Below are 50,452 nucleotides of genomic sequence, written 5' to 3'. Positions count from 1 at the left end.
CTGAGTGTCTCAATACACCTGAACTAGTGCTCTCGCTCAGCGGCGCCCCGTGGTTTTCCTCACACAACTACGGGGCGTCGTAGTTGTTCGGGCACAATGGCCTCATGGCGAACATCTTTGACGTATCCACTCCCGCGAAACGCTTCCGTCTGGTGGCGTGGTGGGAAGCTGTGACCTGGGCGGCTTTGCTGGTTGCCATGTTCTTCAAGTGGGTCCTCGGACACGAAGAAGCGATTCGCATCCCCGGAATGGTCCACGGAACCGCCGGCTTCCTGGTGTTCATCGTTGTTGCCCTCCTGACCGCGTGGTCGCTCAAGTGGGACATCAAGACCACGATCCTTGCGCTGATCTCGAGCGTTCCGCCGTTCGGCACCGTCATATTCGAGCGCTGGGCAGTGCGAAACGGCAAGCTCGGTGAGCTGTCCACAGAGTTCGAGGCTGCCAAGGGCAACGCGGCGCTCGTCTGAGTGCTGCATCCCTCTACGTAGCTTCGCGCAACTCGTGACAAACTGGGAGTCGTGACTCGACCAGGTTCCAGGCCCCCCGCGCGTTCGTCCGCAGTTGCTGCCGCCATGAGCGGCGCAGTCGACTTGTCCGCCTTCAAAGAGCGGGCCACGGCCCCACCACCGCCGCGTAATACCAGCGGCGACGGGGCCGTTTCTGCTGTCTCCGGGGCAGTGATCGAGGTGACCGAGGAGAACTTCGAAAGCGAAGTCCTGCTGAAGTCGAGCCAGGTGCCGGTGATCGTCAACATCGGTGGCCGCGCATACGAGCCCTCGGTCGTGTTCACCGAAGTTCTCGAATCATTTGCAGCGCAAGCCGGCGGCAAGTGGATTCTTGCCAACGTCGACGTCGACGTGAGCCCTCGTATCGCGCAGGCATTCGGTGTCCAGTCGGTGCCGACGGTTGTTGCCGTCGCGGCTGGTCAGCCGTTGGCCGATTTCCAGGGCGCTCAGCCGGAGGCGCAGCTCAGCCAGTGGTTCGACGCAGTGCTCCAAGCTGTCGAGGGCAAGTTGAGTGGGCCGGTGTCCGACGCGGACGAACCGGTGGAGGAGGTCGAGGATCCACGCTTCGTGGCCGCTGAAACCGCGCTGGACGAGGGCGATCTCGACGCGGCCATCGCTGCGTACCAGGTGATTCTCGACGCCGAACCCAACAATGCGGAGGCCAAAAGCGCTGTCCGCCAGGTGAAGTTCATGGCTCGGGTTCAGGGTGTCGATCCCGAGTCGATTGCGGCCGCGGATGCTGATCCTTCCAATCTCGAACTGCAGTTCGCTGCGGCCGACCTGGAAATGTTCGCCCAGCAACCCGAGGCGTCGTTCGCCCGCTTGATCTCGGTGGTCTCGCGAACTGCCGGCGACGACAAGGCTGCCGCTCGGACGCGCCTGCTCGAATTGTTCGAACTGTTCGACCCAGCAGAACCGATCGTCATCGCGGCCCGTCGTAAGTTGGCTTCCGCTCTCTACTGACGTGTGGACCGGCAGTCGCTACTCCGTGTAGCGGCTGTCGCACACTTCCCGGCCACCGAGAACGCCGGTCCGGAACGCGTCGACACGTGCAAACCCGCTCGGAACCGTCTCACCGTTGACGTCACTGGCAGCCAGACCGTCGGTCAGCAGCCCCGATACGGCTTCGTCGAGGTCGCCGGGGGAGAGTGTGACCTGCGCTCCGGACGCCGCGGCGTTGGTGGGACTGAGCGCTGCGGTGATGACGCCGGACAGGCAGGCGGCGCGCAAGGCAGTCTGCGGAGTGTCGAGTGATTGGCCGTTCTCCTTCTGCATCGCGAGGGTGTACCTCGACGCGAGCAGGACATAGGCGTTGTAGTCACCGGTGATGTTGGTCTGGATCAACTCGCGTCGCCCGACGCGACCCGGCGTGCCGCGCTCGGCAAGGTCGTCGACGCTGATTCCGATGGTGTTCGTCGACGGGCAGTACGAGACGGGTTCGGTCGCAACGGCATCGCTGCACCCGGTGTCTGCGCCGGTGAACACGACCTTCGGCGGCTCGGGTAGATCGAAGATCGCTTGGAAGGTCTTCACGAACTCGTCGAGAGTTGCCTCGGTGACGGGCAGCTCTCCGGAATCGTTGCCTTCGGCGAACTGCTGCGGGAGGTCTGCGCGTCGTGACTCGATTTCGTCGGCGTCCATCTTCGCGCAGGCGCCGGCGCCGTCGGTGAATCCGATCTGAGTGGCAGTGACGCGCTCGAAAGCCGAACCATGATGGCTCTCAGGATCATTAGGGTCTTCGTCGCGGATGGCGACAGCCGACGCCAACACCTTGTTGAGTCCGTCGGAGGTGTTCATCGTGAAGTGTGCGGCCTTGTCCTCGGCGACGTGCCGCAAGAAGGCCCCACCGAAACAGTCGGCTTGCTGTTCGCGCACCAGGGCGGCATCTCGTTTACCGCCGACGATCCCGGCTTTGCGTTGAACGGCGTGGCCGTACTCGTGCGCGAAGATGAAGGCAACGGCCACTTCACCGAACTTCTCGCGCACCTCGGGCAGCAGCAGTTCGCGATCCCAACCGATGGTGTGATCGATGCTGCAATACCCGGCGTTGATGAGTTCTTCGGTGGTCTCCTCACAGAAGTCCGGACCGTTCGATTCGGTGGGGTCCCACGAGATCAGCTCGTCGACCGGCTCGAAGGGCTTGTCGAACAGAGCCGGGTACTCGGCGGCCCAGTAGGTTTCGATGTCGGTGATGGCGTTGCCCGCCAGGGCGTCGATATCCCCGCCGTCGGTGCCGGTGATGGCTCGGTCGGCATTGGGGGCTCCCGGGCGTAACCCACTTGGTCCTGCCGTTGCGTCGAGTCCGGCGACGCGGAAGGGATCGTGATAAATCGAGACGGCGTGGCCACTCGTTCCATGGGCACAACCGGCGAGCAGTGCGGCCACTGCCAACAGTGACGACGTGACAATGACTACTCGCCGGCCGACCATCAACGCTCCAGACTTATCCAAATCGCTCCAGCAGCAGGCAGCGCCACCTGTGCGGAGGCTGGCCGACCGTGCCACGAACGCGACGTTGCCGTGACCGCTCCGAGGTTCCCGACTCCGGAGCCGCCGTACACCTCGGCATCGGTGTTGAGAATTTCCACCCATCGGCCGGGCTCTGGTAGCCCCACGCGGTAGCTCGAGTGTTCGCTGCCCGAGAAGTTGAACAGGCAGGCGACAATCGAACCGTCAGTACCGTAACGCAGAAAACTGAGGACGTTGTTCTCGGTGTCGTTGGCGTCGATCCAGGAGTATCCGCCGGGGGAGGTGTCGAGGGTCCACATGGCCGGATGGCGTCGGTACGCGGAGTTGAGATCGCCGACCAGTCGCTGGACGCCGCGATGGAGAGTGCCCGTGTACTGATCGTCGAGCTGCCACCAGTCGAGGCCGCGTTCTTCGGACCATTCCGCGCTCTGGCCGAACTCCTGTCCCATGAACAGCAGTTGCTTGCCAGGATGCGCCCACATGTACGCGAGCAGTGAGCGCAGGCCGGCCGCCTTGGCGAAGTCGTTGCCGGGCATCCTCGTCCACAGAGTTCCCTTGCCGTGCACTACCTCGTCGTGGCTGATCGGTAGCAGGTAGTTCTCGCTCCACGCGTACATCAGCGAGAAAGTGATCTCGTGATGGTGGTAGGTCCGGTGCACCGGGTCGTGACCGAGAAACCCGAGGGTGTCGTGCATCCACCCCATGTTCCACTTCATGTTGAACCCGAGGCCACCGACATTGGTTGCCCGAGTGACTCCGGGCCACGCCGTCGACTCCTCGGCGACGGTGACGACTCCTCGATGATTCTTGTGAACGGTGGCGTTCATCTCCTGCAGGAACGCAACGGCTTCGAGATTCTCGCGGCCACCGTGAATGTTGGGAGTCCATCCACCTTCCGGACGTGAGTAGTCCAGGTACAGCATCGATGCGACGGCGTCGACGCGTAGTCCGTCGATATGGAACTCCTCGAGCCAGAACAAAGCGTTGGCGACGAGGAAGTTCCGGACCTCGCGACGTCCGAAGTCGAATACGTATGTGCCCCAGTCCAACTGCTCGCCGCGACGCGGATCGGCGTGCTCGTAGAGGGGAGTTCCGTCGAAACGGGCAAGGGCCCACTCGTCCTTGGGGAAATGCGCGGGCACCCAGTCGACGATGACGCCTATTCCTGCGGCATGCAGGTGGTCGACGAACCAACGGAAATCGTCGGGCGTACCGAAGCGGGACGTCGGTGCGTAGTACGACGTGACCTGGTATCCCCACGATCCACCGAACGGATGCTCGGAGACGGGCAGCAGTTCGACGTGGGTGAATCCGGTTTCGGTGACGTAGACGGCGAGTTGCTCGGCCATCTGCCGGTAGTCGAGCCCGGGACGCCACGATCCGAGGTGCACCTCGTACACGCTCATCGGGGACTGCGAAGGATCGACACCGGCGCGGGTTTCGAGCCAGGCCGCGTCGTTCCACTCATGCGAACTGGTGGTCACTCGCGATGCAGTCGCCGGCGGGACCTCGGTACCGAATGCCATGGGATCGGCCTTGTCGCGAACGGAGCCGTCGTGGCCGTGGACCCGGAACTTGTACAGCGAACCGGCTGCGATGTCGGGCAGGAAGAGTTCCCAGACCCCAGTGGATCCGAGGACTCGCATGGGGGCGAATTGCCCACTCCACCCGTCGAAGTCGCCGACGACGGTCACGCCGCGGGCGGCCGGAGCCCAGACGGCGAACGAGGTGCCGTCGACGGGGCCGTCCGGTGTCTCGTACGAACGCGGATGTGCACCGAGGATGTCCCACAGTCGTTCGTGCCGACCTTCGCCGAACAGGTGTAGGTCGAGTTCACCGAGAGTAGGCAGGAACCGGTAAGGGTCGGCTGCGAGAACCGTGTGTCCACCCGGGTACGTCACGGAATAGCGATAGTCGATCAGGTCGGGGTAGGGGACCAGAGCCGCGAAGATTCCGTTCGAAACATGTTCGAGAGGAAAGTTTTTGCCGCCGATGACGGCACTGACGGACTCGGCGTTGGGACGCAACGCACGCAGAACGGTGCCGTCGGCGTGGGGATGGGCGCCGAGGACACTGTGCGGATCGTGATGTTCACCGCGCGCCAACAGCTCCAGATCGTGATTGTCCGGTGCGATACCCGAAGGGAACTTCTCGGTTGACATCACTTGCCTCCACCTGCGCGGTGCGCATTGCGTGCTTGGTAGGCCAGAGAGATCCGGGCCGGATACGGAACGGGTGGGAGCGCGAGGATGTGCGCCACCGAACGCCAGGGCTCGAGGCGGACGAAATTGGCTTGGCCCCAATTGAACTGCTCACCGGTTACCTCGTCGAGCACGGTCATGTGGTCGTGCCATTCGCGTCCGAGCGCCGGCATGTCCAACCAGACGGTGCCCTCTTCTGCAGCGAACGGGTTGAGGTTGATCACCGTCAGGACGGCGTCACCGGTCGAGGCGTCGAACTTCGAGTAGGCGATCAACGCGTCGTTGTCGATGTGGTGAAAGTGCAGGTTCCGCAACTGCTGCAGGGCCGGGTGTGCACGCCGGATGCGATTGAGTGCGGTGATCCACGGCTCGAGAGATTCGCCTCGCGCTGCTGCTTCGGCGAAACGGCGCGGCCGAAGTTCGTACTTCTCGGAGTCGAGGTATTCCTCGCTGCCGGGGCGAACGGCTTGGTGTTCGTAGAGTTCGTAACCGGAGTAGACGCCCCACGTCGGCGCCAGGGTGGCGGCGAGAGCTGCTCGTAGAGCGAACATTCCGGGCCCACCGTGCTGGAGGGACTCGTGCAGGATGTCCGGCGTGTTCACGAAGAGGTTCGGTCGGGCTTCGTCGGCCTTCGCCGCCAGCTCGTTACCGAATTCGGTGAGTTCCCACTTCGCAACTCGCCAGGTGAAGTACGTGTACGACTGCGTGAACCCGCGCCGGGCAAGGCCGTACATGCGCGCCGGACGAGTGAATGCCTCGGCGAGGAACAGGACGTCGGGGTCGGTCTTCTTGACCTCAGAGATGAGCGTCTCCCAGAAGTTCGGCGGCTTGGTGTGCGGGTTGTCGACCCGGAAGATCTTGACTCCGGCACTGATCCAGTGTCGGACGACTCGCAGGATTTCCTTGTCCAGACCGCGAGGATCGGTGTCGAAGTTGATCGGGTAGATGTCCTGATACTTCTTGGGCGGGTTCTCGGCGTAGGCGATGGTGCCGTCGGGAAGGACGTTGAACCACTCCGGATGCTTCTTGGCCCATGGATGATCCGGGGCGCACTGCAGCGCGAGATCCAGTGCCACTTCGAGATCGAGCTTGCGGGCCGCCGCGACGAAGGCCTTGAAGTCCTTGAGCGTGCCGAGTTGCGGGTGAACAGCGTCGTGCCCGCCGTCGACCGAGCCGATGGCCCACGGCGAGCCGACGTCACCGGGTTCGGGAGTGAGAGTGTTGTTGCGTCCCTTGCGGTTGATCTCGCCGATGGGATGGATCGGCGGAAGGTAGACGACGTCGAAACCCATTGCGGCGATGCGGGGTAGGTCTTCGGTCGAGGTTCGGAAAGTACCGTGTTGCGGCACCCCGTTCTCGTCCCAACCGCCCGTCGAGCGGGGGAAGAACTCGTACCACGATCCGAACAGTGCACGGTTGCGATCGACGACGACGGGGTGGGACTCGCCCTTGGTGACCAGTTCACGGAGCGGAGTGGCGCGGAGCAGTTCGGCGACGTCGGAGGCGAAGGCCGGCGCGACGCGAGCAGTCAGTGCCTGATCGCTGCGCAGCGACGCCGTGACGGCCTCGAGCCTGGACCTGTTGCCCCGCGGTACCTCGTGCGCGGCCTGTTCGAACAGGCGCGCACCGATTTCCAGGTCGTTGGCCAACTCGGCCGCCCCCTGCCCGACGGCGAGCTTCGCTTCCACGGCGTGCTTCCAGGTGGCGATGGGATCGCTCCACGCCTCGATCCGGAACGACCACATGCCTTCGGCGGACGGCGTGAACACCGCGTCGACGGTGTCCGGTTCGGTCCCGGGATCCATCGGAATGCGCAGCGGCTTGGTACCGCGCGGACCACGCACGACAAGAGTGGCGGAAATGGCGTCGTGGCCTTCTCGCCACACGGTGGCGTGCACTGGGAAGACTTCACCGACCACGGCCTTTGCCGGATAGTTACCCGAGATCTCGGGTACCACGTCGTCGATACCGAGGCGTCCTGACACGGGAAGCTCCATTTCTGGTGATGGATCGCGGTAAAACTTTCTTTCGCCGGGTTCAACCGTAGTGGGTGCGGCGCTGGAGTGCTGATAACGACGAATTCGGGTCTGTCGGTGGTCAGGTCGGCTCGGGCGTTCGGTTCCACCGGACAGAGTGCGAGGAACTCGACTAGGGTTCGCGGGGTGAAAGCCTTGCGTCGGTTCACTGTCCGAGCCCACCTTCCGGAGCGCCTCGCCGCGCTCGGCCCCCTGTCCACCAACCTTCGGTGGTCGTGGCATCCCGAGACACAGGATCTGTTCTCGCGACTCGACCCCGAACTCTGGCAAGCAGTCCAGTTCGATCCGGTCCGCATGCTCGGGGAAGTCGACCCCACCCGTCTCGACGAACTCAGCAGTGACGAGGCATTTCTCGGTGACCTCGACACTGCAGCAGCCGATCTCGATGCTTATCTGAGCACCCCGCGCTGGTACCAATCCCAGCAGGCCAAGGGCACATCGTTAGCCGGCGGAATTGCGTACTTCTCCATGGAGTTCGGAGTCAGCGAAGTTCTGCCCAACTACTCCGGTGGATTGGGCATCCTGGCGGGCGATCACCTCAAGGCCGCGTCCGACCTCGGGCTGCCGCTCATCGGCGTCGGACTGCTCTACCGATCCGGCTACTTTCGCCAGTCGCTGACCGCCGACGGTTGGCAGGCCGAGCACTACCCGCCGCACGACCCTCAAGGGTTGCCTCTTCGTTTGCTGACGGACGCAGGCCCGGCTTCCGAAGACGGATCGCCGGTCGTCATTCACGTCGCCATGCCCGGTGGCCGGGTGCTGCGTGCGCGAGTGTGGATCGCTCAGGTCGGACGAGTGCCGTTGCTGCTGCTCGATTCCGACATCGCCGAGAACGACGCGGATCTGCGCGGCGTCACGGACCGTCTCTACGGCGGGGACCAGGATCACCGCATCAAGCAGGAGATCCTCGCGGGTATCGGCGGCGTCCGCGCGGTGCGCGCCTACACCGCGGCGTACGGATTGCCCGATCCCGAGGTGTTCCACATGAACGAGGGGCATGCCGGATTCCTCGGCATCGAACGGATTCGGGAACTTGTCACCACCAGCGGTCTGGACTTCGATTCGGCTCTGGCCGCGGTCCGTGCCGGAACGGTCTTCACGACGCACACTCCGGTTCCCGCCGGAATCGACCGCTTCCCGGCGGATCTGGTCCGTCACTACTTCGGCGGAGCGAACGGCGAGAACGAATCGAGTTTGCTTCCCGGCCTGACCGTCGACCGCATCGTCGGGATGGGGCGTGAAGCCGATCCGTCGATCTTCAACATGGCGCACATGGGTCTTCGCCTGGGCCAGCGAGCCAACGGCGTCTCGAAGTTGCACGGCATCGTCAGCCGCGACATGTTCAACGGTCTCTGGCCGGGCTTCGACGCCGACGAGGTGCCGATCGGTTCGGTCACCAACGGTGTTCACGCGCCGACGTGGGCGGCGCCGGAGTGGATGGACGTGGCCAGGCGGATCGTCGGTCAGGAGCAACTCGAAGAAGCACGCGGGTGGGAGCGCCTGCACGAGTTGTCGGCAACCGAACTGTGGGAAACACGTAATGCGTTGCGCGGCAAGTTGGTCGACGAAGTTCGTCGTCGCGTCCGAGCGTCCTGGCTCGAACGCGGCGCGACCGAGGCCGAACTCGGCTGGACCACTGGAGTATTCGATCCCAACGTCTTGACAGTCGGATTCGCGAGGCGCGTTCCGACGTACAAGCGGTTGACGCTGATGCTGCGTGATCCCGAGCGTCTGCGTGCGATGTTGCTTGACGAGAAACGTCCGGTGCAGTTGGTGGTGGCCGGCAAGTCGCACCCCGCCGACGACGGTGGTAAGGCACTCATCCAGCAGGTCGTGCGGTTCGCCGACGAAGCGGATGTGCGTCACCGCATCGTCTTCCTGCCTGATTACGACATGTCGATGGCCCGCTACCTGTATTGGGGCTGCGACGTGTGGCTCAACAACCCGCTTCGCCCACTCGAGGCGTGCGGTACTTCCGGCATGAAATCCGCGCTCAACGGCGGCCTCAACCTCTCCATTCGCGACGGATGGTGGGACGAGATGTACGACGGCGAGAACGGGTGGGCCATTCCGACGGCCGACGGTGTTCTCGACGACGTGCGGCGTGACGATCTGGAAGCCAGCGCCCTCTACGAACTTCTCGAGCACGCGGTACTGCCGACGTTCTACGACCGTGATGCAGCCGATCTGCCGACGCGCTGGGTCGAGAGGGTTCGCCACACCCTCGAGAATCTGGGCCCGAAGGTGTTGGCATCACGCATGGTTCGTGACTACGCCGTCGACTACTACGCCCCTTCGGCGGAATCAGCTCGAGCGGTAGTGGCGGACGATTTTGCCGGCGCGCGTGAGGTGGCCGAGTTCCGTCGCCGTATCGAGTCGCAGTGGCCGTCGGTCGCCGTCGAGCAGGTGGACGGTTCCGGCTTGCCGGACACTCCGGAGATCGGTGCGACCATCTCTTTGAAAGCCAAGGTCCGCCTCGGCGGCTTGTCGGTCTCGGATGTGGAGGTTCAGGCAGTCCTGGGACGCGTCAGCCCAGGCGAGGAACTCACCGACGTGGTGACGTTCCCGATGACACATTTCGGAACCGAGGACGGAGCCGAGATCTTCGAAGCCGAGGTTGCGCTTCCGGTCTCCGGCTCCGTGGGTTACACCGTGCGGGTGTTGCCGCATCACCGGTTGTTGGTCGATGCCTCCGAACTCGGGTTGGTGACCACTCCGAGCGTCTGACGTAATACATTCTGCCCCGGTCCGTTCGGTCGGTACCGGGGCAGAATTGTGCCCGCGTGAGAACTGGGTCAGGGACGTGAGTCGCGGATGCGGGTGAGTGCCTTGCGGACGACTTCGGGGTTGGTCGTCTCCCAGAACGGAGGCAGTGATGCGCGAAGGTAACCCGCGTATCTCGCCGTGGCCAGACGCGGATCGAGCACGGCCACCACGCCCTTGTCGTCGGTGCTTCGAAGCAGGCGACCCACGCCCTGTGCCAGGAGCAGCGCCGCGTGATTGGCCGAGACGCTGAGAAAGCCGTTACCGCCATGGGATTCGATGGCTTGTTGGCGAGCCATCAACAGTGGGTCGTCCGGGCGTGGGAACGGAATCCGGTCCAAGATGACGAGGCTCAGCGATGGGCCAGGGACATCGACGCCCTGCCACAGGGACAACGTGCCGAACAGTGACGTGGGTTCGTCCTTGGCGAAGGCCTTGACGAGGGTGCCGGTGGCGTCGTCGCCCTGGCACAGGATGGGGGTGTCGAGGCGTTCGCGCATCGCCTCCGACGCGGCTTTGGCGGCGCGCATCGAGGAGAACAAGCCGAGGGTGCGTCCGCCGGCGGCCTCGACGAGTTCGGCGATCTCGTCGAGATAGACCGGGGAGAGGCCGTCTCGGCCGGGCGTGGGCAGGTGGCGGGCAATGTAGATGATGCCGGCCTTTGCATGGTCGAAGGGCGACCCGACGTCGAGTGAGTTCCAGCGGAAAGCCGAAGCGTCAGAAGGTGCTTCGGTGCCGATGGCGGTACCCGAGTCGGGGCGCGCGGACGATTCCGCAGGAAGACCCCAGTTGACGGCGAGACCGTCGAACGATCCGCCGACGGTCAGTGTCGCGGAAGTGAGAACGACGGTGGATTCGGCGAACAGTCGCGAGCGCAGCAATCCGCCGACGGAGAGCGGAGCCATCCGGACGGAGCGCCGCACCGATCCGCGGAACTCGTCCGAGGACAGCCAGACGACGTCCTTGCGCTTTGCCGGGTCTGGTTCGTCGAAAGCGGTGAGAATACGCACGGCACTGTCGTGGACGTCGTCGACGGACGAGAGTGCGGCGTTGCGGGCCGCAGCGGCTTCGGGGTCTGCGGCTGCCATGCCCGGTTTGGCCGGACCGATCGCGGTGCGCAGCGACCAGGCCGCGTCGCGTATCGCGGCCAGTGCGGGCGCCGCCCCGTCCGGGAGGCCTTCCCAGCGACCTGGGCGCAATTCCTCGAGGAGTCCAGCCCAACCCTCGCCGGCAGCTTCGAGTCGGTCGGCGTCCTGCTCTTCGGCGATCTTGCCGCAACGCCTGGCCGCGGCACTGATCGAAGAGGCCGTGAGATCCGCCGTGGCAACGCCGGTGACGCGGTCGACCAATTCGTGGGCTTCGTCGATCACCACGACGTCGTGGTCAGGCAGGATCTGAATGCCGGTGATGGCGTCGATGGCGAGCAGTGCGTGGTTGGTGACGACTACGTCGGCCTTCGACGCCTCGACGCGGGCGCGCTCGGCGAAGCAGTCCTCACCGACCGGGCACTGGTTCTTGCCGATGCATTCGCGGGAGGTGACGCTGACCTGCCGCCACGCCTGATCGGACACGCCTGGCACCAATTCGTCACGATCACCGGTTTCGGTGTCGGAGGACCATTCGGTGAGACGGACAACTTCCCGGCCGAGACGCGAGACCGTGAACGGATCGAACAGCTCGTCCTCGGGTGGCTGCTCGGACGCACCCGTGTGAATCTTGTTCATGCACAGGTAGTTGTTGCGGCCCTTGAGGATTGCAAACTCTGCGCGTCGGCCGAGCGGCTTTTTCAGGGCGTCGGCGAGCCGTGGCAGGTCTCGATCGACGAGCTGACGCTGAAGCGCGATGGTGGCGGTGGACACGACGACGGTGCGCCCCGATTCGACCGCGTGGCGCAGGCTCGGAACGAGGTAGGCGAGTGACTTACCGGTACCGGTGCCGGCCTGAACGGCCAGATGCTCGCCCGTGTCGATCGAGTGCGCCACGGCCGACGCCATCGTCAGCTGGCTGGTTCGTTCGGCACCGCCGAGCGACCTCACCGCTGTCTGGAGCAGTTCGGGAACGTTCGGGAGTTGATCGGCCACCCACGAAGGTTAATGGATCCCTACGTCAGAAACGCCCACGGCTTGTGACCGGGACCCTTCGTTGGCGTCCACGCCTTCTTCCGACGAAGCTTCGTCGCGCCCGACCAGCAGTACACCCGCTTCACGCATCTGCACCAACGCTGTCTCGATCGTGGCGGTCGACACGCCGGCAGTGAAGGGGAGAAGGACTGTCGTGCCGAATCCTGCGCGCGCCGCATCGATGGCCGTGGCCTTGACACAGTGATCGGTGGCAATGCCGATCACGTCGACGTCGGTGATCTCGTGGGCGCGGAGCCAGTCCTCGAGCGTCGTACCGTCCTCGGCTGCCCCTTCGAAACCGGAGTAGGCCGCGCTGTAGGCGCCCTTGGAAAAGATCGCCGAACCGGCGACGGAGGCGTCGAATGCCGGATGGAACTCGGCACCGGCCGTCCCGACGACGCAGTGAACCGGCCAACTGTCGACGAAGTCGGGAGTCTCGGAGAAATGCGCCCCAGGGGCGATGTGGAAATCGCGAGTCGCGACAACAGCGTCGTACTCGTGCGAGTTCACGAAATCGTTGACGGCCGCCGCAACCGCAGCGCCGCCGTCGACTGCGAGAGCGCCACCTTCACAGAAATCGTTCTGAACGTCGACGACGATCAGTGCTTTAGCACTCACCGGTGCTCACCTCCGGAGAATCGAACGGGCACAGCCGAGTCTCCGCGTGAAAGCTTGAGCCCTTCCCACGGCAGGCTCACGAGCCCTGCTTTCAGAACTGCACGGCTCTCTTCGAGCGTCGGTGCACTCTCGACGACCTTGCCTTCACGAACCAACGGGATCAACAGCTCGGTCGCGCCGTCCGCCTCGGAAATCGGGGAAGGTGATCCGGCGGGGTAGATGACTTCTTCGACGATCGTTCCGGTCGGGCGCACTACGCGCAGTGCTTTCTTGGCGCCGCCGCGAGATGCCTTGTTGGTACTTCTCTTCTCGACCGCAATCCCGTCGACCTCGACAAGTTTGTAGACCATGCCTGCCGTGGGCGCGCCTGATCCGGTGACCAGTGAAGTACCGACCCCGTACGAGTCGACTGGTTCGGCGCGCAGAGCCGCGATGGCGTACTCGTCCAGGTCGCCGGAGACGACGATGCGCGTCTTGGTTGCCCCGAGGTCGTCGAGTTGTTGGCGTACCTGGCGAGCAAGCACACCGAGGTCGCCGGAATCGATGCGCACTCCGCCCAGTTCGGGACCGGCTACGGCGACAGCCGTTTTCACACCCTCGGTGATGTCGTAGGTGTCGACCAACAACGTGGTGGACACGCCGAGAGCGGCGACCTGACCGCGGAATGCCGCCGCCTCGTCCGGACCGTCTTCGGTGGTGTGCAGCAGGGTGAAAGCGTGTGCACTCGTTCCCGCGCTGGGTACGTCGTGACGCCGCGCGGCTTCGAGGTTGGAGGTGGCGTCGAAACCGGCAATATACGCGGCACGTGAAGCGGCAACCGCTGCCTGTTCGTGTGTACGACGCGAGCCCATCTCGATCATTCGTCGACCGCCCGCTGCGCTGACCATGCGGGCTGCGGCCGAAGCGATCGCGCTGTCGTGGTTGAGGATCGAGAGAATCAAGGTTTCGAGGATGACGCACTCGGCGAACGTTCCGCGGACCGAGAGGATCGGTGATCCGGGGAAGTAGAAGTCGCCCTCACGGTAGCCGTCGATGTCGCCGGAGAATCGGTAGTTGCGCAGCCACTCGACGGTCGTGTCGTCGAGGAATTTCGCAACGATCGCCAGTTCCGGTTCACCGAATCGGAACTGCTCGAGCGCGTCGAGTAGGCGCTCGGTACCGGCAACGACGCCGTAGCGGCGGCCGTCGGGCAGTCGCCGTGCGAAGACCTCGAAACTGCAGTTGCGGAAGGCAGATCCGTCGGCGAGAGCCGCCGAGAGCATGGTGAGTTCGTACTGATCGGTGAGCAGTGCGGTGCTGGCACCGGCGTCGCGGATGTCGGAAATTTGCATAGGCACGCACACAACTCTAGGCGCGAGACGACGTGGGTGGGTGTTGTCGCCTCTCGCCGCGCCGTACCCTGGATACATGGTTTTCGGCGGCGCGACTGTGTCCGACACTTACTCGGCGAACGTAACGATGAGAGGCGCTACGGCTTCCTCTCCTCAAGCCACGCCCGAGCAGTCGGAGGCCGTGGCGACCATCGAAGCCGCCGATCGGCCCTGGGTGACCATCGTCTGGGACGACCCGGTCAATCTCATGCACTACGTGACTTACGTGTTCCAGAAGCTGTTCGGCTACAGCAAAGCCAAGGCCACCGATCTGATGATGCAAGTCCATTCGGAGGGCAAGGCCGTGGTCTCGAGCGGTTCGCGAGACAAGATGGAGGCCGATGTGCGTCGCCTCCATGCGGCCGGTCTCTGGGCCACCATGCAACGCGACGACACCTGAGAACCATTATTTCGATCGAATTGTTCGCCCAACTCGTAGACGGGAGTCCGACGCGTGCGGACGTGGAGTAGGAAGAGTTCACTCGGCGGAGTGAAGTTCAAGTCCGAGATGGACGGTCACGAAGCGGCGGTTCTACGCTCCCTCGTGGAGTCGGTGACCGGGCTTCTCGACGAGCGTGCGTCTTCGGCGCCGCAAGACGAACTCGCCGCGCTGACCGGCCTTCGGACCGGTAATTCCGAGACACCCGACAATCCGGTGTTGGCGCGGCTGCTTCCCAACTTCCAGCGCACCGACCCGGACAAGGTCACCCCGAACAGTGACGATCTCGACGACGCGGGTGCCAATGTCAACGGCGCCCTGCGCAGTTTGCACGAGCCCGAGATCATCGACGCCAAACGCGAGTCCGCCCGTACGTTGTTGGCTTCGCTTCCCGAGGCCGGCGGCAAGGTCGTTCTCACGCAGGAACAGGCCGATGCCTGGTTGTCCTCGCTCAACGACGTCCGTCTCGCGCTCGGAACCAATCTCGGCATCGACGCCGACACCCCGGAGAGCCTCGAACCCGACGACCCGCGCGCCCCGCATCTCGACGTCTATCACTGGTTGACGTGGATGCAGGACTCCCTCGTCCAGGCGCTCATGCCATGACTACGACGCGTACCGGGCCCACTGATTCACTGACAGATGTCGCCGGCCTCGCAGTCGGTCATCACCACAAACTCGACGAGGGCGTCACCCTCGGAAGCGGCGCAGCCACCGGCTGCACAGTCGTGCTCGCATCGGCCGGTGTGGTTGCCGGAGTCGATGTCCGCGGCGGCGGGCCTGGCACCCGCGAGACCGACCTTCTCGACCCGAGCCATTCGGTTCAGCAGGTCAACGCGGTGCTGTTGACCGGCGGCAGTGCATACGGATTGGCCGCGGCCGACGGCGTGATGCGCTGGCTCGAGGAACACGATCACGGGATCGCGATGGGGGCTCCCGGTCAGGTCGTACCGATCGTCCCCGGCGCCGTGATCTTCGATCTGCCCGTGGGGGACTGGACCGTTCGTCCGACTGGAGACTTCGGATTCCTCGCTGCCGACACCGCTTCGTGCGAATTCGCCACGGGCACGGTCGGTGCCGGAGTAGGCGCGAGAGCCGGAGCGCTCAAGGGTGGGGTGGGAACGGCGAGCGTCGTGATAGCCGACGGCCCCGCCGAGGGTACGACGGTCTCCGCTTTGATCGTGGCGAACCCGGTGGGTTCGGTCTTCGACCCTCGAACAGGTTTGCCGTGGGGCGTCGGCTCGGACGGGGCGGAGTCGTTCGGCCTCAGGCTTCCCGACGCGTCCGAACTTGCGGCGGCCAATGCCGTCGCTGCCAAGGGCACCGTCCTCAACACCACGATCGGCGTCGTCGCCACCGACGCCGCCCTGACCAAAGCCGGGTGTCGACGCGTCGCCGTCGCGGGTCACGACGGTCTGGCTCGAGCGATTCGGCCCGCACATTCGCCGCTCGACGGCGACACGATCTTCGCGCTCGCTACCGGTGATCACACCCCGAATTCGGAGATCGCGGTTCCGGCCGCTTTCTCGAACGATCTGCCGCTACTTGACGCGGTGTGCGCGGCTTCGGCACAGGTGGTCGAACGGGCGATCGTGAAGGCCATTCTGGACGCCACGTCGGTAGCCGGAATCCCGAGCTACCGCGAACTCTTCCCGTCTGCATTTCTCTAGGCAGCGCTCCTGGAATCGGCGGTAACCTCGAATTGAGACTGGTTGCAAGTGACCGATCAGAAAACCGGATCGACGGTGGAGGACGCACACGATGACGATGGATTTCAACAATCCGGATTTCGGCACACGAACGCCGGCACCGAAATCCGGTCCGCCCTCGGTGTGGAAGCAGTCGGCCGTGTTGGTGGGCGGCTTCGCGATCATGCTCTACGTGATCGAGATCGTGGATGTCATTTCCGGTCAGAACGTCCAGAACGCCGGCGTCACCCCGCGCACGCTCGACGGCCTGTGGGGAATCCTGTTCGCCCCGGTGCTGCACGACGACTGGGGTCATCTGATCGCCAACACCATTCCGGTGCTGATCCTCGGATACCTGGTGCTGGTGTCGGGAATCGCGCGCGGACTCGCGGCTACCGGCATCATCTGGGTGATCGGCGGTGTCGGAACCTGGTTGTTCGCCGGTTCGAACTCGAATCACGTCGGTGCGTCCGTGCTGATCTTCGGCTGGGTGACCTACCTGTTGGTGCGCGGATTCTTCACGCGAAGTTTCACGCAAATCCTGATCGGTGTTGCTGTCTTCGTCGTGTACGGCGGAGTGCTGTGGGGCGTTCTGCCGAGCGATCCACGGGTTTCCTGGCAGGGACACCTGTTCGGAGCGATCGGCGGCGTGGTGGCCGCGTGGGCACTGACGTCGGGGGAGAGGGCCAAGCGCGCAGGGTCGGCACCGGCCGTTCGACCACCCAGTTTCTGAACGGACGTGGGTCACACCCACACTGCGGTGTGACTTCGACGCGCCAAAACGACCAAGAGCTTTTTCCCAGACGGGTAGACGTGGCAGCATGACCGGTATGCGCATGACCGTCCTGGGGTGTTCCGGCAGCGTCACGGGTCCGGATTCACCGGCTTCGGGATACCTGCTCACGGCACCGGGAACTCCGCCGCTCGTGATCGACTTCGGCCCGGGCGTTCTGGGGGCGTTGCAGCGATACGCCGATCCGGGCGAGGTGACGATTCTTCTTTCGCACCTTCATGCGGACCACTGTCTCGACATGCCCGGCCTGCTCGTCTGGCGTCGCTATCACCCCAACCCGCCGGTTGGCCGCGCTCTGGTCTACGGCCCCACCGACACCGCCTGCCGCATCGGAGTGTCCTCCGCCGAGTGCGCAGGCGAGACGGACGACATCTCCGACACCATCGACGTCCGGCTCTGGGCCGAGAACGAGCCGGTGACGTTCGGAGAACTGAGCGTCGTCGCGCGCCGGATGAATCATCCTCCCGAGGCTTACGGTTTCCGGATCACCGGCGCCGACGGCCGCGTGCTCGTCTACACCGGAGACACTGGTATGTGCGACAACGTCGTCGAACTCGCCCGTGGAGCGGACGTGTTGCTCTCCGAAGCTTCCTGGACCGACAGTCCGGATCGCCCCGAGGGAGTTCACCTCTCCGGTAAGGAAGCCGGCCGTGTGGCTGCCCTCGCCGGCGTCAAGGAACTTCTCCTCACGCACATCCCGCCGTGGACCTCCCGTGAAGACGTGATCGCCGAAGCGAAATCCGAATTCTCCGGACCGGTCCATGCCGTCTCCGCAGGAAGCGTCTACGACATCTGATTCCCCTCACATTCGATGCAGCGCCGACCGGGCGACCGCTAGGCTCACGAAGGTGACTACACGAGAAGACGGTAGGGCGGACGACGAGCTCCGCACGGTCAAGATCACCCGCGGGTTCACCAGTCATCCGGCCGGATCCGTTCTGGTCGAGTTCGGGAACACACGCGTCATGTGCACGGCCAGCGTCGAAGAGGGTGTACCCCGCTGGCGCAAGGGCTCCGGCTTGGGTTGGCTGACAGCCGAATACGCGATGCTTCCCGCCGCCACGCACACACGCAGTGGCCGCGAATCGGTCAAGGGCAAGGTCGGCGGCCGTACCCAAGAGATCAGTCGACTCATCGGCCGATCACTTCGGGCCTGCATCGATCTCGCTGCGATCGGTGAGAACACCATCGCCCTCGACTGTGATGTTCTCCAAGCCGACGGTGGCACTCGCACCGCGGCAGTGACGGGGGCATACGTAGCCCTGGTCGACGCCGTGACGTACCTGCGCGCAGCCGACCTGCTTTCCGACCCACAGCCCATCTCGTGTGGCATAGCGGCCGTCAGCGTCGGCGTCGTGGACGGACGAGTGCGTCTCGACCTTCCCTACGAAGAGGATTCGCGTGCCGAGGTCGACATGAATGTCGTGGCCACCGATACCGGCACGCTGGTGGAAATTCAAGGAACTGGTGAGGGAGCCACCTTCCCACGCTCGACGCTGGACAAGCTGCTCGACTCCGCTCTGGCGGGTTGTGAGCAACTTTTCGAGATACAGCGTCAGGCGTTGGCCGAGCCGTATCCCGGGGTGCTACCCGAACCGAAGAATCCGGAACCCAAGAAGAAGTTCGGTGCCTGAGCTGTGAGCGTACGAGTATTGGTTGCCAGCCGAAATGCCAAGAAACTGAAGGAACTTCATCGAGTTCTCGACGCCGCCGGAGTGAACGGAATCGAACTGGTCGGGCTCGACGAGGTGCCGCCGTTCCCCGAAGCTCCCGAGACCGGGGCGACGTTCGAGGAGAATGCGCTCGCCAAGGCGCGTGACGGCGCGGCGGCAACCGGAATGGCTTGCATCGCAGATGATTCCGGTGTAGAGATCGATGCACTCAACGGTATGCCCGGCGTGCTGTCCGCGCGATGGTCGGGCACTCACGGGAACGACGGCGCGAACACCGCTCTGGTACTGGCTCAGCTGGGGGACGTGCCCGAAGAGCGGCGCGGCGCGGCATTCGTCTCCGCCTGTGCACTGGTGATCCCTGGCGGCGACGAGACTGTCGTGCGCGGCGAATGGCGCGGCGTGATCGGCCGAGAACCGGCCGGCGACGGAGGATTCGGATACGACCCCATCTTCCGTCCGGACGGCGACACCCGCTCGGCCGCAGAACTCACCCCGGCCGAAAAGGACGCGGCGTCACATCGAGGGAGAGCGCTCGTGCAGCTCGTTCCGGCATTGTCCGCACTGGCCGGCTGAACCGAATCCGAAAAGTCGAGCCCTGAACGCGTCTGCGTTCAGGGCTCGACTTTTCGAAACTCTCAGAGCTGATAAGCCTGCTTCACCTGGGCGGTTCGCTTGTGCTCGAACACGAACGACAGGAACGGGATCGTGCCGGCGAGCGCGGTGGCAACCGTCGTACCGGGCTTCCACCGGGCCTTGATCGCCAAGTCGATCGTGAACACGAGATAGAGCATGTAGAACAGGCCGTGGATCTGGCCGATGTAGAACAACCACGACGGTGCGTCCGCCGAATTGTCGAGAATCAGGTACTTGTAGACCATCTCACCGGTCAGGAACAGCAGCCAGAGGCCGGTGATCCAGGCGAGAACGCGGTATCGGACCAGCGCCGACGCAACCTTCTTCTGTTTTTCTGCGTTGACTGCGGGGGTAGCGATGCTCGCTTCCGAACCGGTACTCACGTCGTGCTCCTATCGGACTCGCGAGCGGCGAGCTGCGCAAGGTAGTCGTTGTATTCCAGCATTTGGCGGGCTTCAGGATCGTCGACGTCGAGGCTCACATCGTCGAACTCGGCCTGCGGGCGTTGCGGCAAGAGGTCGGCGGGAATCTCACGCGGCTCCGCGGCGGCTTCCTCGGCTTCGGCCTCTTCGGGGTCCACGTCTTCGAGCTGAACGAACTTGCGATACGCGTACACCACAAACGCCGCGAACAGCGGCCACTGGAACGCGTAACCGAGATTCTGTCCGGACCCTCCGACGGCTTCGAAGCGCTCCCACTGCCACCAGCCGAGCGCGAGGCAGCCGGCGGCTGACACGATGACCAGCAGAATCAGCGCAGGTCGGCGTTTTGTAGCGTTCTTGGACACACTAAGACGGTACCTGAGAGCTATAGTGCCTCGCCCTGCGATCTCCGACACTGCGTCGTAGAGGCCGTGCCACGGCGTGTCGTAGAGGCCGTGTCACGGCGTGTCGTAGGTGCCGTGCCACACCGCCTGTGCGCTGTGTCCATCCTCAACCGCAACACTAGGCATTGAACACATTCTCCCGGCTGAACTGCATCGATAACCTCGGGCGTATCCGACAACAGGGGAGCGTTCATGCACATCAGAGTGATTCGTCCGGTCATCGACACCACACTCACGCCTGCTGTGACAGCCGAGGTGGAGCACTGGGCAGCGCCCGGAACGAGGGTCGACGTCGTTTCGCTGCGTTCCGGAACGGCGAGCATTGAGTCCGAGTACGACGAGGCACTGGCCGGTCCCGGAATAGTGCAGAGGGTCGAGGAAGCGGCAGTCGACGGCGTGTTCATCACGTGCTTCGCCGATCCCGGAGTGCATGCCGCCCGAGAGATCATCGACGCACCGGTGGTCGGCGGCTTCGAGCCGTCATTTCTGACAGCGATGAGTCTGGGCGATCGCGTCGGTGTCGTGACCATCCTGCCGAATGTCGTGCCGATGCTCCGATCGCTGACTCGGCGGTATGGGCTCGATAGTCGGCTGGGCAGTATTCGAGTCGTGGACATGCCGGTGCTGGGCCTCACCGATCGGGAGGAACTGATCGATCGACTGGCCGCTCAGGGGTCTACGGCAGTGGAGAACGGTGAGGCCGATTCCGTCGTTCTCGGTTGCACCGGGATACTCGGTGTAACCAAGTGCGGTCCGAGATGGACTGCATGGCAAAGGGATTCATGTTCCGGTTGTGGATCCGACGGCGTCGGCGACCACGTGGTTGGAGAGCTCGGTCCGTCTGGGGCTGACGCCGAGCCGGACGATGTACATGACCCCGCCGGTCAAGGCTCGAAAGCGCTGAGCCTGATCGAGAACTGAAAAAGCCCCGCCGGATCTGATCCGGCGGGGCTCTTCGTTGTGCGCGAGGGGGGACTTGAACCCCCACGTCCTGAGACACTGGAACCTAAATCCAGCGCGTCTGCCAATTCCGCCACTCGCGCGCGGAATTCAAAGGATACGCGAGTGGAATCGCTCGCGGGCACACCACCCTGGTCGGGATGCGCCCGGGCGCTCTCACGCCGTTGCGGCAAGTGGATCCGCTGCCGGCGGCGTAGCGGATTTCTTCGATCGGCGCGGTTGCTCAGCCGTGCGTTGATACCGCCACGCAGCGTGGGTGAGCGTTTGAACATCGACATCGAGATGTTCGGCAACCGCAACGAGCAACTCGGCTGCGTCGGTGCTCGACAACAATTTCTCGCTACTGCTTGCTTCGGTGGCGAACCGTGCAAGCAGGTCGATCGAAGTTGCCGTCAACTTCCCGGACAGGAACACCAGTGTCTCGAAGGTCCTTGGGCCCAGGCCCGGAACGGAGACGACTGCCGAGCGGAGGCTTTCGGTGTCTTCGACGTCGGCACTGGACCGGCAACCGGATTCGACGAGCGCCTTGGCTGCGTGAGCTACACCTTCGGCCTTGGTGGAGTAGTTGCCCGGCACGCGCTGGCCATTGCCGAGAATCGTTGCGAGCTCGTCGCCACGGTCGGTGAAGGCGGCGAGAGCGGACAAGCTGTCGAGGCGATCGTCGGCGGCTACCGAGCGGTGTGTGCGCCAACGGTCGACGACGGCGCGGACTCCGGTCTTCGGTGTTCCGTAGGCGGCGCGCGACGAGAAGATCGCGTCGAGCAGAGCGGCTTCGGACTCGCGCGGCCATCCCTGATTCCAATGCGGCCACGCCTCGCGCGGAAGCTCGGCGCCGATGAATTCGACGGCCCTGACTACGTCTGTGTCTTTCATGATTTCTCCCCCCGAGAAGTTGTCCGGTGTGGACGCGCTGAACGTAGCGAGGGGGTCCGACAGATTGTGGCCCGGAACGCACGGGATCGACCGTCCGTCAAGGAGGTCACGAATTGGTAACAATAAATATGAGGGGTTCCTCAGGTTTCTGAAAATCCCGGTAACAGTCCCAGGCAGGGCGTTCGCGACCTACTCACGAGTCACTTTCTCGAAGTCTGGTGAGGAAGATCACGGCCCCGAAAGTCGAGATTTCCGGGCCGCCGACAAACGTGAGGAAATCCTCATGATTCTGTGTAAACCTTGTCTTGCACGAACGCCCTGACTCCGTCGATTCTCTCGACGAATTCGCGAGCACTTCAGCCGGGCAGCACACCGCAAATCCCACCTCGCCGCAGAGGTGACCAGGAGAGGACGTACGCGTGACGATCGATGACACGACACCTACAGGAAACGGACGCGACTCGAAGGGTGGACGCCGTTTCGGCGTCGATGGGGGACAGTCCCGCACGACCAGCCAAGGTGCCCTCGTCGATTCGCTGAACAACGGCGTTTCCTACGCAATCGCTTTCGGTGGACAGGGCGCTCCCTGGCTCACCTCGCTCGAGGAGCTCAGCCGTGACAACGGCCTGGAGCCCGTTCTGACCGATCTGGTCAATGATGCAGCCGCACGCCTCGCACCCGTCGCACAGGATCTCCTCGTGGTTCGCCCGGTCGGATTCGATCCGATCGCATGGATGCTCGAAGCCGAGATCGTCGACGAAGAAGAAGGTGAGAAGTCGGCGGGACCTTCCGCTGCAGCGCTCACCGCAGCTCCGGTGTCGCTACCCGGTGTCTTCCTCACGCAGCTTGCGGCGTTGCGTGCCCTCTCCGCTCAGGGTCTGGATGTGGCAGGCAACCCGCCTGCTGCCGTCATCGGCCACTCGCAGGGCCTTCTGGCCACGGCTGCCGTAGCCGCACAGGGCAACGACGACGGTGAGCTCCTCGCCGTCGCACAGCTCGTCGGTGCTGCTGCCAGCCTGGTCGGCCGTCGCCGCGGCGTCATCGCCGGCGCCTCCGCGAAGCCGATGGTTGCGGTCTCGGGCGTCGATCCCGAGCGCCTTGCTGCCATCGTCGCCGAGCTTGCCGAGGGTATTGCTCCCGAGCGTGCAGCTGTCCTCGCCATCCGCAACGGCCGTCGCCGTGTCGTCCTTGCCGGGCCGCCCGCTCAGTTGGCACGCGTGCAAGAGCGCTGTGAGCAGATCGAAGCCGAAGAGGCCCGCGAGCGTGAGGGTAAGAAGCGTGGCGGTTCCGTCTTCGCGCCGTCCTTCGATCCGCTCGACACCGAAATCGGCTTCCATCACCCCGCATTGGCCGAGGCCGTCGAACTCGTCGGCAGCTGGGCGACCCGTTGCGGTCTCGACGCGGACCGTGCGCGCGAACTTGCGCAGGGTGTCCTCGTTGATCCGGTCGACTGGGTCGAGGCTGTCGACGGCGCAATCTCCGCCGGCGCCAAGTGGATTCTCGATCTCGGACCCAGCGATCAGCTGACCCGTATGACGTCCTCTTCGCTGCGTGGACAGGGCATCGGCATCATTGCCGCAGCCACCCGCGGCGGACACCGCAATCTGCTCACTCCCGGTGCTGCGCCTGAGGTCTCACGTTCGTGGACCGAGTTCGCGCCGAAGCCCGTTGCGCTTCCCGGCGGCCGCATCGGCGTCGAGACCGCGTTCACGAAGCTGACCGGTCGTTCGCCCATCCTGCTCGCAGGCATGACGCCGACGACGGTCGACGCCAAGATCGTCGCCGCGGCAGCCAATGCCGGTCACTGGGCCGAGCTTGCCGGTGGTGGACAGGTCACCGAAGAGATCTTCGAAGACCGTGTCGCAGAGCTGAAGATGCTGCTCGAGCCGGGCCGCGCGGTCCAGTTCAACTCCTTGTTCCTCGACCCGTACCTGTGGAAGCTGCAGCTCGGTGGCAAGCGTCTCGTGCAGCGTGCCCGTACTGCCGGTGCTCCCATCGACGGCGTCATCGTCACCGCCGGTATCCCGGAACTCGAAGAGGCCGTTGCCCTCATCGACGAGTTGTCCGAGATCGGCATCACCAACATCGCGTTCAAGCCCGGCACAGTGGCGCAGATCCGTTCCGTGATCCGTATCGCCAACGAGGTTCCGAACTTCCCGGTCATCGTCCACATCGAAGGGGGCCGCGCCGGCGGACACCACTCGTGGGAAGACCTCGACGACCTGCTCCTCGACACCTACGCCGAGCTGCGCACGCGTCCGAACCTGGTCATCTGCGTCGGCGGCGGCATCGGAACACCCGAGCGCGCAGCTGATTACCTGACCGGCCGCTGGTCTGCCGCAGCCGGTTTCCCGGCCATGCCCGTCGACGGCATCCTGGTCGGCACCGCAGCCATGGCGACTCTCGAGGCCACCACCTCTCCCGAGGTCAAGCAGCTTCTCGTCGACACACCCGGTACGCCGGACTGGGTCGGTGCCGGTACCGCTGAAGGCGGAATGGCCTCGGGCCGTAGCCAGCTCGGTGCCGACATCCACGAGATCGACAACGCGGCTTCGCGCACCGGACGCCTCCTCGACGAGGTTGCCGGCGATTCCGAGGCAGTGGCCGAGCGCCGCGACGAGATCATCGCCGCCCTCGACGTCACCGCCAAGCCGTACTTCGGCGACGTCGAGACCATGACGTACGCACAGTGGCTGCGTCGCTACCTCGAGCTGACCGTCGGCATCGACGCCGCGAAGGAATTCGACTGCGGCGCAGATCTTCAGGATGCCATCGTCGAGGCGACCTCGAGCCCGTGGCTCGACATCACCTGGCGTGCTCGCTTCGGTGAGATGCTCCAGCGCACCGAGGCGCGTCTGCACCCGGTCGACCGCGGTCCCATCCCCACACTGTTCGGCGATGCCGAGACCCTCGAGCGTCCCGAGGCTGCGATCTGCGCACTGCAGGCGTCGTACCCGGACTACTCGACGACCGTTTTGCATCCCGCAGACGTCTCGTTCTTCATCTCGCTCTGCAAGACACCGGGCAAGCCGGTCAACTTCGTTCCCGTCGTCGACGGTGACGTGCGCCGTTGGTGGCGCAGCGACTCCCTGTGGCAGGCACACGATCCCCGCTACACCGCAGATCAGGTCTGTGTCATCCCCGGCACCGTTGCCGTCGCCGGCATCACCCGTGTCGACGAGCCGGTCGGTGACCTGCTCGATCGTTTCGAGAAGGCCACCTACGACGAATTGGTTGCTGCCGGAACCACTCCGGTTGCACTTGCGAGCCGTCGCCACCAGGATTCCGCACCCGGACTTCTCGACGCCGTCCTCTCGGCTCCTGACCTCCAGTGGGCCGGCCGCCTGACCCAGAACCCCGTCCGTCGTCTCGGCGACCTCGAGGAGTGGAGTGCAGAGTCTGCCGACAAGGCAGTACACGGCACCACCGGGTCCAGCCTGACCGTCGTCGATTCCTCGCACGTGCTGCTCTCGGTTCCGTTGGTGGCAGACAAGTCCGTCGACATCATGATCACCATCCCCGAGTCCGTCATCGACGGCGGCGCTCCGGTTGTCACCGAGGACGACGCCGAAGGTGCGATGTCCGCACTCCTGGCAGTTGCTGCCGGGCAGGAATTGCCGGCAGTCAAGAACGGCAAGGCTCGCCTCAGCGTCGCGTGGGTTCCCGATCGCATCGCCGATCATGCCGGTGTCACCGGTTCCGGTCTGCCCACCACACTCAGTGTCAGCGGCAAGGCTGTTCCGGACGTCGTCGTCGGAGCATGCTGGCCCGCGGTCTTCGCGGTCCTCGGCGCAGCCAAGCTCGACAGTCTTTCCGTCATCGAAGGCATGCTCGACCTGGTCCACCTCGACCACACCGTCGACTTCGTCGGTGAGCTGCCCTCCGAGACAAGCATTCTCGTCGTCAATGCCGAGGTCGCCTCGGTTCTCGACACCGACCTCGGTCGCGTCGTCGAGGTCAAGGTCGAGGTCGGTGCCATGCTCGGCGAGGGCCTCGACGCCCCCGCAGTCGTCACCATGACCGAGCGTTTCGCGATCCGCGGACGCACCGGCGCAGGCGAACTCGTCGACCCGGCTCGCGCCGGTGGATCGATCAGCGACGCGGCTGTCGACACCTCGCGTCGTCGTCGCCGTGACGCGAAGATCCTCGCGCCGGTCAGCATGGGCGCATTCGCTCAGGTCTCCGGTGACCACAACCCGATTCACACGTCCGACAATGCCGCTCTGCTGGCCGGCCTCGGAACCCCGATCGTGCACGGCATGTGGCTCTCCGCCGCAGCGCAGCAGGTTGTCACCGCAGTCGACCCGGCCGAAACCCGCGTTCCGCCGCGCCGCCTGACCGCCTGGACCGCCCGCTTCCTCGGGATGGTTCGCCCCGGCGCCGAGATCGACGTCCGCGTCGACCGTGTCGGCATCGACCAGGGCGCAGAAATCGTCGAGGTCGGCTGCCGCATCGACGGTGAACTGGTCATGGTCGCCACCGGCCGGACCGCCGCGCCGAAGACCGTCTACGCCTTCCCCGGCCAGGGCATCCAGCGCCCGGGCATGGGCCTCGACGCCCGCGCCCGGTCCAAGGCTGCGCGCGACGTCTGGGAGCGCGCCGACAAGCACACCCGCAAGGCACTCGGATTCTCGATCCTCGCTGTCGTGCGCGACAACCCGGTGACCGTCAAGGCCCGTGGTGTCGAGCACAAGCATCCCGACGGTGTCCTTCACCTGACACAGTTCACCCAGGTGGCCATGGCCGTTCTCGGTGTTGCTCAGGTTGCCGAGCTGCGCGAGTCCGGAACCTTCATCGAGGATTCGCTTCTGGCCGGTCACTCGGTCGGTGAGTACAACGCACTCGCCGCTGTTGCCGAGGTCTTCCCGCTCGAAGCACTTCTCGAGGTCGTCTTCCAGCGTGGCTCCGCGATGCACCAGCTCGTTCCCCGTGACGAAGCCGGACGCTCCGACTACCGCATGGCCGCTATTCGCCCGTCGCAGATCGGTGTCTCTGACGACGACGTGCAGGGCTTCGTTGCCGGTGTCGCCGAGGCTTCCGGTGAGTTCCTCGAAATCGTCAACCTGAACCTGCGTGGCAGCCAGTACGCCATTGCCGGTTCGGTAGCCGGTCTCGACGCACTCGAGATCGAAATCGACCGTCGCCGCGCAGAATTCGGTGGCAAGCGGGCATACATCCAGGTCCCCGGCATCGACGTGCCGTTCCATTCCACCGTCCTTCGCGGCGGCGTGGCGGACTTCCGCGTATGCCTGCAGGACTTGCTCCCGCACGACATCGACCCGGACATCCTGATCGGCCGCTACATCCCGAACCTGGTTCCGAAGCCGTTCTCGCTGCGTCGTGACTTCGTTCAGGAAATCGCCGACTTGGTGCCGTCCGAGCCGCTGCAGGAAGTCCTCGCAGACTTCGACAGCTACGCAACGCGCACTCACGAGTTGTCCCGCATCATCCTGATCGAGCTGCTGGCTTGGCAGTTCGCCAGCCCGGTTCGCTGGATCGAGACGCAGGACCTGCTGTTCGGCGACGAGTCCGAAGGTGGACTCGGGGTCGAGCGCTTCGTCGAGATCGGTCTCGGCGCTGCCCCGACCGTCGCGAACCTGGCGTCGCAGACCCTCAAGCTACCGGGCCGCTTCGGCTACCCGGTCGAGGTTCTCAACGTCGAGCGTGAAGCTGCGATCGTCTACGGCACCGACGTCGATCCGGCCGTCGATGACGACGACGAGATCGAAGCCCCTGCCGCGCAGGCTGCTCCGGTCGCCGCAGCCGCCGCTCCGGTCGCTGCTGCTCCCGCTGCACCTTCGGGCGGACCGCGTCCGGACGACCTCACCTTCAAGGCGCCCGACGCCACGAAGGTCCTGATCAGCCTGTGGACCAAGCTCCGTCCCGATCAGGTCGGCCCCGCCGACACGATCGAGGCACTGTGCGACGGCGTCTCCTCGCGTCGTAACCAGCTCTTGGTCGACCTGGGCTCCGAGCTGTCTCTCGGCGCCATCGACGGTGCCGCAGACGCCGACATGGGCTCCTTGGGAGCAACCGTCGACAAGCTCGCCCGTACGTACAAGGCGTTCGGACCGGTGCTCTCCGATTCGATCAACGATCACCTGCGCAAGGTCTTCGGCCCCTCGGGCAAGCGTCCCGGCTACATCGCCGACCGCGTCAAGAAGGTCTGGGAACTGGGCGACGGCTGGGCACACCACGTCACCGCAGCAGTGGCTCTCGGCACCCGTGACGGCGCCAGCATCCGCGGCGGCGACCTCGGTGGCCTGAGCTCCGGCGCACTGGCCGACGCCGCAGCGGTCGACGCAGTCATCGACAGCGCAGTTGCCTCGGTCGGCTCTGCTCGCGGAGTCAGCGTCTCGTTGCCGGCCACCGGCGGCGGAAGCGGCGGAACCGTCGACGCAGCCGCATTGGGTGAGTTCACCGAGAACATCACCGGTCGCAACGGCGTTCTGGCCTCGGCCGCACGCCTGGTGCTCGAGCAGCTCGGACTGAACGAAGAAGCAGCAGTCGCGACGGTCGAGGACACCGAACTGGTCGACCTGGTCTCGGCTGAACTCGGCTCCGACTGGCCGCGTCTGGTTGCTCCGGCTTTCGACGCGCAGAAGGCAGTGCTGCTCGACGACCGCTGGGCAAGTGCGCGTGAGGATCTTGCGCGTATCTGGCTGGGCAGTGAGATCCTCTCGGTCGAGAACTTCATCGGAGCCGGTTCCACCGTTGCCGCCCAGGCGAAGTGGTGGGCAACCCGTGCGACCGACGAAGGCCGCACGGCGCTCGCCGAGGTCTATACCCGCATCGCTGATGCGGCTGTGACGGCAGAGTCCGACGCACCCGAGTGGGCAGGCGAGGTCGCAGTCGTGACCGGCGCCAGCAAGGGCTCCATCGCGGCAGCGGTCACAGGCAAGCTCCTTGCTGGTGGCGCAACGGTATTCGTGACCACCTCGCGACTCGACGGTCAGCGTCTCGGCTTCTACCGCGACCTGTACCGTGAGAACGCTCGCGCCGGTGCCGCCCTCTGGGTGGTTCCCGCGAACATGGCGTCGTACACCGACGTCGACGCACTGATCGACTGGATCGGGAACGAGGCCACCGAGAACGCAGGCGGCGCAAAGAAGCTCATCAAGCCGGCCATGACGCCGACGATGCTCTTCCCGTTCGCAGCTCCCCGTGTCGGCGGCGAACTTTCCGACGCCGGCGCTCGCGCCGAAATGGAAATGCGCGTGTTGCTTTGGTCGGTGGAGCGCCTCATCGGCGGTCTGTCGAAGATCGGTTACGACAGCGACGTCGACACGCACCTGCACGTAGTGCTGCCCGGTTCGCCGAACCGCGGAACATTTGGCGGCGACGGTGCTTACGGTGAGGCCAAGGCTTCGTTGATCGCCGTGGTCAACCGTTGGAAGGCCGAGCGCAACTGGGCCGAGCGGGTCACATTGGCACACGCGGTCATCGGTTGGGTTCGGGGAACCGGACTCATGGGTCACAACGATCCGATCGTCGACGCGGTCGAAGCTGCGGGCGTCCGCACCTGGTCCACCCAGGAGATGGCGACCCAACTGCTGAAGACGGCAACGCGTGAGTCGCGTCGCGCTGCTGCAGAGGCTCCGCTCGAGGTCGACCTGACCGGCGGACTGTCCGAGGCCAACCTGGATCTGGGTGCTTTGGCGAAGGAAGCTGCCGAGGTGGCCGAGATCGCCGAAGCTGTCGACGAGGCAGTGGACGAGTCCAGCATCCTGGCACTGCCCGCGCCGGCTCGGATCGACGACTCGGTCAAGGCTCCGAACTGGCCCGAACTGGACGTCACCCCCGCGGACCTCGTGGTCATCGTGGGCGCCGGAGAGCTCGGACCCTACGGTTCCTCGCGTACCCGCTTCGAGATGGAGGTCGACGAGCAGCTCTCTGCCGCAGGCGTTCTCGAATTGGCGTGGAACACCGGACTCATCGTCTGGGAGAACGACCCCAAGCCGGGTTGGTACGACGTCGAATCCGGTGACCTGGTACCTGAGGCGGAAATCGCCGACAAGTACCACGACGCAGTTGTCGAGCGTTGCGGCATCCGTCGCTACGTCGACGAGGGCGCGATGATCGACAACACGGCTCCGCTGCTCACCTCCGTGTTCCTGGACAAGGATCTGAGCTTCGTGGTCGGCAGTGAGGCCGAGGCTCTGGCCTTCGTCGAATCCGATCCGGAGAACACGACGGCGACGGGTTCCGCCGAGTCCGGCGACTGGACGGTCACTCGCCGCGCAGGCACCGAGATCCGCGTCCCGCGCAAGATGAAACTGACTCGTAGTGTCGGCGGCCAGATCCCGACCAACTTCGACGTCACCAAGTGGGGCATCCCCGCGGACATGGCAGATTCGGTCGACCGCGTCGGTCTCTGGAACATCGTCGCGACGGTGGACGCCTTCCTCACGGGCGGCTTCACTCCGAGCGAACTGCTCCGCTGGGTACACCCGAGCCTGGTCGCCAACACGCAGGGCACCGGCATGGGCGGTATGACCTCCATGAGGAGCCTGTACATCGACACGCTGCTCGGCGAGAACCGCCCGAACGACATCCTGCAGGAAGCGCTGCCGAACGTCATTGCAGCGCACGTCGTTCAGTCGTACGTCGGCGGTTACGGCGCGATGGTTCACCCCGTCGCCGCCTGCGCCACGGCGGCGGTATCCGTCGAAGAAGGCGTCGACAAGATCCGACTCGGCAAGGCGCAGTTGGTTGTTGCCGGTGGGTTCGACGATCTGAGCACGGAAGGCATCATCGGCTTCGGTGACATGTCGGCCACTGCCAAGACCGAGGACATGCACGCCAAGGGCATCGAAGATCGCCGCTTCTCGCGGGCAAACGATCGTCGCCGCGGCGGATTCGTCGAGTCGGCCGGTGGCGGAACGATTCTGCTTGCTCGCGGTGACCTGGCACTCGAGATGGGTCTGCCCGTCCTCGGTGTGGTCGCCTGGGCGGGATCGTTCGCCGACGGTGTCCACACCTCGATCCCGGCACCGGGACTCGGAGCACTGGGCGCCGGACGTGGGGGAGCCGATTCACAGCTCGCACTCTCGCTCAACGCTCTCGGAGTGAGCGCCGACGACATCGCCGTGATCTCCAAGCACGACACCTCCACTGCCGCCAACGATCCCAACGAGGCAGAGCTGCACGAGCGCCTCGCCGGGGCATTGGGACGCAGTGAAGGCGCGCCGATGTTCGTGGTCTCGCAGAAGAGCCTGACCGGTCACGCCAAGGGTGGTGCCGCAGCCTTCCAGCTGATCGGACTCTGCCAGGTACTGAGCCAGGGCATCGTCCCGCCGAACCGCAGCCTCGACTGCGTCGACGACAAGATGGCCGAGTTCGAGCACCTCGTGTGGGCACGTCAGCCGCTCAAGTTCGGTGAGCAGCTTCCGCTGCGCGCGGGCCTGTTGACCAGCCTCGGCTTCGGTCACGTTTCCGGACTGATCGCAGTCGTGCACCCGCAGGCATTCGTCGAGTCGGTTCCGGCCGACAAGCGCGCGGATTATGTTGCGGCGGCGCAGCAGCGGACGATCGACGGACAGCGTCGCCTCACCAAGGCGATGTGCGGCGGCGACAGCCTCTACGAGCGTCCGGCGGATCGTCGCCTCGGCGCCGACGGAACGCCGGCCAAGGCGTCGCGTCAGCTCGAAGCGGACATGCTGCTGAGCGAGGACGCACGACTCGGCGCAGATCAGGTGTACCGCTCGAATCTGCCCGGCTGCAAGTAATAATCACGGTATGGGAGTTCTGGGTATCGGCTTCGACCTCGTGACGGTGTCGGAGTTCGCCGAGCAATTGAACAGGCCGGGAACGGCAATGCTCGACAACTTCACACCGGGCGAGCGTCGAGACGCCGCTACCCGGAGCTCCGAACCGGCACGACACTTCGCTGCGCGGTGGGCAGCGAAGGAAGCAGTGATCAAGGCTTGGTCGACTGCTCTCTTCGCGAGCCCGCCGGTGCTGGGGGAGATGATCCACAATCAGATCGAGGTCGTCTCGGACGCCTGGGGTCGCCCCGGCATCCGGCTTCGCGGTGACGTGGCCAAACACCTCACCGGAGTGAAGATTCATATTTCACTCACTCACGACGGGGACATGGCCGGAGCTTTCGCGGTGATCGAATCCGAACCGGAGTAACACCGCCGGACACGAAAGAGCCGGTCTCCCAAAGGGAGACCGGCTCTTTGCCGTTCGACTAGTCCTTCGTGCGCGATTCCTTCTCGGCAACAAGGAGATACGCGATCATCAGCCTCTTCAGTTCGGTGACGGCGTCGGCATGCGACTGACCGTCCTGAACCGAGAAATTGAGCATCGAATACACCACGTGGACAAGGACTTCCGCCATCATCAGGCGACGATCTCGCCGCGTACGCGGCGTCAACGGACCCAGCATTTTCGCGACAGTCTCGGCGAACTGCTTCTCGTGAATGACGCCGGTGGCCCGCGTGGACGGTGTCGACTGCATCGCCAGCCAGACTTCGCGGCGCGACGGATCAGACGTCCACAGCCCGGCCATGTGATCGACGAAACTGTTCAAGAACCGCAGCCAGTCGAGCGAGGGCACTTCGCCGCCGAACTGAGCAAGCTCGTGCTGGACCCCGACGAGGTCCTGGCGGTTCAACTCACAGACGATGACGTACTTGTTCGCGAAGAACTGGTAGAGCGTCCCAATCGGGACGTCAGCACGTGCCGCGACTTCTTCACAGGTGAACGATTCGAATCCGACGTCGGTGAGGAGTTCACGTGACGCCGCCAGGAGGGCGTCGAATTTACGCTGGCTGCGCTCTTGCGTCGGACGCTTGCGCGGCAGCAGTTCCTGTGGTTCTTCGAGGCTTTGTGGGTTTTCCAGTGCAGGGTCGACTCGCCGCCGCGCGCGGTGACGAGTCGTGGGCTGCACATCTTCCAGGCTATCGGTGTTTTCTGTCGAATTTGGGACTTGTGCGTTATCCGGTGTCATCGGCCACCTACTTCGGCGGTCGTGATCGGTCGAAACGCACCGCGCAGGTGCGCGCACACGAGTCCCGATGCTGTAGCCACAACTCGATACTAGGTGACCACCTGTCCAGTAGCCGAAGAGGTCGCTGCGCGGTGTGGCGCAGCGGCGATCCTGCCGACTCCATTCATCTGATTCGGGCAGACTGAGATTCTTCGGGCACACCGAGATTCGATGCCGAGGAGAGGGAGACGATGACGGAAGAACTGCGAACCGCGGTACGTGAACTCATGCCGCGTGCCCGTGAAGATCTGAGTGCACTTGTGGCGATGAAGTCCGTCGCCGATGCACGGCAGTACCCGCCGGAAGAATGCGCGGCCGCGGCACATTGGGTGCTGGAGGCGTTCCGTGATCAGGGTTTCGCGGATATCGAAGCGATCGAGACCTCCGACGGTTCGGCCGCGGTCGTCGGCCGTCGACCAGGTCTGGCCGGTGCCCCGACCGTTCTGCTGTACTGCCACTACGACGTTCAGCCGCCGGGAAACGAAGAGCTCTGGGGCTCGCCGCCTTTCGCGCTCACCGAGCGCGACGGACGGTGGTACGGACGCGGTGCTTCCGACTGCAAGGGCAACGTCGTCATGCATTTGACGGCGCTGCGAGCGCTTGCCGCTGCCGGTGTGGATCCGAGCGCGCATCTGATGATCGTCGCCGAGGGTTCGGAGGAGATGGGCACCGGCGGTCTCGAGGATCTGGTGCGCGAGCGGCCGGAACTCTTCGCGGCAGACATGATCCTGATCGCCGATACCGGCAACACGGAGGTCGGGGAGCCGACGATCACGACATCACTACGCGGGATCGCCAACGTGGTGGTCCACGTGTCGACGCTCGAGGGTGAGATTCACTCCGGTGTCTTCGGTGGGCCGGCGCCCGATGCGATCACCGCGCTGGTGCACATTCTGTCGACGTTGCACGACAGCGCCGGAAACACCACAGTCGAAGGCTTGATCAACGACCAGGAATGGGCCGGGGTCAGCTACGACGACGATCAGTTCCGCTCCGATGCGGGAGTACTCGACGGTGTGCAGCTGACCGGTTCCGGTTCGGTCGCCGAGCAGGTGTGGGCTCGGCCGGCGCTGACCATTCTGGGTATCGACTGCTCGCCGGTCGTGGGCTCGGCGGCGGCGATCACGCCACGCGCGTCCGCACGCCTGAATCTTCGCGTCCCGCCCGGCACGGATCCGGCGCAGGCACAGAAGTTGTTGACCGACCACCTCCTGGCAGCGGCGCCGTGGGGCGTCCACATCGAGGTCGTACCGGAATCGACGGGATCGCCGTTCTCGTCCTCGACGGAGGGGGCAGGTTTCGCGCAGCTGAAGTCCGCGCTCACCGATGCCTACGGCCGCGAAGTGGGATTTGCCGGCCAAGGCGGATCGATACCGCTGTGCAGTGCACTGGCCGAGCAGTTCCCCGACGCCGAGATCGCATTGATCGGCGTCGAGGAACCGCAGTGCCGCATTCATGCACCTGACGAAAGCGTCGACCCGTCGGAGATCGAGAATCTCGCTTTCGCGGAAGCGCTGTTCTTGACCAGGTACGGGAGTTAGACCGACAGATCGCGTCGTAGCTTGGCGACGTGGCCGGTGGCCCGGACGTTGTACTGGGCCACCTCGATCTTGCCCTCCTCGTCGACGAGGAACGTCGAGCGGATGACGCCCTGGACCGTCTTGCCGTACATCTTCTTCTCACCGAACGCGCCCCAGGCTTCGAGCGTCGCCTTCTCGGGATCGGAGAGAAGCGGGAAGGTCAGCTCTTCGGTATCGCGGAACTTCGCGAGTTTGGCGGGCTTGTCCGGTGAGATTCCGATGACCTCGAGGCCGGCGCCGTTCAGTTCGGCGAGGCTGTCGCGGAAGTCGCAAGCCTGCTTGGTGCATCCCGGGGTGCTGGCCGCGGGGTAGAAGTACACGATGACCTTGCGGCCGCGGTAATCGTGGAGCGAAACCTCGTTGCCGTCGGCGTCGGGGAGCGTGAAATCCGGCGCGACGTCGCCGGCGGACAATCTACTGTTCTCGGTCACGGGAATCGACGTTAGTCGACAAATTGCGCGGCAGGTGGGCGCGAGGGCATTCTGCTCCTCTACGGTAGAGCGAAGTGTCGGCGCGCTGCGTCCACACAGCAGACCGCACACAGAGCAGCAGAACACAGACAAGTTGGAGGACACGTGCCCAGGGACACCGAGAGCATCGAGCGCGAGATCGAGAAGGCGCGTAACCAGCTCGCGAGCACACTCGACGAACTGACGGTCCGCACCAACCCGAAACGGCTGGTCGAGAACACCAAAAAGACGGTGCTCGCCAAGCTCAACGAGCCGGCAGTGAAGTACGCGCTGATCGCAGTCGGTTCGGTGGTGGGGCTACTCGTGGTTCGGAAGATCATTCGCTGACCCGAGTTTTCGAAGACAGAACATGAAGAAGGCCCCCACCTCGTGAGGTGGGGGCCTTCTTGCAAGTGCGCCCACAGGGACTCGAACCCCGGACCCAGTGATTAAGAGTCACTTGCTCTACCAACTGAGCTATAGGCGCTCGCTCTTGCGAGACAGAACATTAGCCGACAGGCTCAGGAGTTTGCAAAACGCGTGTTCATCGTGGTGACGATGGTTACATCGCTTCTGCAATTCACGAGTATGGCGGGCGCGAATCCGGCCAGCGGACGGTGCGTTCCAACTGCTGTGCGACGGCGAGAATCGTCGATTCGCCACCGCTGCGCGCAACCAGTTGGACGCTCAGGGGGAGTCCGCGTTCGGAGAATCCGGCGGGCACGGCGGCCGCCGGATTGCCGCAGACATTCCAGATCGAACAATAGGCGGCGATCGGCAACGCCTTACGGACTGCGGACAGAAGGCCGGTTCCTTCTAACTGTCCGATCGGGCGCGGCAAGGCGGGCGTCGTCGGCATCAGGACCAGGTCGAAGGTGTCGAAGACCTGGTTGACCGTCGCTGCAATTCGCTCACCTTTGCGGTATGCGAATTTTCCGACGCGCGCAGGGGCGGCTATCCGACCGATGGACGCGAGTGCGCGCGTGCGCTTCTCGAGGAGCGCCGGATGATCGACGCGCAGTGCCTCGTCGCGGACGCCGCCGAGTACCTGGGGGAGAAATGCCGCAGTTGCATCCGGGTACTCGGGGTCGTGTTCTTCGACGTGATGTCCCAACGCGCTCAACATCTCTGCGGCTGAGTGGACCGCGGCAACGACCTCCGCGGACGGGCGTACTCCCCGGACCGGACTCCGGGTGGACACCGCGATGCGAAGCGGCCCGGGAGCCGTCGCGGCCGAGGCGGTAAAGCCGGTTCGGAGCGGTTCGGCTGTGTAGTCGTCGGTCCCGGTGGTGCCGGTGATCGCGTCGTACACGAGTGCGCTGTCCTCCACGGAACGAGTGAGAGGGCCGAGCGTGCCGAGTCCGCGCCAGAGGTTTCGGTTCGGAGCGGTGCTCACCCGGCCACGCTGCGGTTTCAGTCCGAACAGGCCGCAGAAAGCCGAAGGCAATCGAATGGAACCGCCGCCGTCGCCGCCTATCGCCGCCGCGACCATTCCCGAGGCGACGGCCGACGCAGATCCTCCGCTCGATCCGCCGGTTGATACGCCAGTGTCCCAAGGGTTTCTGGTGTAGCCGTTTGCGGCGGTCTCGGTGAAGGGCCAGATGCCGAACTCGGGCATCGTCGTCTTGCCGACGATCACCGCGCCGGCCTCGCGCAAACGGCGAACGACCTCCGAGTCAGTGGAGGCGATGCGAGTTGCTGCCGCACCGCCGTACGTCGTCGGCGTTCCGGCGACGTCGTTCTCGTCTTTGATCGCGATCGGTACTCCGTGCAGTGGGCCCAGGCTGTGGCCGTCGGCCTGGCGCTGATCGAGCCGTGTCGCCTCGTCGAGCGCTTCGTCTGCGAGAACTCGCACAAAAGCATTGAGCGTCGTATCGAGGCGTTCGATCCGACGAAGCGTGTTCTCGGTGAGCTCGCGGGCCGACAAGTCTCCGGACCGGATCAGAGCGGCCTGACCCGCCACCCCGGCAAATGCCAGCTCGCTGCCAGATGTGGTTTCGCGCTCGGTCATCAGTCCTCCAGGCCGTGGTTCCGATAACTGTGAAGTCTATTCACCACAACCTGTTCGCCACGACACAAAGAAAAATCCCCACCTTCCGAAGAAGGTGGGGACTTTTGCAAGTGCGCCCACAGGGACTCGAACCCCGGACCCAGTGATTAAGAGTCACTTGCTCTACCAACTGAGCTATAGGCGCTCGCTCTTGCGAGACAGAACATTAGCCGAATCGCCGGTTCGGGAGCAAATCGCCAGGTGGAGGCTTCACTGCCGTAGTCCGATCGGAGGAAATCCGCCACAAGCAGCAACAAAACGGACGGTTCGGAGCGATTGATACTTGAACGTTACTGACGGCGTGGCCCTTCATGACCGTTGGTAACGAGCGCGCCTGGCATCATTGATGTAGCGCAGTCATACCGCAAGTCCCACTTGCCTTCCGGTAAGTGGGATTCGCATGTGACGCGGAAGTTAGTCGGAGAAATTGTGAAGCGGAGTCGAACGATGAGTCGTCAAAGGTGGGGTCTGTCCGTGCGCGGGGGGAACGGTCGAGCGTCGAAGGGCGCGGCGATGATAGCGGCGTCACTCGGTGCGCTCGTTCTGATGACCGCGTGCACGTCGGGTGGCAAGGACGTCAGCACAGAGGGATCGGCGCCGATCGATTCCAATCCGCTCACCGAACTCATCAAGCCGAAGCTCACCTCGACCGCCGCAGACGGGGCTGTCGGCTTCTCACCGGGTGACCCGGTCAAGATCAACGTCGCCGACGGTGCCCTGTCCGACGTGACGATGGTCAATCAGGACGGCAAGGCAGTTGCCGGCGCTATCACCGCCGACGGTGCGTCGTGGACGACCACCGAGCCGCTCGGATACAACCGCAAGTACAAGATCGAGGCCCGCGCGTACGGATTGGGCGGCGCCAGTACGACGGTCACGTCCTTCACCACCAGCGCGCCCGGCAACGTCACCAAGCCGTACGTCTTGCCGAACGAGGGCGACGTGGTCGGCATCGGTCAGCCCATCGCCGTGCAGTTCGACGAGAACATCCCGGATCGCAAGGCTGCCGAGGCCGCGATCACCGTCACCACGACTCCCGCCGTCGAAGGTGCGTTCTACTGGGTCAACAATCGTGAGGTCCGTTGGCGTCCGGAGAACTACTGGGCACCGGGCACCAAGGTCGACGTGAACGTCAACGTGTACGGGCGCAATCTCGGAAAGGGAGTCTTCGGGCAGGAAGACGCGAAGAGTTCCTTCACCATCGGTGATGCCGTCATCGCCACGGCGGACGACAACACCAAGCAGGTCACGTTCCAGGTAAATGGCGAAACCGTCATGACCATGCCCACCTCCATGGGCAAGGACAGCACTCCCACCGACAACGGCGTCTACATCATCGGCGACCGCTTCGCGAACATGATCATGGACTCGTCCACGTACGGCGTCCCGGTCACCTCCGCTCAGGGTTACAAGACCCCCGTCGACTGGGCGACCCGAATGTCCTACAGCGGCATCTTCTTCCACTCGGCACCGTGGTCGGTCGGGCAGCAGGGCTACTCCAACACCAGCCATGGCTGCCTCAACCTGAGCCCGTCCAACGCCAAGTGGGTCTACGACAACACCAAGCGCGGGGACATCGTCGTGGTCAAGAACACCGTCGGCGGCACGCTCTCCGGCACCGACGGCCTCGGTGACTGGAACATCCCGTGGAGTGTCTGGAAGACCGGCAACGCGGACGTCTGAGCGCGTCCCTGAAGCACTGAACGTCAGAATGCCCCCGACCGTCCGGTTGGGGGCATTCTGCATCTGCCACTCCTTTTGCGAGCGAAAGTGCCTCTCGGTCTATCTGAGGCGACGAGAGGTACGTTCGCTCGGTGTCAGCGTCGATCGAAGGCGTCCACTCCGGTCATCTCAGCGGACAGCGCCCACAATCTGAGTGCGTCGTCGGGATCGGTGGCCCAAGGCTTCACGCCGCCGACGCTCATGTCATCGGTCTGCGCGACGTCCGCGATGTTGCAGTCCTGGAGGTACGCGCCGGCGTGATCGACGAGTATCGGTGCCGTCGCCGCCCACACTGTTGTAGCGGCGCCCTGGGCGGGAGTCTTGAATCCCGGCACGGCGTCGCCATTCGGCGTCGTCCATCCGAGATCGTGTTTCTCCGATGCGGAGAAGTGACGTTGAAGGGGAGTGAGGATGCTCCCGGGATGGACGGAGAAAGCAGTAATTCCGCGTGAAGCACCGGCGCTCGCGAGCTGTACAGCGAAGAGAGCATTTGCAGTCTTGGCCTGACCATACGCAAGCCAGCGGTCGTAACCCTTGCGGAAATGTATGTCATCCCAACGCACCCCCGACAGAAAGTGTCCCGCCGACGAGACCGAGACCACGCGAGAACCGTTTGTAGGCAAGCCAGGTGCAAGCAGGTTCACCAGTACAAAGTGCCCGAGGTGATTGATCGCGAACTGTGATTCCCAGTCGGACCCGACTCGGACCTCCGGGCAGGCCATGATTCCCGCATTGCAGATTATGATGGCCGGACTGATCCGGGATTCGAGCATTTCTCGCGCACACGATCTGACACTGCTCGGGTCCGACAGGTCGCACGCTCGTACTTCGATGCCCGGAAAGTCGGCCACGGCACCCCGGGCCTGTTCTGGTCGGCGGGCAAGAACTACAACTCGCACGCCGACCGAAGCAAGTGACCGCGAAATCTCGAATCCGAGCCCGGAGTACCCACCAGTGACCAGTGCGGTGGTGCCGGTCAGATCTAATCCGGAAAGTACGTCGTCGGCGGTGGAGGTTCGGGCAAATCCGGTGTTGATTTTGCGCTGGATGGAATTCATGACCGCGAACGTAAAATCTGGAGGGCACTCCAGGTCAAGGAAAGGTAACCGGGCAATGCGCGAACTTTTGATCGGTGATGTAGCCGTCGAGACCGGTATCAGCATCGATTCTCTCCGCTACTTCGAGCGTGAAGAGTTGCTCGTTCACGAGGTTGCGCGCTCGGCTGGTGGGCGTCGGGTGTACTCCGAAAGCGATGTCTCTTGGTTGAAGTTGTGCAATCGCTTCCGAGACTCGGGTATGCCGATCGCCACTATCCGCGAATTCGCCGCACTCGTCAGGTCCGGGCCAGGAAACGAGAAGGAGCGGCTTTCGCTTTTGCAGTCGCATGAGGAGTTGATTCGATCCAGGATCGCTGCGATGCAGGACAACCTGAACGTCATTCACGACAAGGTTTCGGTATACGAGCGACACGTGCGTGAGGGGACCGCAGCGGGTGTCTGGGAGCCAGGTCCGCGAGCCGAGTGATCGACGGCTGGGTGATTTGCGATGATTTCCGGCTACCTCGATGCGAGCGAAAGTGGCTTTCGGTCTATCTGAGGCGACGAGAGGTACGTTCGCTCGGCCCGGGCACTCGGCTGGGAAGGGGAATTGGGGGTGGGACACAAACCAAAAGAACCCCCGAAAATGTCTTCCGACATTCTCGGGGGTTCCGCTTGGGTGAGCGACGGGACTCGAACCCGCGACAGCCAGGATCACAACCTGGTGCTCTACCAACTGAACTACGCCCACCATTGCCTCGGCCGCCGGTTTGACCCGGCTGCTTTGACGAAAGAGATACTAGCGCGAAAGTCGGTCAGTATGCCAATCGGCAGGTCAGGCGGGACCCAAGCCCTCTACGACGGCTGCGATCTCCGCGCTCGACGGTCCGGGCGCCGCGACAAATGCAGTGCCGCGGTAGTACTTGAGTTCGCGGATGGACTCCTTGATGTCGGCGAGCGCTCGGTGGGCGAGACCTTTTTCGGGCTGGCCGAAGTAGATTCGCGGGTACCAGCGACGGGAAAGTTCCTTGATGGAGCTGACATCGATCATCCGGTAGTGCAGGTAGGTGTCCAGCGCCGTCATGTCGCGTGAGATGAACCCGCGGTCGGTGGCGATGGAATTACCTGCCAAGGGCGCCGTACCGGCGACGGGAACGTGCTTGCGGATGTACGCGAGCACTTCTTTCTCCGCCTCGGCCAGGGTGACTGTCGACTTTCGGACCTCTTCGGTCAGTCCCGACTTTGCATGCATCTTCTTCACGACGTCGGGCATGGCAGCCAACGCGTCGTCGTCGGCGTGGATGACGATGTCCACACCTTCGCCCAAGATGTTCAAGTCGCTGTCGGTCACCAGAGCCGCAATCTCGATGAGTTTGTCCGACTCGAGTCGCAGCCCGGTCATTTCACAATCGATCCATACCAATTTGTCCTGCACCAGGAACACAGTAGTGCGCGCGGGCGCGGGATAAGGTCTGCGGTGGAAACTCGGGTGCGTGCAGGACGGCGCTCGGGTGATGACAAGAACTTCGCCGCATTGCAACGAGGAGGGCTTTTCGATGACCGTGGATCCGAAGGACGGAGCCGCGCCGCTGACGCCGGCGGAGAAGGCGAAAGCTGCAAAGGCCGCCGCTGCCGAAGCCGCTCGGATTGCCGCTGAAGCTGCTGCAGCAGCTGAGGAAGCAGAGAAGGAAGCCGCTGTCGCCGAGGCCGAAGCATCCGCAGGAGCCACCCCCGTCGCCGCGACGCCCTCGGGTGCTGCAGCTGAAATCGCGGCGGGCTACTCATCCGAGGGGCGGGCACTCGAGCTCGGCTCGGTGGTGATCGACGGAGTGGCAGATCCCACCGCGCGGGTGCGGATTCCGTTGGCGACGATCAACCGTCACGGTCTGATCGCCGGTGCGACGGGTACCGGCAAGACCAAGACGTTGCAGGGCATCGCCGAGCAGCTGTCCGCCGCGGGTGTGCCAGTGGTGATGGCCGACGTCAAGGGCGATCTCTCGGGTCTGTCGAAGGCGGGAGATCCGAGCGAAAAGATGAAGTCTCGCGCAGTCGAGACGGGAGACGATTCGTGGACTCCCGCGGGGATGCCAGTCGAGTTCTTGTCGTTGGGTACCGACGGAATCGGTATCCCGGTGCGCGCGACCATCACCAGTTTCGGGCCGATTCTGCTCAGTAAAGTGTTGGGCCTCAACGAGACCCAGGAGTCGACTCTCGGACTGATCTTCCACTGGGCCGACACTCAGGGCCTGGCCCTGCTGGACCTCAAGGATCTGCGTTCGGTCATCGCCCACCTGACGAGCGCTGAGGGCAAGGCGGATCTGAAGGGTATCGGCGGAGTTTCCTCGGCGACGGCGGGAGTTATTCTGCGTGCGTTGGTCAACCTCGAAGCCGACGGCGGTGACACCTTCTTCGGTGAACCGGAACTCGAAACCGAGGACCTTCTGCGGGTCGTCGGCGGTGCCGGTGTGATCACGCTGTTCGAACTCGGTGCCCAGGCGGCGCGTCCGGCGATGTTCTCCACCTTCCTGATGTGGGTGCTCGCGGATCTGTTCCAGACGCTGCCCGAAGAGGGAGATCTGGACAAGCCGAAATTGGTGTTCATCTTCGACGAGGCGCACCTTCTGTTCGCGGACGCGTCGAAGGCATTCCTGCAGCAGGTCGAACAGACTGTCAAGCTGATTCGCTCGAAGGGCGTCGGCGTGTTCTTCTGCACGCAGCTTCCGACCGATGTTCCCAATTCGGTTCTGTCGCAGTTGGGTGCGCGCGTCCAGCACGCTCTGCGTGCGTTCACGCCCGACGACCAGAAGGCGCTCAACAAGACTGTCCGCACCTACCCGAAAACCGAGCACTACGACCTGGAAAAGGCGCTGACTTCACTCGGCATCGGTGAAGCCATCGTGACCGTGCTCTCGGAAAAGGGTGCGCCGACGCCGGTGGCTTGGACCAAGATTCGGCCTCCCCGGTCGCTGATGGACACCATCGGTAACGACGCGATCAAGGCGGCCGCGTCGTCGAGTCCGCTGAATCGGAAGTACGGCCAGACCATCGACCGCGAGTCGGCGTACGAGAAGTTGACGGCGAAGGTTGCCGGTGCGCCGACGGCGGATCAGTCCCTGGATCTTCCGTCGCTGCCCGATCTGCCGCCACCGCCGCCGGCCGAACCTGAGGGCCCCAACATCGCCGAGCAGATCTTGGGTAACTCCGCCGTCAAGAGTTTCCTACGGTCCGCAGCTTCGGCTGCGGGACGGGAGATTTCGCGAAATATCTTCGGTACCGGTAGCCGTCGCAAGCGCTGAGGCTTAGGCGCCCGCGAGGTCAGATGCCGACCTCGCGGGCCAGCAGGTCGTTGATCGATTCGCGCCTGATCAACGGCCGCGCAATCCCGCCCAGCACAGCGACGACCGGTGGCCTGCCGACGCTGTTGTAAGTGGAGGCCATGCTGTGGTGGTATGCGCCCGTGCACGGCACTGCCAACAGGTCACCTTCATGTAGGTCGGCGGGAAGCCTTGCTCCGACGGCGATTTCGTCGCCCGATTCGCAGTGCCGCCCGGCGACGGTGACTTCCTGGAGCGGTGCGCTCGAATGCCGATTCACCAATTCGACGTCGTAGTGGCTGTCGTACAACGACACCCGAGGGTTGTCGCTCATCCCACCGTCGACGGAAACGAAGGTTCGACCGCCGCTGATCGTCTTGATGTTCTGTACGCGATAGAGCGTGACTCCGGCGCGCGCGGCGATCGCTCGGCCAGGCTCGAGCACGATTTCGGGTCGAGGGAAGCGGTTTCGGGTGCACGCGTCGTCGAGAGTTTCGTCGATGACGTGAGCGAGGCGGGTCAGATCCAATTGGGCATCTCCCGGCACGTATGCGATCCCATGGCCACCGCCGAGATCGAGTTCGGTGAGGATGATTCGATGCGTGCGTCGTATGTCGTCCATCTGTGCGATCATCGTCTCGATCGCGGGGCGGAAGAGTTCGGGATCGGTGATCTGGGAGCCGAGATGGCAATGCAGGCCGATGAGTTGCAGGTGCGTCGCGTTGGCGACGACGGATACCGTGCGTTCCAGTTCTTCGGAAAACGCTGGTAAGCCGAACTTTTGATCCAAAATGCCCGTGGACACTGCCTTGTGCCCGTGTATGTCGATGCCGGGTGTGACTCTGATCAACACCTTCTGCGGGTGGGTGCACACCGACGCAAGACGTACCGCTTCGCTGGGGGAGTCGAGGACGATCCGGCCGACACCCGCGTTGACTGCGGTTCTCAGTTCGGCAACCGATTTGGCGTTTCCGTGCAGGATGATTCGTTTCGGATCCACACCTGCGGCAAGCGCGATGGAGAGCTCTCCGGCGGAACAGACGTCGATCCCGAGGCCTTCGTCGGAGACCCAGGTGGCCATCGCACGGATCATCAGTGCCTTGCCGGCGTACACGATCTCCGAATCGGGGAAAATCTCTCGATACGTGCGGCAACGGTGGCGCACGTCAGCCTCGTCGACGACATACGTCGGCGTGCCGTACTGGTCCGCGATCTCTTCGAGCGAGACGTCACCGATGCAGACACGCCCGCTGTGGTCGTGGCGAGTACTGATGGGCCACAACGCAGGATCCATACGAGGTGTCATTGCGCCGCGTAGGGAGGGGAAGATTTCGAGTAGCGTCACGTCGATCTCCTGAAGGTGACCCGCCGTGTTGCGGGCTACTTTCAGATTTACTCCCGAAGACCACCGGTGGGGCGGGTCTTGACGCTTACTTGACGCGCCGCCGAACGAGGTTGACGCGGCCCTGACGGGCTCGACTCACTGTGCTCGCCGCCGCTTCCATCTGAACCAACCGAGCGCCGCTAGTAATATCACCGCCACGGTTCCGCCGAGGACCGTCGATCTGTCGGCGGACACACCAACGGACGGAGTTCCGCCGGCACTCGGGGCGTAACCGGCGCCGTACACGGACTCGACCGCCGCTTGGATGTCGAACCCGGTTTCGGTAGCCGGCCCGCAGCTGTGCCCCTCGTGCTCGGCGTCGACGTCGTACGGCGCAGAAACGAACATCAGCCGCTCGGTACCGAGCACGTAGCTTGTGCCACAACCGTTCCCGTTCGCGAGTGTCCCCACCGACGTCACCGATGCCAGATCGCCTTTGTAGACCCGGCTGACGTCGAACAGGTAGGTGTCCTCGAACCCGTCCGAAGTTTTCTCCGTCGGAGTCCCGAGGAAAACGGTGCTGGAGACACTCACGGCTTCTTCCGGGGTAGCCGATGATGCGCACGAACATGCATTCGCTGCCGTGGGCAGCAGTAAGGGCAACCCTCCGGTCAAAAGGAGGATTGCCCCGACTGCCAGTGTTCTTCGCATCGCCATTAACCGACTATATGGTCTGCTATGGCCTGCTCTGAGAAGTTTGCGTGAATCAGCCGCCGAGCTTCTTGTAGAACGTGCCCACGATGGGCGCCACGACGGCGCGGGGGCTGTAGCCGCCAGCGACGGACATCGCCTTGCTCAAGATGCCTGGTACGACGCGCATCTTGTTCTCGGCCAGGCCGTCGAGCGAGACCTTGGCGGTGTACTCGCTCGAGATCCAGAAGAAGTCCGGGACGAGCTTGTCGACGATCGACGCTTCGGCCGGGTCCGGGGTTTCGGTGCGTACGGGGCCCGGAGCGAGGAGGGTGACGTTCACTCCGGTGCCCTTGAGTTCACCTCGCAACGATTCTGCGAAGGTGTTCACGAACGCCTTCGTGGCGGCGTACGTCGCGTTGTTGGGGATCGGCATGTTTCCGGCCGCGGAACCGACCATCAGGATGGCTCCGGACTTGCGGGCGAGCATGCCGGGCAGCACGGCCAGGGTGAGGTCGTGCACCGCGACGGCGTTGAGCTCGACCTGGTCGCGCTCGTACGCCGGGTCCAGCTCGGCGATCGGGCCGAAGGTGGCGATGCCGGCGTTGTTGCACAGGATGCTGATGTCGCGCCCACCGAGCTCCTCGACGAGAACGGCACGCGCCGCGCTGTCGGAGAGGTCCGATGCACGGACTTCCACTTCGACGCCGTGCGCGGCACGAAGCTTCTCGGCGAGGACCTCCATGACCTCGCCGCGACGGGCAACGAGGATCAGGGAGTGTCCGCGTGATGCCAGATCAGCGGCCAGTGCCTCTCCGATGCCGGAGGAGGCGCCGGTCACGACGGCGCGGGCTGTGGTTGTGGGTGTCGGCAGGCTCACGATCAGTCAGCGTAGCCGGTCAGATCTTCGCGGCCAGTCGTGTGCCCTGTTCGATGGCACGCTTGGCGTCGAGTTCTCCAGCGACATCCGCGCCGCCGATGATGTGGGTCACCACACCCGCGACGGTTAATTCGTCCACGAGGTCGCGAACCGACTCCTGCCCGGCGCAGATGACGATGGTGTCGACCTCGAGGAGTCGGGGCTTCTCGTGCTTCTCACCGAACGTGATGTGCAGTCCGGCGTCGTCGATGCGCTCGTAGTTGACGCCCGAGAGTTCGTGCACGCCCTTGTTCTTGAGGGCCGCCCGGTGTACCCAGCCGGTGGTCTTCGCGAGGCCGGCGCCGATGCGTCCTGGCTTGCGTTGGAGCAGGTAGACCTCACGTTCGGAGAGCTCCGGTACCGGAGTGGTGAGAGCGCCTGGGGCCATTTCGGGTTCGGTGACGCCCCATTCCTGCTTCCACTCCTTCAGATGAAGAGTGGGGGAGGTCGGGTGGGTGAGGAATTCACTGACGTCGACGCCGATGCCGCCGGCACCGATGACGGCGACGGACTTACCGACCGGCTTGCCCTCTCGGACGACCTCGGCGTAAGTCAGCACCTTCGGGTTCTCGATGCCGGGGATCTTGGGAACGCGCGGTGTCACTCCGGTGGCAACCACCACTTCGTCGAAGGAGCCGATGAGATCTGCTGGTGCAACGCGGGTTTCGAGCTTGACCGTCACTCCGGCCACGTCCAGCATGCGCGTGTAGTAGCGAATGGTTTCGGCGAACTCTTCTTTGCCGGGAATGAGCTGTGCGATCCCGAATTGTCCGCCGATCTTGTCCGAAGCCTCGAACAACGTGACCGAATGACCACGCTGAGCAAGGTTGAGTGCTGCGGAAAGTCCGGCGGGGCCGGCACCGACGACGGCGAGGTTCTTGGTCCGCCGGGTGGGGGAGAGGATCAGCGTGGTCTCGCGGCCCGCGCGCGGGTTGAGCAGGCAGGAGACCTGCTTATGTACGAAGGCGTGGTCGAGGCAGGCTTGGTTGCAGGCGATACACGTGTTGATCTCGTCGGACGCTCCGCGCTCGGCCTTGTTGACCCAGTCGGGATCGGCGAGCATCGGCCTTGCCATCGAAATCAACTGTGCGTCACCTCGGTTGAGGATTTCTTCTGCGGTCTCAGGCATGTTGATCCGATTCGAGGCGGCAACGGGAATGTCGACGTGCTTCTCGAGCTTGCTCGTGATGTCCACGAAGGCCGCTCGGGGGACTGAGGTGACGATGGTGGGCACCCGTGACTCGTGCCACCCGATATCGGTGTTGATGATCGTGGCGCCGGCAGATTCGACTTCCTTTGCCAGTGAGACGATTTCATCCCAGGTCTGACCGCCCTCGACCAGGTCTGCCATCGACAGCCGGAATACGATGATGAAGTTCGGGCCGATGGCCTTGCGTGTGCGTCGCACGATTTCGACAGCAAGGCGTCGACGGTTCTCGGAACTACCTCCCCACTGGTCGGTGCGCTTGTTCGTGCGCTCGCAGAGGAACTGGTTGATGAAGTAGCCCTCACCGCCCATGATTTCGACGCCGTCGTAACCGGCGGACTTGGCCAGACGCGCGCAGCGAACGTAGTTGCGGATCTGCCAACGCACGCCGCGGCCGGTCAGCTTGCGCGGACGGAACGGGTTGATGGGCGCCTTGATCGACGACGCGGACACACTGAACGGCTGATAACTGTAGCGACCCGCGTGCAGGATCTGCATGGCGATCTTTCCACCCGCGTCGTGAACCGCCTTGGTGATCCGGCGGTGACGGCGTGCTTCGACGCGATTGGTCAGCTTGGCACCGAAGGGCAAGAGCCAACCGGTGCGGTTCGGCGCGTAGCCGCCGGTGATGATCAAGCCGACACCGCCACGTGCTCGTTCGGCGAAGTACTCGGCCAAGCGATCGGTGTCCTTCGCGCGATCCTCGAGGCCGGTGTGGATCGACCCCATGACGACGCGGTTCTTCAGCGTCGTGAATCCGAGGTCGAGCGGCTCGAGCAGGCGGGGGAACTGTGTATCCGTCATGACTGGGGATGTCCTTCCGTGGCGTACTCGCCAGTGGCTTCGGTGGCGGGCTCGCCAGTGGGCAATGCGTCCAGAACTTCTTGGCACCAGTCGGTGAAGCCTTCTTCGACGCGGATGCCGCCGCGAAGTACGAGGTACTGGTGCAGCGAAGAGCCGGAAAGTGCTGCTGGATCGGGGAAGTCACGCTTCTCGATGAGCCGGTAGACGTCGAGGCGGGCGGCGTGGCCGTCGCGGTGGCGAGCGACTTCGCGTCGTAGAGCGGGAAGATCGGCGTGCGCTGCGGCCCTGATCTTGATGGCCAACTCGTTGCGCAGGTGGTTCGGTTCGGACGGCTCGGCGATCCATCGGGTCAGTTCGGCGCGGCCGGCGTCGCTGACGCGGTACATCTTCTTGTCCGGTCGGCCGTCCTGCGCAATGGCCTCCACCTCGACCCAGCCGGCCTCGTCCATTCGCTTGAGGACTCGGTAGATCTGCTGGTGCGTCGCGCTGTGGAAGAAGCCGATCGACTTGTCGAACCGGCGTGTGAGGTCGTATCCCGACGCATCCTGTTCGGAAAGGGAGACGAGCAACGCATGTTCGAGTGCCATGTTAAAAGTATCTATGCACTCAGGTGTGTATGCAACTAAGTGCGTACTAACTCGGGTGCATAGAACGTCCTGTATGTCGACCTCGGAGAGAGGCGCCGAGTCGCCTGCGCACAGTTAGGCTTCGCCGTATGAGCGCCGAGTCCACGAGTACCCAGGCCGAGCCACCCGCAGGCATCGGTGGTGCGGCCACGAAGAGTCAAGTGTTCGCGTGGGGGCTGTGGGATTGGGGATCGGCCGCATTCAACGCTGTGATCCTCACGTTCGTCTTCTCGGTGTATCTCACCGACGCGGTCGGCGACGACCTGCCCGGCACGATTTCGGCAACTACGTGGCTCAGTTGGGCTCTCGGAATTGCCGGCTTCTTCATCGCGGTACTCGCCCCGATCACCGGACAGCGCTTCGATGCGTCGGGTAAACGCAAACTCTCGCTCGCGATACTTACCGGCATCACCGTGCTCTCGATGGCGGGCCTCTACTTGGTCGAAGACAACTACCGTTACCTATGGCTCGGATTGGTTCTGCTCGCAATCGGTTCGGTGATCTTCGAGCTTGCCGGCGTTCCGTACAACGCCATGATGCGGCAGGTGTCGACACCGGAGAATCTGGGTAGAGTTTCCGGCTTCGGCTGGGCCATGGGATATTTCGGCGGGATCGTGCTGCTGTTGCTGTGTTACTTCGGGTTCATCGTCGGCGACGGCGACACTCGGGGATTCCTGGGATTGGCCACCGACGGCGGCATGAACATCCGGATGGTGGCATTGTTGGCCGCAGTATGGTTCGCGGTTTTTGCGATCCCGGTGTTCTTCAAGGTTCCCGAGTTGCCCAGTCCCGCGGTCGATCCGGGAGCGTCGAAAGCCGGATTCCTCGATTCCTATCGGGTGTTGTGGCGCGATCTGCGCGAACTCTGGACCGTCGACAGGCGCACGATCTGGTACCTGATCGCGAGCGCACTCTTTCGTGACGGTCTGGCGGGCGTGTTCACCTTCGGAGCCGTGTTGGCTGTCAACGTCTACGGAATCAGTGCTGCCGACGTCCTGCTGTTCGGTGTTGCCGCCAACGTGATTTCCGCAATCGGCGCCTTGGTGGCCGGACGCTTCGATGATCGGATCGGACCCAAACAGGTCATCACTGTCTCGCTGGCGTCGATGATCGTGGTCGGCTCGATACTAATCGTGGTGTCAGGGCCGGTGATGTTCTGGATCTTTGGTCTCGCGCTCTGCCTGTTCGTCGGGCCCGCTCAGTCTTCGGCACGAACGTTCTTGGCGCGCATCACCCCGCCGGGGCGTGAAGGTCAGATGTTCGGCCTGTATGCGACCACAGGCCGAGCAGTGTCGTTCTTGGCGCCGACACTGTTCGGCCTGTTCGCATGGATCTTCGGCGCCGACCGCGCCGGCATTATCGGACTGCTGGTGGTTCTCGGCGTCGGCCTTGCCGCATTGTCGATGGTGAAGGCGCCGGAAGGGGACAGTGCGCTGCCCGTCAATCCTTGAAGTAGACCAACTGGTGTGTCGTAGCAAGCAATGCGCCGTCACTGCCCCAAATTTCGGCCGACTGATCGAAGTACCCGTTGCCGAACCGCTGAGTCCGCGCGGTTCCCAGGACGGAATTGTCTGCCTGTTCGGTCAGCGTCGGAGCGTCGGCGTGGAAGTAGATGGTCATCGAGACCGTTCCGGCCGGTGCCATCTTGCCTCGGCGCAAGAAAACTCGCGGGAAGAAGACATCGCACAGTGCGGTCAGCGACGTGAAGTCGAGAGCGCGAGCCGGCTGATCTCGCACCCAGAGCGTCGTAGTCGAGTCGGGGTGCT

General features: G+C 64.0%; 39 protein-coding genes and 4 tRNA genes (1 of these 43 only partly in view). 19 read left to right on the top strand and 24 right to left on the bottom strand.

Translation table 11 applies throughout. The features are described 5' to 3' along the window. Positions 1-104 precede the first annotated feature (104 nt). Entirely contained in the window at positions 105-467 is a 363-nt protein-coding gene (locus ACSW29_RS28975) for a DUF3817 domain-containing protein (protein WP_230814089.1), read from the top strand. 105 nt (positions 468-572) lie between these two features. Next, a complete protein-coding gene (locus ACSW29_RS28970) occupies positions 573-1,469 on the top strand; it encodes a tetratricopeptide repeat protein (protein ID WP_347875199.1) in 897 nt (298 codons plus the stop codon). 18 nt (positions 1,470-1,487) lie between these two features. Here the strand turns inward: ACSW29_RS28970 and ACSW29_RS28965 are convergent, their stop codons facing one another. The 3 genes from ACSW29_RS28965 to ACSW29_RS28955 are packed head-to-tail and all read right to left on the bottom strand — an operon-like array spanning position 1,488 to position 7,161. After that, positions 1,488-2,936, bottom strand: a complete 1,449-nt coding sequence (locus ACSW29_RS28965; protein ID WP_230814088.1) for a neutral zinc metallopeptidase — start codon at positions 2,934-2,936, stop codon at positions 1,488-1,490. Beyond that, positions 2,936-5,137, bottom strand: coding sequence for a 1,4-alpha-glucan branching protein GlgB (gene glgB / locus ACSW29_RS28960; protein ID WP_448278934.1), 2,202 nt, complete (start codon positions 5,135-5,137; stop codon positions 2,936-2,938). Before glgB ends, ACSW29_RS28965 begins: the two co-directional genes overlap by 1 nt. After that, positions 5,137-7,161, bottom strand: a complete 2,025-nt coding sequence (locus tag ACSW29_RS28955) for an alpha-1,4-glucan--maltose-1-phosphate maltosyltransferase (protein ID WP_161120699.1) — start codon at positions 7,159-7,161, stop codon at positions 5,137-5,139. Before ACSW29_RS28955 ends, glgB begins: the two co-directional genes overlap by 1 nt. Positions 7,162-7,338: 177 nt before the next feature. On the opposite strand from ACSW29_RS28955, the gene glgP reads away from it, so the two are divergent. Beyond that, positions 7,339-9,939, top strand: a complete 2,601-nt coding sequence (gene glgP / locus ACSW29_RS28950) for an alpha-glucan family phosphorylase (protein WP_030537902.1) — start codon at positions 7,339-7,341, stop codon at positions 9,937-9,939. Between the two features lie 68 nt (positions 9,940-10,007). Here the strand turns inward: glgP and ACSW29_RS28945 are convergent, their stop codons facing one another. Genes ACSW29_RS28945 through ACSW29_RS28935 form a run of 3 tightly spaced genes read right to left on the bottom strand, consistent with a single transcriptional unit; the run spans position 10,008 to position 14,044 of the window. Then, positions 10,008-12,056 carry an ATP-dependent DNA helicase gene (locus ACSW29_RS28945; RefSeq protein ID WP_047270280.1) on the bottom strand — a complete coding sequence of 683 codons (2,049 nt, stop codon included), beginning with the start codon at positions 12,054-12,056 and terminating at the stop codon, positions 10,008-10,010. Between the two features lie 9 nt (positions 12,057-12,065). Beyond that, the gene (locus ACSW29_RS28940; protein WP_448278933.1) at positions 12,066-12,713 is read right to left on the bottom strand and encodes an isochorismatase family protein; all 648 of its coding nucleotides are present in this window, start codon (positions 12,711-12,713) and stop codon (positions 12,066-12,068) included. Beyond that, positions 12,710-14,044: a nicotinate phosphoribosyltransferase gene (locus ACSW29_RS28935; protein ID WP_317829215.1), complete on the bottom strand. Its 1,335-nt coding sequence runs from the start codon at positions 14,042-14,044 to the stop codon at positions 12,710-12,712. The genes ACSW29_RS28940 and ACSW29_RS28935 overlap by 4 nt, the downstream gene beginning before the upstream one ends. Before the next feature lie 127 nt (positions 14,045-14,171). Between ACSW29_RS28935 and clpS the strand changes: the two genes are divergently transcribed. The 7 genes from clpS (at position 14,172) to rdgB (ending at position 19,249) form a co-directional block, all read left to right on the top strand. Then, positions 14,172-14,483 carry an ATP-dependent Clp protease adapter ClpS gene (gene clpS / locus ACSW29_RS28930; RefSeq protein WP_029255695.1) on the top strand — a complete coding sequence of 104 codons (312 nt, stop codon included), beginning with the start codon at positions 14,172-14,174 and terminating at the stop codon, positions 14,481-14,483. Positions 14,484-14,537: 54 nt separating this feature from the next. Further along, on the top strand, positions 14,538-15,128 hold the full coding sequence (gene aosR / locus ACSW29_RS28925; protein ID WP_448278932.1) for an oxidative stress transcriptional regulator AosR: 591 nt from the start codon (positions 14,538-14,540) through the stop codon (positions 15,126-15,128). Next, positions 15,125-16,192, top strand: coding sequence for a P1 family peptidase (locus ACSW29_RS28920; protein WP_317829208.1), 1,068 nt, complete (start codon positions 15,125-15,127; stop codon positions 16,190-16,192). Before aosR ends, ACSW29_RS28920 begins: the two co-directional genes overlap by 4 nt. Positions 16,193-16,283: 91 nt before the next feature. Further along, complete coding sequence (locus ACSW29_RS28915; RefSeq protein WP_047270276.1) at positions 16,284-16,943, top strand: rhomboid family intramembrane serine protease; 660 nt, start codon at positions 16,284-16,286, stop codon at positions 16,941-16,943. A gap of 97 nt (positions 16,944-17,040) precedes the next feature. Then, positions 17,041-17,799: a cyclic nucleotide-degrading phosphodiesterase gene (locus ACSW29_RS28910; RefSeq protein ID WP_448278959.1), complete on the top strand. Its 759-nt coding sequence runs from the start codon at positions 17,041-17,043 to the stop codon at positions 17,797-17,799. Positions 17,800-17,851: 52 nt separating this feature from the next. Further along, positions 17,852-18,637: a ribonuclease PH gene (rph, locus tag ACSW29_RS28905; RefSeq protein ID WP_003945332.1), complete on the top strand. Its 786-nt coding sequence runs from the start codon at positions 17,852-17,854 to the stop codon at positions 18,635-18,637. A gap of 3 nt (positions 18,638-18,640) precedes the next feature. Beyond that, positions 18,641-19,249: an RdgB/HAM1 family non-canonical purine NTP pyrophosphatase gene (gene rdgB / locus ACSW29_RS28900; protein ID WP_448278931.1), complete on the top strand. Its 609-nt coding sequence runs from the start codon at positions 18,641-18,643 to the stop codon at positions 19,247-19,249. 62 nt (positions 19,250-19,311) lie between these two features. On the opposite strand, the gene ACSW29_RS28895 is transcribed toward rdgB, so the two are convergent. Both ACSW29_RS28895 and ACSW29_RS28890 read right to left on the bottom strand, forming a co-directional pair. After that, entirely contained in the window at positions 19,312-19,692 is a 381-nt protein-coding gene (locus tag ACSW29_RS28895) for a DUF3817 domain-containing protein (protein ID WP_003945334.1), read from the bottom strand. Then, complete coding sequence (locus ACSW29_RS28890) at positions 19,689-20,096, bottom strand: transcriptional regulator (RefSeq protein WP_448278930.1); 408 nt, start codon at positions 20,094-20,096, stop codon at positions 19,689-19,691. The genes ACSW29_RS28895 and ACSW29_RS28890 overlap by 4 nt, the downstream gene beginning before the upstream one ends. A gap of 231 nt (positions 20,097-20,327) precedes the next feature. Between ACSW29_RS28890 and ACSW29_RS28885 the strand changes: the two genes are divergently transcribed. Next, positions 20,328-21,056: an aspartate/glutamate racemase family protein gene (locus tag ACSW29_RS28885; RefSeq protein ID WP_448278929.1), complete on the top strand. Its 729-nt coding sequence runs from the start codon at positions 20,328-20,330 to the stop codon at positions 21,054-21,056. A 40-nt stretch (positions 21,057-21,096) separates the two neighbouring features. Here the strand turns inward: ACSW29_RS28885 and ACSW29_RS28880 are convergent. After that, positions 21,097-21,178, bottom strand: a tRNA-Leu gene (locus tag ACSW29_RS28880). 73 nt (positions 21,179-21,251) lie between these two features. Beyond that, the gene (locus tag ACSW29_RS28875) at positions 21,252-21,968 is read right to left on the bottom strand and encodes a hypothetical protein (protein ID WP_448278928.1); all 717 of its coding nucleotides are present in this window, start codon (positions 21,966-21,968) and stop codon (positions 21,252-21,254) included. A 419-nt stretch (positions 21,969-22,387) separates the two neighbouring features. Between ACSW29_RS28875 and ACSW29_RS28870 the strand changes: the two genes are divergently transcribed. Both ACSW29_RS28870 and acpS read left to right on the top strand, forming a co-directional pair. Continuing rightward, a complete protein-coding gene (locus ACSW29_RS28870; protein ID WP_448278927.1) occupies positions 22,388-31,696 on the top strand; it encodes a fatty acid synthase subunit beta domain-containing protein in 9,309 nt (3,102 codons plus the stop codon). Between the two features lie 10 nt (positions 31,697-31,706). Beyond that, positions 31,707-32,105, top strand: coding sequence for a holo-ACP synthase AcpS (gene acpS / locus ACSW29_RS28865; protein WP_230814074.1), 399 nt, complete (start codon positions 31,707-31,709; stop codon positions 32,103-32,105). 58 nt (positions 32,106-32,163) lie between these two features. Here acpS and ACSW29_RS28860 read toward each other — a convergent pair whose 3' ends face one another. Then, positions 32,164-32,865, bottom strand: coding sequence for a TetR family transcriptional regulator (locus tag ACSW29_RS28860; protein ID WP_230814073.1), 702 nt, complete (start codon positions 32,863-32,865; stop codon positions 32,164-32,166). A gap of 290 nt (positions 32,866-33,155) precedes the next feature. Between ACSW29_RS28860 and ACSW29_RS28855 the strand changes: the two genes are divergently transcribed. Continuing rightward, positions 33,156-34,505 (top strand): M20/M25/M40 family metallo-hydrolase, encoded by a 1,350-nt coding sequence (locus ACSW29_RS28855; RefSeq protein ID WP_448278926.1) that lies wholly within the window; start codon positions 33,156-33,158, stop codon positions 34,503-34,505. Here the strand turns inward: ACSW29_RS28855 and bcp are convergent. Then, entirely contained in the window at positions 34,502-34,975 is a 474-nt protein-coding gene (gene bcp, locus ACSW29_RS28850; RefSeq protein WP_007733290.1) for a thioredoxin-dependent thiol peroxidase, read from the bottom strand. The genes ACSW29_RS28855 and bcp overlap by 4 nt on opposite strands. Positions 34,976-35,119: 144 nt before the next feature. Between bcp and ACSW29_RS28845 the strand changes: the two genes are divergently transcribed. Beyond that, a complete protein-coding gene (locus ACSW29_RS28845) occupies positions 35,120-35,341 on the top strand; it encodes a DUF3618 domain-containing protein (protein ID WP_003945299.1) in 222 nt (73 codons plus the stop codon). Positions 35,342-35,407: 66 nt separating this feature from the next. Here the strand turns inward: ACSW29_RS28845 and ACSW29_RS28840 are convergent. From ACSW29_RS28840 to ACSW29_RS28830, 3 genes are all read right to left on the bottom strand, one after another. Next, positions 35,408-35,480 (bottom strand) — tRNA-Lys (locus ACSW29_RS28840). Between the two features lie 93 nt (positions 35,481-35,573). Then, complete coding sequence (locus ACSW29_RS28835; protein ID WP_317829201.1) at positions 35,574-37,004, bottom strand: amidase; 1,431 nt, start codon at positions 37,002-37,004, stop codon at positions 35,574-35,576. Between the two features lie 111 nt (positions 37,005-37,115). After that, positions 37,116-37,188 (bottom strand) — tRNA-Lys (locus ACSW29_RS28830). 368 nt (positions 37,189-37,556) lie between these two features. Here ACSW29_RS28830 and ACSW29_RS28825 point away from each other — a divergent pair. After that, positions 37,557-38,726, top strand: a complete 1,170-nt coding sequence (locus tag ACSW29_RS28825) for a L,D-transpeptidase (RefSeq protein ID WP_448278958.1) — start codon at positions 37,557-37,559, stop codon at positions 38,724-38,726. A gap of 134 nt (positions 38,727-38,860) precedes the next feature. On the opposite strand, the gene ACSW29_RS28820 is transcribed toward ACSW29_RS28825, so the two are convergent. Further along, positions 38,861-39,823 carry an oxidoreductase gene (locus tag ACSW29_RS28820; RefSeq protein WP_317829199.1) on the bottom strand — a complete coding sequence of 321 codons (963 nt, stop codon included), beginning with the start codon at positions 39,821-39,823 and terminating at the stop codon, positions 38,861-38,863. 55 nt (positions 39,824-39,878) lie between these two features. On the opposite strand from ACSW29_RS28820, the gene ACSW29_RS28815 reads away from it, so the two are divergent. Beyond that, complete coding sequence (locus ACSW29_RS28815) at positions 39,879-40,289, top strand: MerR family transcriptional regulator (protein ID WP_448278925.1); 411 nt, start codon at positions 39,879-39,881, stop codon at positions 40,287-40,289. A gap of 191 nt (positions 40,290-40,480) precedes the next feature. On the opposite strand, the gene ACSW29_RS28810 is transcribed toward ACSW29_RS28815, so the two are convergent. Together ACSW29_RS28810 and orn are read right to left on the bottom strand one after the other, a co-directional pair. Further along, positions 40,481-40,553 (bottom strand) — tRNA-His (locus ACSW29_RS28810). 84 nt (positions 40,554-40,637) lie between these two features. Then, positions 40,638-41,237 carry an oligoribonuclease gene (gene orn / locus ACSW29_RS28805; protein WP_024487359.1) on the bottom strand — a complete coding sequence of 200 codons (600 nt, stop codon included), beginning with the start codon at positions 41,235-41,237 and terminating at the stop codon, positions 40,638-40,640. Between the two features lie 121 nt (positions 41,238-41,358). Between orn and ACSW29_RS28800 the strand changes: the two genes are divergently transcribed. Further along, entirely contained in the window at positions 41,359-43,098 is a 1,740-nt protein-coding gene (locus ACSW29_RS28800; protein ID WP_448278924.1) for a helicase HerA-like domain-containing protein, read from the top strand. A 19-nt stretch (positions 43,099-43,117) separates the two neighbouring features. Here the strand turns inward: ACSW29_RS28800 and lysA are convergent, their stop codons facing one another. The 5 genes from lysA to ACSW29_RS28775 form a co-directional block, all read right to left on the bottom strand. After that, positions 43,118-44,461: a diaminopimelate decarboxylase gene (lysA, locus tag ACSW29_RS28795; protein WP_448278923.1), complete on the bottom strand. Its 1,344-nt coding sequence runs from the start codon at positions 44,459-44,461 to the stop codon at positions 43,118-43,120. A 135-nt stretch (positions 44,462-44,596) separates the two neighbouring features. After that, the gene (locus ACSW29_RS28790) at positions 44,597-45,034 is read right to left on the bottom strand and encodes a hypothetical protein (RefSeq protein WP_448278922.1); all 438 of its coding nucleotides are present in this window, start codon (positions 45,032-45,034) and stop codon (positions 44,597-44,599) included. A 172-nt stretch (positions 45,035-45,206) separates the two neighbouring features. Further along, complete coding sequence (gene cmrA / locus ACSW29_RS28785; protein ID WP_019749133.1) at positions 45,207-46,010, bottom strand: mycolate reductase; 804 nt, start codon at positions 46,008-46,010, stop codon at positions 45,207-45,209. Positions 46,011-46,029: 19 nt separating this feature from the next. Further along, a complete protein-coding gene (locus ACSW29_RS28780) occupies positions 46,030-48,060 on the bottom strand; it encodes an FAD-dependent oxidoreductase (RefSeq protein WP_448278921.1) in 2,031 nt (676 codons plus the stop codon). Then, positions 48,057-48,647, bottom strand: coding sequence for a PadR family transcriptional regulator (locus tag ACSW29_RS28775; protein WP_347874139.1), 591 nt, complete (start codon positions 48,645-48,647; stop codon positions 48,057-48,059). The genes ACSW29_RS28780 and ACSW29_RS28775 overlap by 4 nt, the downstream gene beginning before the upstream one ends. 128 nt (positions 48,648-48,775) lie before the next feature. Between ACSW29_RS28775 and ACSW29_RS28770 the strand changes: the two genes are divergently transcribed. After that, on the top strand, positions 48,776-50,137 hold the full coding sequence (locus ACSW29_RS28770) for an MFS transporter (protein ID WP_448278920.1): 1,362 nt from the start codon (positions 48,776-48,778) through the stop codon (positions 50,135-50,137). Here ACSW29_RS28770 and ACSW29_RS28765 read toward each other — a convergent pair. Beyond that, on the bottom strand, positions 50,127-50,452 hold the 3' end of the coding sequence (locus tag ACSW29_RS28765) for an acyl-CoA thioesterase (protein WP_317829191.1). 496 nt of this gene lie beyond the right edge of the window; 326 of the gene's 822 nt are visible here — the last part of the coding sequence; its start codon lies off the right edge, out of view; its stop codon occupies positions 50,127-50,129. The two genes, ACSW29_RS28770 and ACSW29_RS28765, sit on opposite strands and share 11 nt — an antisense overlap.

It is taken from the genome of Rhodococcus sp. GB-02 (assembly GCF_053470465.1).
This window is presented reverse-complemented; position numbering and strand designations above follow the sequence as displayed.

Coding starts and splice junctions, on each gene's coding strand:
- ACSW29_RS28975 (WP_230814089.1), top strand. CDS start 105: ATGGCGAACATCTTTGACGTATCCACTCCCGCGAAACGCTTCCGTCTG.
- ACSW29_RS28970 (WP_347875199.1), top strand. CDS start 573: ATGAGCGGCGCAGTCGACTTGTCCGCCTTCAAAGAGCGGGCCACGGCC.
- ACSW29_RS28965 (WP_230814088.1), bottom strand. CDS start 2,936: ATGGTCGGCCGGCGAGTAGTCATTGTCACGTCGTCACTGTTGGCAGTG.
- glgB (WP_448278934.1), bottom strand. CDS start 5,137: ATGTCAACCGAGAAGTTCCCTTCGGGTATCGCACCGGACAATCACGAT.
- ACSW29_RS28935 (WP_317829215.1), bottom strand. CDS start 14,044: ATGCAAATTTCCGACATCCGCGACGCCGGTGCCAGCACCGCACTGCTC.
- clpS (WP_029255695.1), top strand. CDS start 14,172: ATGAGAGGCGCTACGGCTTCCTCTCCTCAAGCCACGCCCGAGCAGTCG.
- ACSW29_RS28920 (WP_317829208.1), top strand. CDS start 15,125: ATGACTACGACGCGTACCGGGCCCACTGATTCACTGACAGATGTCGCC.
- ACSW29_RS28915 (WP_047270276.1), top strand. CDS start 16,284: ATGACGATGGATTTCAACAATCCGGATTTCGGCACACGAACGCCGGCA.
- ACSW29_RS28910 (WP_448278959.1), top strand. CDS start 17,041: ATGCGCATGACCGTCCTGGGGTGTTCCGGCAGCGTCACGGGTCCGGAT.
- ACSW29_RS28885 (WP_448278929.1), top strand. CDS start 20,328: ATGCACATCAGAGTGATTCGTCCGGTCATCGACACCACACTCACGCCT.
- ACSW29_RS28875 (WP_448278928.1), bottom strand. CDS start 21,968: ATGAAAGACACAGACGTAGTCAGGGCCGTCGAATTCATCGGCGCCGAG.
- acpS (WP_230814074.1), top strand. CDS start 31,707: ATGGGAGTTCTGGGTATCGGCTTCGACCTCGTGACGGTGTCGGAGTTC.
- ACSW29_RS28855 (WP_448278926.1), top strand. CDS start 33,156: ATGACGGAAGAACTGCGAACCGCGGTACGTGAACTCATGCCGCGTGCC.
- ACSW29_RS28835 (WP_317829201.1), bottom strand. CDS start 37,004: ATGACCGAGCGCGAAACCACATCTGGCAGCGAGCTGGCATTTGCCGGG.
- ACSW29_RS28825 (WP_448278958.1), top strand. CDS start 37,557: ATGATAGCGGCGTCACTCGGTGCGCTCGTTCTGATGACCGCGTGCACG.
- ACSW29_RS28820 (WP_317829199.1), bottom strand. CDS start 39,823: ATGAATTCCATCCAGCGCAAAATCAACACCGGATTTGCCCGAACCTCC.
- ACSW29_RS28815 (WP_448278925.1), top strand. CDS start 39,879: ATGCGCGAACTTTTGATCGGTGATGTAGCCGTCGAGACCGGTATCAGC.
- ACSW29_RS28800 (WP_448278924.1), top strand. CDS start 41,359: ATGACCGTGGATCCGAAGGACGGAGCCGCGCCGCTGACGCCGGCGGAG.
- ACSW29_RS28780 (WP_448278921.1), bottom strand. CDS start 48,060: ATGACGGATACACAGTTCCCCCGCCTGCTCGAGCCGCTCGACCTCGGA.
- ACSW29_RS28775 (WP_347874139.1), bottom strand. CDS start 48,647: ATGGCACTCGAACATGCGTTGCTCGTCTCCCTTTCCGAACAGGATGCG.
- ACSW29_RS28770 (WP_448278920.1), top strand. CDS start 48,776: ATGAGCGCCGAGTCCACGAGTACCCAGGCCGAGCCACCCGCAGGCATC.